The organism is Natronospira elongata (assembly GCF_034931365.1).
Taxonomy (GTDB): domain Bacteria; phylum Pseudomonadota; class Gammaproteobacteria; order Natronospirales; family Natronospiraceae; genus Natronospira; species Natronospira elongata.
Genome location: NZ_JAYGII010000002.1, coordinates 173,015 through 225,356, shown reverse-complemented (window position 1 = coordinate 225,356; position 52,342 = coordinate 173,015). Strand labels below are relative to the sequence as shown.

The window sequence follows — 52,342 nt, the reverse complement described above, 5'->3', positions numbered from 1 at the left end:
CGCAGAAACGCCGGGTGCGGCAAGGCATCCGGCGTTTCCGGCAGGCTAATCTGCTTGCCGGAAACAATGAGGCTTTGTGCGCCTGGTGGCAAATCCTTCTCGCTTGCCAGCAGGCGATAGTCGTCATCCAGGGATATCAGGCCCCGATCAAACAGCCAGTGGACCGTCCCGGTGAGAGCAAGGCCATTGCGGACCGAATCTGGCCCTTGGTGCTCGACCGGGCGAATATGCGCCGCCTCCACTTCCGGGCGGCCGCCGCCGTTGATTAGTTTCAGACCGGAGTTGGCACAGGTGTTGTCGTAAGCCCGTCGTACCTGGCGGCGAAAGGCCTCATCCCGGAAGGGCCGGCGAATGAGCTCGTCGTAGATCGGGCGGTCCGTGGCCAATGTCGGGCTTTCTGTTTCCCGCTCCCAGGCGGCGGGCTCTCTCATAAATCCTGCCTGGAGGATTATCTGGCACTCCTCATCAGGCAACTGCCGTACGGCCCGGCCGAAGGCGCCCTTGTTGGTGGCGCCATCGGCCTTGCGAAGCAGGGATTCGTAGTAGTGCTTGCCGTCCCGAAACGAGACCAGATTATCGAAGGGCAGGTAATCGCTGATATCGGCATAGAAATGCCCGGATTGGTCCGGGTCCGGACGGACGCCAGTCACTCGAGCAACGGCGAAATAGGCCTGTCGCCCCCCAGAGCTCGATATACCCTTATCCCGGCGAGGCTCGTAGTAAATGATCCAATCACCCACGGCAGCCTCTACCTGGCGCAGATAGGTCCTGGGAAAGTGATACTGGATCTCGGGGAGATCCTTGTAGTGGGAACCCGGCGAGCTGGTGAAAATGGCCTTGGTCATAGCGTCCCTGTCTCCTAGCCCAAAATCCCCCAGCGGCCGCCACTGCCAGCCGGTACCGACCGTGACGCTTCCTGATTATGACCAATTCGGGGCCAGACCCCAAGCGTCCCGGGGATTTTTACCGGCCCAGGCAGAAACAGAGGCGCAACCCGGCAGCGTCCCTGTCACCCAGGCTACGCCCAGGAGAGAGGCTAATGGCCCACGGCGACAGGGAGTGTCGTGGTGAGCTCGGAGTTGCTGTGGGTGGGGCATTCCTGCCCCGATGAGGCTTCGGCCTGGCCTTTCGCGACAGGAATGTCGCTCCCCACAGGGTGGGCAGAGGGGGGGGGCGCTTACGATTTGGCTGAGGCGCTCTCCAGCACCCGGCGCTGGCGTTCGGTCGCGCGCTGCAGAACCTTTTCGTAGAGCTTTTTTTTCTCACCAGCGGACGCGTTCCGGATGAAATCCGAGAACCGGGTGGATTTGAGCTTTCTGGACTTCGATCCAAACATTTCGCCTACCTCAGTCCCAACAGGTCTTCCAGAGCCGCCCGATCATATTATTTGATCAGGCATGTATATTGGCTCGTTTCGAAAATTTGGGCTACTGGGTTTGTTGGATGTCCATGGGCGGCAGGTCGAACAGCAGGCGCACCAGCTCCCGGTTCACATAATAGTTCTCCCGGCCCAGGCGATGCTTGTCCAGGACCCCACCCTCAGCAAGGGCATCCAGATAGCGGGTCGCGGTGGCCCTGGAGACTGCCAGGTCCTGCTCGACAAAGGCCACCTTGGTATAAGGATGCCGGAAAATGTTGTTTATCAGATCCTGGCTATAGAACTTGTAGTGATCCCGAATAAAGTGCTTGTGCTGCTGCAGAAGCTGGCCAATGGCTTCCACCAACCCAGTGGTGTGCCGGGCGGTCACATCGATACCCCGCAAGAGGTAGAGCAACCAGCTGTCCCACTCGCCGGTTTCCCGCACCTTTTGCAACTCAGCGTAATAGTCTGGCTTGGTTTGGTTGATGTAACGGCTGAGGTAAAGAATGGGTGTATCCAACAACCCCTCACGGACGAGGAACAGGATGTTGATAATCCGTCCAGTGCGGCCGTTACCGTCATAAAAGGGGTGAATGGTCTCAAACTGGTGGTGCGCCACCGCCATGCGCACCAACGGATCTTCCGGGCCATCCGCATGCAGATATCGCTCCAGATCAGCCATCAGATCGGGAACCCGGTACGGACTGGGTGGTTGGTAAACCACTTCGCCAGTCTGCTCATGCTTTAGGACGGTACCGGGTGTTCTGCGAAAGCCGGCATCGTTACCCTCCAGAACGGCCTGGACCTCAAGAATCGTATTCAGTGTGAGCAGCCCGGTATCGCGCACTGCCCGGAAACCGACGTCCAGGCCATCTGCATATCGGGCGACTTCCTTGCTGGACGGATCTACGGACGAAGGCTGAAGTTGGTAGCGATAGAGCGCATCCTGGGTGGTGATGATATTTTCGATCTCGGAACTGCTCTGAGCTTCCTGCAAAGACAGGGTGGACACCAGCAGCCCCTCGTTGGGGATAGTCCTGGCCACACCCTTGAGCTCCGCGAGACTGCGATGTGCTGCCACCAGCGCCCGTAGTACCGTTGGCGTCTCCAGTGCGTCCACCGGAGGAAAGTGCTGCTCAATCTCCAGGGCCATACCCGCCTCCGCATCGCTGCCTGAACGGAATTGCTCAAAATACCGTTTTTTTGAGCAGGTCCAGATTAGCTTCTCAGATTTTGATGGTTTTGAACAGTAACCAAACGAAATTTGGCCGAACTGACTGTATGCGGGGCATTCCTGCCCCGATGGGCTTGGGGCTGGCCTTTCGCGACCGGGCCTAGCAGACCTGGCGGATACGGCGGGCGTGACGTTTGAGCCAGTCGAGCTGGATCTGGGTTTCGATGGCGCCGCGGCGGGCTTCACGGACCTGGCTGACGGCTTCCTTGGGGTTGAGGCCGGCTTCGATCAACAGCGTGGTGGCGATGGTGCCGGCGCGACCCAGGCCGCCCATGCAGTGGACGAGAATCCGTCCGTCATTGATGAGAATATCGTGCAATTCTGGCCCTATCTCGGGCCATTGCTGCTCGAAACGATGATCCGGCGGATGGCGGTCGACGATGGGCAGGTGGTGCCATTGCATCCCACGAGCACGTACTTCCTCGGGCAGTCGCTCGACGCGCAGGCGCTCGAATTCGTGATCTTCAATCAGGGTCAGGACGTGGCTGGCGCCCCAGCCACGGACACGGTCCAGGTCGAGGCTGAGGTTGCGGCACCAGGCGCCGGACTTGCCGTCTGGCTGGTACTTGCCGGGGCAAAGCGTGAGCCCGATCCTGCCAGTGCTGCTGGGGTATTCGATGCTGTCGATGCGGAGTGGATGGGTGAGACTCGTTCTATAGGTCATGGAGGCTCCTTTTGGGGGTGAGCGTCCATTATCGACCACGCATGCGACATCAAATGTCGCGGAAACTATTTTAGCTTGCTTGCACGGATGGTCTGGACTCTGGGGCGATGCCCCGGTGCCTGGGGCGGGAGGACGCAGCGGTAGCGGGTAGCGCCGGTCCGGCCGTCGTGGACGCGGTAGAGAATGTGGACCTTTTCGCCAGTGCTGGCCAGGGTGGCCTGGGTGCCGATTTCGAATTCGCTGTGCTTGTTCATGGGGTGCTCCCTGCGTTCGACTGGATTGCCATGCAGAAAAGGGGGATGCACCCCACCGCTTCCCTGTCAGTGCCAAAGGCCCAACCGGGTGGAGTGCATCTCAGAATCCAGTTTGGAGGCAGGTAGCGACAAGCGGTGTCGCAACGAAGTCGGGGCAGGAATGCCCCTCCCACACCAGTGCTTGTGGATCGGTCAGGACTGGCGGACGGGGTAGCAGGCTTCGCCCCAGTGTTTGTCGGCGTTGTCCATCATGATTTCGATGATGGCGGGGACCAGGTCGCCGAGGATGCGGTTGGCGTCGCTGAGTTGCTGGCGGTTGACCTGGCTGTTCCAGGTGGCGCCGCCGTGGATGAGCTGGTTTCTCAATGTATAAAGCCGGCTGAAGACGATGCCGAGGACCTTGGCGGTGTTCTGGCTGGCCAGGGATTTCTGGGCGGCGGTGCGGGCTCGCTGGAACTGGTCTTCCCAGTCGGCACCACTTTCCAGGCCATTGAGGTGGTCCCAGTAGGGCTGGAAGACGAACTGGTTGTCCAGAAGGACGCGGATGGCCTGGGGGTATTGCTGCCAGACAATGCCGGATAGGCGCCCTGCCCCGTCGAGCTTGTCCATGCGGGCGAGGAAGTCGTTGAACTGGCGGGCCTCGCCGATGTGCTGGTCGCCGGTCTCATTGGCGTAGGCGGCGTTGAAGGCGATCCAGAGAAAGATGAAGCGCCCGTCCGGGTCATCTTCACACTGCTCGGCGCGGTTGAGCCAGCTGAGGGCGCGGTGGACGCGCAGGCTGAGGTGCTCGGGGTAGTTTTCGCGTTCGGCGCGCTGGCGTTGCTTGAGAGTGGCGAAGTCCTTTGCCATGTTTTTGCCTCCGGGCGATGTTCCTTGCTCTCTCTAGTCTTAAGGAGCCGGGGTGTTACGACTGGGCCTGCTCTTTGCTCGGCGGACCGTTGATCTTGCTCCTTGGGCAAGAGGCTTGGGTAAGCGACACAATCTGTCGCATTGATGCGTAGAATTGCTCTCCATTGGAGGCCCAAGGTTTAATGGGCCATTCCAGCTGCAGGGCTAGCCTTGGTCTGGCCCTGCCGTAAGGATACAGTGAACTGGAGTTTTCCGTGAGCCAGCCGCTCTCCGAGCAATCCGAACAGTCCATTCAGCCGGGTTTTGCCGTCCTACATGGCAATCGCCTGGAAGACCTGACCGAAGCCACGGTCGATTGGCTGCGCCAGACCCCATTGGCGCCGCTGGAGAATGAGGTCTTTCTGGTCCAGTCCAATGGCATGGCCCAGTGGCTGAAGCTGGCCCTGGCGTCGGAGGCGGCCGGGGAGGCGCCGGGGCTGGGTATTTCCGCGGCCCATCGCTTTGAATTGCCCCAGTCCTTTCTGTGGCGGGCCTACCGGGCGGTGTTGGGCGATGAGCGAGTGCCGGAGGCCTCGCCCTTTGAGAAGACCCGCCTGCAATGGCGGCTGTTTCGGCTACTGCCCTCGCTGCTGGAGGCAGAGCCCGAGGTTTATCGACCGCTGGCGAATTTCCTCGCCAAGGGGGATTCGCTGCGCAAGCGCTACCAACTGGCCCGGCACCTGGCGGATATCTATGACCAATACCAGGTCTATCGGGCCGACTGGTTGAGTGACTGGCTGGCAGGCGAGGATCAACTGCGCCGCGCCAATGGCGAACCGTCACCCCTCCCCGAGGGCCAGAGCTGGCAGCCCGCGCTCTGGCGGGCCCTGCATGAAGATATTGGTGCGCCCTTTAACCAGGCGTCGCGCGCCGGTATCCACCGGGATTTCGTCGCGGCCCTGGACAAGGGTGAGGCCCACGGCCTGCCCCGGCGCATCGTGGTGTTCGGGATTACCTCCCTGCCCCAGCAGGTGCTGGAAGCGCTGCATGCCCTCTCCCGCCATTGCCAGATCCTGATGCTGGTGCAAAACCCCTGTCAGCATTTCTGGGCGGATATCGTCGAGGACCGGGAGCTTCTGACGCTGAAACAAAGCCGCCACCGCAAGAAGGCCGGCAGCCCCGGCCATCCCCTGCTGGCGGCCTGGGGCAAGCAGGGCCGTGATTACATCGGCCTGCTCTACGACTATGACCTGCCGGAAAAGTACCGGGAGTGGTTCAACAGCATCGACCTCTTCGTGCCGGTGGTCGAGAAAGATGCCTCCGATTCCCTTCTCCAGCAGATCCAGCAGGATATCTTCGATCTCAATCCGCTGCCTACCGAGAAGCGCACACTGGGCGAGGATAACTCCATCCGTTTCCACCGGGCCCACAGCCCGCAGCGGGAAGTGGAGATTCTGCATGACCGCTTGCTGCATGCCTTTCAGCAGGCAGACAAGGCCGGCAAACCCTTGCGACCCAGGGATGTGATCGTGATGGTCCCGGACATTGAAAGCTACGCGCCTTACATCGAGGCGGTGTTCGGCAGCCTGGATGAGAATGACCCGCGCTACATCCCCTACACCATCGGTGACCGCCGCCAGCGCCATGGCACGCCCCTAGCGGTGGCCCTGGAACATTTAATTGACCTGCCCAACTGGCGCTTTACCCTAGGCGATGTGCTGGATCTTTTGGATGTGCCGGCCATTCAACGGCGTTTTGGTCTGCGTGATGAAGACCTGCCGCCCCTGCGCCAGTGGATTCGTGATGCCGGGATCCGCTGGGGCATGGATGCCGAGCAGCGCCAAAGCCTGGACCTGGAAGTGGATTTCGAGGCCAACAGCTGGCGCTTCGGGCTACGGCGCATGCTACTGGGCTATGCCGTTGGCCGGGGCGAGGCCTGGCAGGACATCGAGCCCTACCCGGAGATCGGCGGCCTGGACGCCGAACGCCTGGGGCGGTTGCGGGCCCTGCTGGATACCCTGGAAGCCCAGTGGCAGACCCTGAGCCAGGACGGCACGCCTGCCGAGTGGGCCGATCGCCTGGCCGGTCTGCTGCAAGACCTGTTTGATTTGCGTGATGCCGAGGAACTGCAACTCGAGGCCCGCCTGCTGGAGGCCATGAGCGAGTGGCGGGCCGCATGCGAGGATGCCGGTTTCGATGACGCCATTCCCCTGGGCATTGCCCGCGAAGCCTGGCTGGCGCCGCTGGAGGATGAGGGCCCCGCGCAGCGCTTCCTGGCCGGGCGGGTGAATATCTGCACCCTGATGCCCATGCGCTCCATTCCCTTCCGGGTGGTGTGTCTGTTGGGCATGAATGATGGTGACTATCCCCGTAGCCGCCCGCCACTGGATTTCGATCTCATGAACCAGCGCGGCGAGTACCGACCGGGGGACCGCTCGCGTCGGGAAGATGATCGTTATCTTTTTCTCGAAGCCCTGCTCTCGGCCCGCGAACACCTGCATGTGAGCTGGGTGGGCCGCAGCATTCGCGACAATGAACCCCGCCCGCCCTCGGTGCTGGTGAGCCAACTGCGTGATCACATCCATCATGGCTGGACACTGGATGAGGCCCTTAAGAACGAAGAAAAGCCAAAGACGGTGGTGGAGTCGCTGACCGTGGATCATCCACTGCAGGGCTTCAGCCCCCGCTACGGTGATGACGAGGCGCTGTTCACTTACAGCCGGGAATGGGCATATTCAGAATCGCTGCCGGCAGAAGCCGATGACCAGCCTCTGTCCCTGCCCGATCTGGAACAGCCGGTGGTGCTGCGCGTCTCCGATCTGATGCGCTTTCTCAAGGATGCCCCGGCGCATTTCTTCCGGGAACGGCTGAAGCTGCGCTTTGATGATGAATCCGAAACCCTGGATGAGCATGAACCGTTCACGGTGGCCGGGCTGGATCAATACACCCTGGCCAATCAGTTGCTCGAACCGGTGCGCCAAACAGCGGGCGGGGACACAGGTGCCTTGATCGAGGCCACTGGGCATCGCCTGTTACGCAGCGGCCAGTTGCCTGTGGGCAGTTTCGGTGAACTGAATCTGGAACAACAGAGCCGCCAGGCCATGGCCGCCGCCGAACGCTGGCAAGACCATACCACCCGATGGCCGCAGGCTGCCTCGGCGTTGGAAATCCAGCTTGAGTTCAAGATTGGCGACCAGTCCCTGCGCCTGGAAGACTGGATCAGTGATCTGCGCTGCGCTGACAAGACAAGCCACCTGGCTCGCCTGACCCTCAAGGGTGGGCCCATCAGCAAGGACGGCACGCCCCGCTACAACCGTCTGTTGGAAGACTGGGTAATCCATCTGGCGGTCTCCGCCCAGGGGCAGGCCCTTGAGACCTGGGCCATAGCCTCGGACACCGAATACCAATTCAAACCCGTATCGGCAGAACAGGCCAGCGCCTGGCTTGAGACCATGATGGCCGGCTGGCTGGAAGGGCTGTGCCAGCCGCTGCCCTTGCCGGTCCGCACGACCTTCCACTGGCTGGACAATCACCCGGACGATGAACCGAGCGCCGAGAAACTGGCCAGCCAGTATGAAAGTGACTTCAACACGGGCGAGGTGGATTACGGCGGCAATGCCGCACTCAAACGAGCCTTCCCGGATGCGGCTTCATTGCTGCTGCCCATGAAGGACGAACAAACGGCCTTTGCCTGGTGGTCGCAGGCACTTTATCAGCCACTGATTGAAGCCCTGCAAGTGGATCAGACCAAGGAAGGGGACAAGGCATGAGCAAGAACACGCTGGATCCATTGACGATCACGCTCACGGGCCGTCACCTGATTGAGGCCAGCGCCGGCACGGGCAAGACCTATACCCTGACGGCCCTGTATGTGCGTCTGATTCTGGGCCACGCTGGCCCGAATGAAGCCGAGCGCACCCCCCTGCTGCCGCCGGAGATCCTGGTGGTGACCTTCACCGAAGCGGCGACCAAGGAGCTGCGTGACCGGATCCGCTCTCGCCTGTCTGAAGCGGCCGATTGTTTTCTTGGCCGTGCCGAGCCGGATGCCAAGGATCAGTTTCTGAACGGACTCCTGGATGCCTATTCAGATAAGAAACAGCGCCAGGAAAACGGCGAACATCTGCAGGCCGCCGCCGAATGGATGGATGAGGCGGCCATCTACACCATTCATGGTTTCTGCAATCGCATGCTGCGCCAGCATGCCTTTGACTCGGGCAGCCCCTTTGACCTGGAACTGACCCAGGAACAGGACCGCCTCACCCGCCTGGCGATTGAAGACTACTGGCGCCAGCATTTCTATGGCATGAACCGGGCCGAGCTGGAAGGCCTCAGCGTGGTGCTGCATGGCGAACCGGTCGAGGGCCAGGCCGTGAAAGCCGCCGATGTGACGTCTTTCGCCGACACCCTGAGCAAGGCCATCGGTCATTCCTCGAAACTGGATCACAGCGTACCCGCGGATCTTTTCGAGCAGATCAAACGCGACAGCACCGCCTGGCAAGACGCCATGGCCGGCTTCCGTTCGGCGGTTGAGAATCACTTGGGAGCATTCAATGAGGCGCTGGAAGCGGCCTGGAAGCAAAAATCTCTCAAGACGGGTTCTCGCCCCACGGCGGGCACCTGGCGTGGAAAGGTGTTGCCGGCATTGAAAGAATGGGTTGCGCAGCCGGCGCTGGCCTCCCCTCCCTGTGACCGAAGCCCCTGGAACGAGCTGACCCGGGAAACCCTGGAAAAGGCCACTCGAAAAGGGGCCGAGACCCCGGCCGAGATTCTGGACAGCCCCATCGTCGCGGCGGCCGAGCGGCTGGTGGAATGCACAGGGCAGTTGCAGGCGGCTCGTAATCCCCTGCTGGCCCATGCCTGTGCCTGGATCGAGACACGGCTGAAGCATTTCAAGCAGCAGCAATCGGTCATCGGCTTTGATGACATGCTGGAGGATCTGCACACGGCCCTGAATGCAGAGAATGGCAGCCAGCTCGCCCACACCATTCGCCAGCAGTTCCCGGTAGCCCTGATCGACGAGTTTCAGGACACCGACCCGGTCCAGTACGAGATCTTCAAGGCGGTGTATGGAAAGGAAAGCGGTACCGATGATGGCAGCTGGTTTCTGATCGGTGATCCCAAGCAGGCCATCTACTCCTTCCGCGGGGCGGATCTGGAGACCTACCTGAAAGCGCGCGAGGAATCGGTGGATGCCATCCATACCCTGGGCCGGAACTTTCGCTCCAGCCAGGCCATGGTGGAATCGGTCAATCAGCTGTTCACCCATGCCGGCGATACAGGGGCAGGGCCTTTCAATCGGGCGGACCTGGCCTACCGGGCCGTGGACTGGAATGGCCTCAAGGAGCGATTCACCCGGCAGGGCTACGATGTCCCGGCGCTGACATTCAGCCTGATTAAAAAGGAAAACGAGGACGGGCTGGCGGTCAGCATTCCGATTCGGGAATACCGGGAACACATGGCCGAGGTTTGTGCCAGTGAAGTGGCCAAACTGCTCTGGCAGAGCCAGCAAGGCATGGCGGGTTTCGACAAGGATGGCGAGAGCCATCCCGTGCGGCCCTCTGACATCGCCATTCTGGTTCGAACGGGCAAGGAAGCGGCCTTGGTGCGGGATGCCCTCCGCGAACGCCAGCTTCGCTCGGTCTATCTCTCGGACCGGGAGAACATTTTCAGTAGTGACGAAGCCCTGGATGTGCTGCGCTGGCTGAAGGCAGCGGCGGAGCCTGACTCGGAGAACCATGTGCGCGCTGCATTGGGTACCGCCGCCCTGGGCCATGGCTGGCAGGAACTGGACCGCCTGATCCAGAACGACGGCCTTTGGGAGTCGGAGCTGGAACGTTTTCGTGGCTATGGCCAGACCTGGCAGGAGCGCGGCGTGCTCCCCATGCTGCGCCGACTGATGCGCGAGCACCAACTGGCCCCGCGCCTGTTGCAACAAGCTGACGGGGAACGCCGTCTGACCAATCTTCTGCACCTGAGCGAGTTGCTGCAGGATGCGGCCAGTCATCTGGATGGGGCCCAGGCATTGATTCGCTGGCTGGACGAGCAGATTCAGACGGCCGATGAGGGACAGGCCGGTGATGAACAACTGATTCGTCTGGAAAGCGATGCCGAGCTCATCAAGGTCATTACCATTCACAAATCCAAGGGCCTGGAGTTTCCCCTGGTGTTTCTTCCCTTTGCCTGTGCCTATCGCAAGGAAGACGGCAAGAACCCGCCGATCTGGTATTACGAGAAAGGCCAGCGCCGACTCAGCTTCGAGCCGGATGAAGAAATCAAGGAAGCGGCCGAACAGCTGCGCTTTCAGGAAGACCTGCGCCTGATGTATGTGGCCCTAACCCGGGCCCGCCATGCCTGCTGGGTGGGCATGGCCGGGGTGCGAGAAAGGGCGGCCGACTCGAGAACGAAAGACCCTGAAAAACTCAAGAAGACTGACCTGGAGAACGCCGCCATCGGCCACCTGATTCAATGGCAGGCCGGGGACCCGGCCGAGGAACTGGAAGATCGCCTGACGGAAGTAGCCAGCAAGCATCCGGCGATTGAAACCGTTGACGCCCGCATCGAGTCACCCGATGCGTTTCAGCTCGAGCAGGATGAGGCCGGCATTGCCATGGCGCGGGCCCGTGACTATGAAGCTACCCCACCCAATGCCGAGAGATGGTGGATTGCCAGTTACTCGGCGCTGCTGGAAGACGGGCCCCGGGCCTGGGCACCGGGCTCGGCGGATGAAGATGTAATTGTCGAGGAAAGCCTGTCCGAGGCGCTGGACGACGGCGAAGCCGAGCCGGACAGCCTGCACGCCTTCCCGCGCGGGCCGGCGGCGGGGACCTTCCTGCACGGGCTGCTGGAAGCCTTGGCCGAACGCCATTTCCCGGCTATCGAGGACCGGGCCTTTCAGACGCTTCTCTATGAGCGACTCAATACCCGCCGCTGGCGTCACTGGGGTCAGACGGTCGGGGACTGGATGGAGGCAACCGTGAGCGCTCCCCTGCCCCTGGGTGATGACACGCTGCGTCTGAATGAACTGCAACCCGGGCAGTTCATTGCCGAGCTGGAGTTCATGCTCTCGGTGCATGATGCGGGTGCCGAGGCCATCGACCGGGTCATTCAGCAATATGCTCTCAACGGCGTGGGCCGACCCCAGCTTGGGCAAAACCAGCTCAATGGCATGCTCAAGGGTTTCATTGATCTGGTCTTCGAGCACGAGGGGCGTTATTACGTGATCGATTACAAATCCAATTACCTGGGTGCTTCCGATGCCGCCTATTCACAGACTGCCCTGCGTCAGGCGGTGATCAAGAAGCGCTATGACGCCCAGTACAGTCTCTACCTGCTGGCCCTGCATCGACTGCTGCGGTCCCGGTTGGGTAATGACTATGACTATGAACACCATGTGGGCGGTGCCGGCTGTCTCTTTCTGCGTGGTGTGAACCATGCCAGCCGGGGCCTGCATCTGGAACGTCCGCCCAGGGCTCTGGTGGAGGAACTGGATACCCTGTTCAGTCGGGAGGTGGCTCATGTCCAGTGAACAGCCCGCACTGCCGATCAACACTGCCCTGCCCGCCCGGCTGTCGGACTGGGCCCGCGCCGGCTGGCTGCGTGGTGTGGATCATGCCCTGGCCTGCTTTCTGAATGAAGAAGGCGGCGAACAGGATGAGACGGTCCTGCTCATGGCGGCCCTGACCAGCCAGCAAGTCGGCCAGGGCAATATCTGCCTGGACCTGCAACAGGCCCTGAGTGAGCCGACACGACTATGGCCGGAGTTACCGGATACAGGGGTAGCCGAAGCCATCGACCGCCCCACGGACTGGCTCGGCAAGCAGGAGATGGAAACCCTGACCGCCGTTCTGACGCAATCGGCCGTGATTGCCTGCCCGGCGCAGCAGCGTGATCAAGGCAATGAACCGCTGGTGCTACAGGGCAACCGGCTCTACTTGCGTCGTTACTGGCAGCATGAGCAGGATGTAGCCGCCTCCATCGAGGCCCGGCTGGAGACCGAGGAGACGGTGGCCCCGGACCTGAAGTCACAGCTGGATGCACTGTTTGCCGGCGGGGCCTATCAGCCGGACTGGCAGAAGGTCGCCAGTGCACTCGCCGTGCGATCCGCTTTGACCATCATCACCGGCGGGCCCGGCACCGGCAAGACGACCACGGTGGTCAAACTGCTCGGCCTGTTGCAGGCCAGACAGCTGACCGCGGACCCTGAGCGGCCCCTGCGCATTCGGCTGGCGGCACCCACCGGCAAGGCCGCGGCCCGCCTGAGCGAGTCCATTGGCGGGGCCATTGATGCCCTGCCCTTTGACGAATCGGTCAAGCTCGCGGTGCCGCGGGAAGTGCGAACCCTGCATCGTCTGCTGGGCAGTGTCCGCAACAGCCGCTTCTTCCGTAATGACCGTCATAACCCCCTGCATGCCGATGTGGTGGTGATTGATGAAGCCTCCATGATTGATCTGGAAATGACCGCAAAGCTGCTGGACGCCCTGCGCCCGGAAACCCGATTGATCCTGCTGGGTGACAAGGACCAGCTGGCCTCGGTCGAGGCCGGCGCCGTGCTCGGCGACCTTTGCCAGGGGGCGGATGCCGGCGATTATTCGGCTGACACCGTGGACTGGGTCAAGTCTGCCAGTGGCGAAGAGATTGGCGCGTTCCAGGCACGCGATCAGGCCCCGGCCCTGCGCCAGCACACGGTCATGCTACGCCACAGTCATCGCTTCTCTGCCGACAGCGGCATCGGCGGGCTGGCGGCTGCGGTCAATGCCGGTGACAGCGAACGAACCCTGAGCCTGCTTGGAGAGGGGGACGATGATGTCAGCCTGGCCCTGCTGAAGGATGCCGAAGACAGCCGCATAGAAAAGTTAAGCGTTGCGGGCTACCGGCCTTATCTGGAACAACTCAAGGCCAGCCGACCGGACAGTAATCAGGAACCCGATCCCGACAAGGCCACCCGTGACTGGGCCCGTAAAGTGATTCATCACTTTGGACAATTCCAGGTACTGGCCACGGTCCGACAAGGCATGCTCGGAGTGAGCGGGCTCAATGAACGCATCGCCGCCGTGCTCAGAAGAGAAGGCCTGATTGACAAGGATCGGGACTGGTATGAGGGACGCCCGGTGATGGTGACGCGCAATGATTATGAACTGGGGCTGATGAACGGGGATGTGGGGATCTGTCTGCTGACCCGGCTGGCGGATGATGAACGACCGCGCCTGCGGGTCGCCTTTGAGCTGCCCGGTGGTGATATTCGCCTGGTACTGCCCAGCCGCCTGGACAGCATGGAAAGCGTCTTCGCCATGACCGTGCACAAGTCACAGGGCTCGGAGTTTGACCGGGTGCTGATGGTACTGCCCGAAGTGGACAATCCGGTGCTCACCCGGGAGCTGCTCTACACCGGCATCACCCGCGCCCGGCACCAAGCCACGCTAGCCGGCACCAGCGAGCATCTGATCCGCCTGGCAGTGGCGCGCCGAATCAGCCGCCGCTCCGGACTGCGTGAGCGCCTGAACGCATAGGCTGGCGATCCAGCCATGGCCAGGCAAGTTAGGGGGTTACCCCGGAGAGGCTTCCGATTCAGTCAGTATTGGGGCAAACTGCCCAAGCCATGATCGTTCGAGGAGTACCGATGCGACGACTACTGCCACTGCTGATGATGATGGGCCTTGCCGGGCTACTGGTGGGCTGTGCCGGGGAGCCGGACACGGTGACTGTCTCCGGCAAGGCGGAACGGGAGCTGATGCCGGACTATTACGAAATCTCCCTGCTGCTGGTGGAGCGTGGAGAGGATGAAGCGGCGCTGTCCGAGGCGTTGGAGGAGCGGCTTGCCAATGTCATCTCCCTGGCTCGTGAGCATGGGCTGGAAGAGGATGACATTCGCGCCTGGGAGCTGGAACTGCATCAGGAAACCCACTGGGACCGGGACGAGCAGCGACGGGTCACGGGCGAGATGCGGCTGTCGCGACAAGTGCGCCTGCAGGTGGACGTGGAGCAGGAAATGGGGCCCTTGCTCGGGGCGCTGATCACCACGGGCTGGACACAGATCCAGGGCGTCCGCTCCCGTCTGGCGGACCCCGAGGCGCTGCGTAATGACTTGCTGGGCGAGGCGGTGGCCAATGCCCGCTCTCGGGCGTCGGCCCTGGCCGCCGGCGACGGACGCCAGGTGGGGACATTGCTTCAGCTGCAGGAGGGCGATCGCAGTCGTCCGATGATGGCTCGGGCGGAATTGATGCAGGCGCCGGAGGCGGTCAGCTTCATGCCCGAACCGATAACTGTCTCCGCCGAGGTGCAGGCGGTGTTTCGGCTGGACTAAGGCAGCGCTGATTCCATCCGGGGTTGCTAGAAGCGGCGAAACAGCCTGCCGATGCCGCGCCCTGCCGCGCGGCCGACGACGCGACGGCCGATGCGCCGTCCTACCCGGCCCCGGCGCACGGCGTTGACGTCTCCCAGCAGGCGGGCCAGCCAATAGAGCAGGCCTCTGGTTCGGTTGATGGACATGCGGGATCTCCTATCCGGGCCGCCGGCTAGCGGCCGACGATCAAGTCTTGTCTCGATTCGATATCTTCCGGCAGTTCGCCCGGAAGTGCAAAGCGTTGATGAAAACCTCGGATCACTGCGCGCATGGTGTCTGGCAGCCGCGTCCAGCTTTCACGCAGAATCGGCTCCGGTACGCCGCCGAAGCGGGCTTCTGCAATGCTGCCGGCAATGGCGGCGATGGTGTCGCTGTCACCGCCAATGGACACCGCCTTTCTGATGCTGTCCTCGAAATCCTTCCCCTTTAGGGCGCAGGCAATGGCCTGGGGGACCGAGCCCTGGCAGGAGACATCGAACTCGTAGGTCTCGCGCAAGGCGTCGAGATCATGGTCGAGGCGGTAGTCGAAGGCCTCGGCGATATCCTCGGCGATGGCCGAAGCACTCTGTCCCTGGCGGGCCAATAGGATGGCCAGGGCCACCGCCTGGGCGCCCTTGATGCCCTCGGGGTGGTTGTGGGTGACGGCCGCGCTGTCGTGGGCGATGCGCAGGACCTCGTCGGCGTCCTCGCTGACCCAGCCGGTCGGGCTGACGCGCATGGCCGAGCCGTTACCCCAGCTGTTGTAGGGCGCGGAGCCGCCGGAGCGGGCCCAACTGTGGAAGGAGCCGCCGTAGCTGCAGTGAGGATAGCGGGCGTACCAGGCCTGCAGGGCCCGGTTGAAGGCCCGCTCCTCAATGATGGCTTCGGCCACGGCTACGGTCAGGACGGTGTCGTCGGTGAAATCCGCGCCCCGGCCGAACAGTGGAAAGTCGGTACGGCCGGTGTTGTTGAACTCGTAGACCGAGCCAATGATGTCTCCGGTGATGGCGCCCAGCATTTGATGACTCCCCTGTCGTTGCTTGTTGTATAGTTTCCCTCCGAGATGCGACAGGCGCTGTCGCTCTGTCGCGCCACTCTCACACGCATCGACAGTCAAGACCCCAAAAGTTCTGCCGGAAGGAGCCGGTTGCCATGTCTGAGACATCCATTCGATACGTTCGCATGCTCGAACAGGTGGCCCGCTGGCCCCGGCGGGTGAGTTGCCGGGAGCTGCGGGAGAAATTGGCCGCCGAAGGTTTCGACGTCAGCAAGCGTACCGTGGAGCGGGATCTGGACAAGCTGTCGCGGTGGTTTCCCATCGTTAGCGATGGCGCCTCGCCCCAGGGCTGGTCCTGGAGTCGGGAGGCGCGGGGATTCGAGCTGCCGGCCATGAGCCCGGCCACGGCCCTGGCCTTTCTGCTGCTGAACGAGTTCTCCCGCCCGCTTTTGCCCAACAACATGCAGAGCTTTCTCGACGAGCATCTGACCCGGGCCCGGGAGATTCTCGAGCAGACGGAGAAGAATCAGCCGGGCATGAGTCACTGGTCCGAGCTTGTCGCGGTGGTCCCCCGCAGCCAGCTCCTGCTGCCGCCGAAGGGTGACGCCGAGGCCATCCGCACGGCCTATGACGCCCTGCTGGAAGGCTGCCTGTTCGAGGCCGAGTACCGGGCCGCCTCGCGGGACCTGGAACCCAAGACCTATCGCATCAACCCCCTCGGCCTGATCCTGCGCGACAACGTGCTCTATCTCGCCTGCACCCTTTTCAATTATGAGGACATCCGTCTGCTGGCCCTGCATCGCCTCGGCAAGGCGAGGCTACTGGATGAGCCGGGCTGGTCACCCAAAGATTTTCAGTTGCGGGAGTATGTGGCCTCCGGTGCGGTGGATGTGCTGGAAGGCCCGGAGATTGAGCTGGTCGCGGATTTCGAGCGCGATGCGGCCCGTCACTTGTCGGAAAGCCCCCTGAGCGAGGATCAGCAGCTCGAGGAACGCGGTGAGGACATCACCCGGGTCACGGCCACCGTACGCAACACTCGCCAACTGCGCTGGTGGTTACACGGCTTTGGCGCGGCGGTTGAAGTAATCGCCCCCACCGAACTCCGCGAGGAGATGGCCGCCAATGCCCGCGCCCTGCTGAAACACTACGGATAAACGGTTTTTGAACACCGGCGTGTCCGGATCATGGCCGTACAAACCACCAGTTTCAGCAATACACTCCGTTTCCATCGCGGTCTCCCGTGAGACTATCGAGCTTCCCCTTAGGCCGGGAGCATTTGCGGTGCGGCCCCATTCAAGGGCAGGATAGACTTTTCGGGAGTGCTTAACGGAAGGCACAGTAGGGATGAGACGACTAAGCAAAGGTCCAATCTACGAGCGTTGCCGGGCCGCGCTGAATGAGCATATCCGGCGCTATTTCGTCGAGCGCGATCTCAGAGACACACTGGCCCAATATCACCCGCAGGCCATCGGAGTCGGCACCGGCCGGGGGGAATCGGCCATGGACCCGGCTGGCCTGCGCGAGGTGGTCCGCTCCGACCTGGAAGGCTACCCGGAACCTGTCAATCTGGACATCAAGCATTGCGAGCTCTATCAGGTCACCGAGGACGTGGTGATTTCCCAGATGTTGCTGGACTTCAATATCAACAGCGACACCCACAAGATGACGTTACGGGACTCCCGCCATACGCTTGTCTGGCACCTTCCCGACGATGGCGACGCCCATATCTGCCATGTCCACGTTTCCTTCCCCACGGATCTTCATGGCGAAGAAGAGCCCTACCCGCTCAAGGAACTGGAAGAAGTCTCCCAGATGGTCGATAACCTGATCCACGACCGAACCCAGTCATTGACCGAGTCTTATCGACGGCTGGAACAAATGGTGGTCCGTGACCGGCTCACCGGCATGTTCAACCGGGTACGAATAGACGAGGTATTGGAACAGGAATTCGTGCGGGCCAAGCGCTATCAGCGCCACTTTTCCGTGATATTCATTGACCTGGACCGCTTCAAGAACGTCAATGACAACCATGGCCACCTGGCCGGCGACGAAATCCTCAAGACCCTGGCTACGTATATTCAGGACAATATCCGGATCACAGACACTGCCGCACGATGGGGCGGGGAAGAGTTTCTGGTGGTACTGCCGGAAACCGGCATGGAAGAGGCCTATCAGGTGGCGGAGAAGCTAAGACAGGCCTTCGAACGGGAACCCTTTGAACTGGACGATCAGCAAATCCATATTACTCTGAGCCTGGGCGTTGCGGCCTGCCAGCCTGGCGACAGCATTGAGGCCATTCTTGCGCGTGCCGACAAGGCCTTGTACGAGGCCAAGCGCAACGGCCGCAATCAGACGGTGGTTTCCGGTAGTTGCTGAATCTCCCCCTCGTCCAGCGGCCCAAGGAGTCAAGTCTGTCATGTCCCTGCGTATTGTTCTGTTGATTCTAGGTCTGAGCCTGCCGCTTTCGGCCTTCGCCCAGGGCCCGGTGCCGCCAGAAGACCCGGTGGATGAAGATGCCGGGGAAATGGCCATGGACCGGGAGGCGGACCTGGAAGCCTTCGTGGACGGCATCGTCGCGGCACGCATGGACAGTGACCGACTGGCGGGGGCCACGGTAGCCGTGGTGCATCGAGGTGAGGTGCAGTTGCTCAAGGGCTACGGCAAACGGGATGGTGATGGCACCCCGGTGGATGCCGAGAAAACCCTGTTCCGGATCGCCTCCATCTCAAAGCCCTTTGTCTGGGTCGCCCTGATGCAATTGGACGAAAGGGGGCTGATTTCACTGGATGACCCGGCCAATGATCACCTTCCCGACACACTGCAGCTTCCCCCGGGCCTGGACGGCGAGCCCATCCGCATCCATCACCTGATGAGCCACAACGCCGGCTTCGAGGACTCGGCCCTGGGGCATTTGCTGGAACGGGAGGTGGAAAACCTCCGCCCCCTGAATGAATATCTCGACCGGGTGCGTCCCGAACTGGTGCGCCCGCCCGGTGAACTGGCCACCTATTCCAACTGGGCCAGCGCACTGGCCGGCGCCCTGGTGGCCGAGGTCAGCGGCCTGGGTTTCGAGGAATACGTGGAGGAATACATCTTCGCGCCACTGGGCATGGAACGCTCGACCTTCAGGGAGACCTATTCCCCGGACGAAGTGCATGAAGACATGCCGGCACCCGTGGCCGAGGAATTGGCCGAGCATTTCGCCGAGGGTTTTCGGGAACAGGCTGGTGTACTGGAGCCGGCCTATTTCGAATACCTTGCCCACACGGCGCCCTCCGGCGGAATGTCTGCCACGGCCGCCGACATGGCAAATTTCATGCTCGCCCTGCTCAACGAGGGTGAGCTGAACGGCGACCGGATTCTCGCCGACGACACCGCCCGACGCATGAGCCAGACACGGTTCAGTAATGCCGAGGGCATGAATGGCCTGGCCCACGGATTCATTGAATATCGCTTCGACAACGGTCTCCGCGGCTATGGCCACGGCGGCGCGCTGGTGCATTTTTTCTCCGGCATGGTTCTGGTACCCGAACTGGAGCTGGGCATCTTCGTCTCCACCAACACAGCCGGTGGACGCGGCTTCAGCCAGGCCTTGCCGCGCCATGTGGTCGCTCGCTTTCAAGCCGAGCCGGGCGAGCAGCCCGAAGCCGCCGGTAACGATGAGCTTACAGAAAGGCTGGAAGACTATGCGGGCAGCTATCGTCATACCCGCCGCAGCTACAGCGGAGTGGAGAAAATCACCGCCATCGACAACGTGATGAAGGTTGATGTACACGACGATGGCTATTTAATCACCCACATGGGAGGCCAGACCCGGCGCTGGCTGCCAGTGGACGGGCAGGTGCATCTCTTTGAGCGAGTGGATGGCCCGGACCGCCTTGCCTTTGGTGAGAGCCCCGGTGGCGATATCAACCGGGTCTACCATCCCAGCGGCATCAATGCCGGTGAGCGCATCGGCTTCTTCGGCACCGGCCAGTGGCTGTTTACCATTATGGGCATTACTGGTCTGGCTGCCCTATGGCAGCTGGGCGGATTCTGGATCCGTCGCCGACAGCGGCTGAACGAAACCACGGCGGAACGCACGGCAAGCTGCTTGATGCTGGCCTGGTCGCTGGGCTGGATCTCGGCACTGGTCCTGGCCTGGCAGGCCATGAGCGCCATTCGCGGCGCTGGCGCGGAGAACCTTTTTCTCTGGCCATTGCCCATACTCCAGGGCTGGGTACTGATCAACAATCTTGCTGTCTTGCTGAGCCTGCTGGCAGTAATCAGCATTGTGCCCCTGTGGCGGACACGCACCTGGTCCCTGCGCCAGCGCCTGTATCATATTGTGGCTGTATTCGCGGGCCTGGCCCTGGCCATGACCCTTAACGACTGGAACCTGATTGGGTGGCGATTCTGATGAAAACACCGAGATCCTTGCTCTCACTCCTATTGATCCTGAGCCTGGCCGCCTGTGGTCAGGAACCCGCTGCCGAATCCAATGAAATGCTGGTCTACAAGACGCCGCAATGCGGCTGCTGCAGTGTCTGGGTGGATTACATAGAGGAAGCAGGCTTCGAGGTGGAGGCACGCGACGTGAGCCACCAGGAGCTCAACGAGATCAAGCGCGAAGCCGGCCTGCCCTTCAGCCTGGGCTCCTGTCACACGGCCTTCGTTGACGGCTATGTGGTGGAAGGCCATGTACCGGCGGAGCAGGTTCATCGTCTGCTGGAGGAGCGCCCCGACATCCTCGGCATTGCCGTCGCCGGCATGCCAATCGGTTCACCGGGCATGGAAATGGGCGACCGAAAAGACCCCTATGAGGTCCTGACTTTCAATGACGAAGGGGAAAGCGAAGTCTTCGCCCGTTATCATCAGGAAGAGTGAGGTAACAGACTCACCATCGGGGGTGCCCCTAGGCGCCGCTGCCAGATCCGGCTCGCTGCCAGGGCCAGGAGGGAAACGGGTACCAGCCAGGCGAAAAAGGCAGCGAATGCACCCAGGCCCGGCAGGCCCAGCAGGAGAATCAGACTGGGCGCGCAGCAGGCACCACCGGCCAGCAGGGCGGGCAAGGCACCGGACAGGCTGCCGCTAGCGCTGTAGCGGCAGCTGGGATTGGCCCGCAAATGCAAAACCCCGTGCAGGTTGGCGGCCAGCAATCCGGCCAGTAGCACGGTCATTGCCAGATTCAGTGGGCTGATCAGGATCACCAGATAGCCCGCTTCAATCATGACCACCGGCTCGAACTGGAAAACCGCCCGCGCACTCAGGATGCGCTCAAGGCTCAACTCTCCCACCATCAGCCCCCACAGGGAACTGTCCATCACATCGATATCGCCAATGGCGTAGAGGTAGAAGCCTGCATAGGCCAGAGCTGCTGACAGGGGCAGCCAGAGCGCGTGGCGGACAACCTGGTCTGTCGAATCACTCATCGCCATCCAGTACCACGGTCATGGGGTAGAAGGCGTACCAGGCAAACCACATGGCCTCGAAGCCGTTAACGGCGTCCAGTTCCTGTAGCCCGGGAGCACTGGGACCGGAAGGCCCAAAGCTCACGGCACTGGGGTCTTCGGGAAAATCACTGGCCTGTCCCCGGAATACCCAGGCGGTCTCAAGGCCGTCGTCATAAATCACCAGGAAGTCGTCGGAGACGCCGCTGTAGCTCAGGTAGCCGGCCTCGGCGAGGGCATCCATATCTACCGCCACAGCCTCCTCGGAAGTCCGGAAACCAAAGATCTCCCGCTTGGCATCAAAGCGCTCATTCTCATTCATGACCGGGAAGATGCGGTCACTGCCCTCGGCATAATAGCCGGTACGCGGGTTGTAGCCGCCGTAGGGGTCGCGGCGATAATTGCGCACATGACCGGTTCGCCGTGACAGCACCTCGGTGTCCGGGTGACGGGCAAGCCAGTTATCCCAGCGAGTCCAGAATACCCGTTGCTCAACCAGACCTTCCCCTGCGTGCGGGCCGGCCGCCGCCGCGCCTAGGATCTGCGGCCAATAGCTATCCGAGTGGCGGTCGTACATGAGCAGATTGCTGTTGACCAGGCGACCGGAGACACCCAGTTCGGTCTCGCCCCGCTTGTAGCCAATCCCGGTACCGGTCAGCGGGCAGTAGGTCACCGCAACATTCTCCCCGCCAACGGTGTCATTGACGATTTCGTGCCAGACCAGGACCGACTGCGGATAGGCCCGCGCCTCGCCATTGATGTAGATACCGATGATCTTGTCACCCCCCTCCAACCAGTCATCGGCCAAATCCGCGCTGATAAAACGAGGAGAATCAATGGACGGGATGCCGTCCTTGCCGGGGCCGCCGGACAGGGACTGATCCCAGTAGGCCGAGACCTCACCGTCGACGATGTTGGCCGTGGTCGTCGGAATCGGCTTGTCGGCAAATGCAGGCGTGGCCGCAATGGCCAGGAGACTGAGGCCCAGATAGCTGCGCATGGTCACTACTCCCCGCGGTGGCTGTGTCTCAGGATGGACGGCCATTGGCAGCAGCTTGTTACAGTGTATTTGGGCCGATGGCGGAGCTCATCGAAACCGGTAACGCCGATGGCACCGCTGGTCGGCCCGGCCAGATTGAGCGGTATTCTCAGCTTGACAAACGGCATGGCATTGTTCCGCCTGCATGGCTGTGGAGGAAGTTGACTCAAAGTCCTCGAAAAAGCTTGACAAGTCATTCGGCGACGCGTCCACAACAGCGACCCCCCAGAGTTACCGACCAGCGACCAATCTCCTAGACATCTGTTTTATATCGTTTTTTTTGGCCTGTTTGCTGAATCGAGCACGTGGATGGGGCGTCATTTTTGAGAAAAACACACCAAGTGCATCTTTCCACAATATCTGTGGATAACCATGTGAATAAACCACTGATCCGGCTTCCCTGACGGGGCCGTTGTCAGATTGGGCATTTCTTGGTCACCGTGTCTGTGACGACCCAATTATCGGCGGTCGGGGCAGCCAGGCGGGACCGACTCAAGTAAGATGCTCGGCATCCACGGTTGAGGCCGTCAGCCGGCTCATCCTTTCCGGACCAGAACGAAGGAGCTGCTTCATGTACATGGGAATCAAGCATCTGCACATGGGCCTGGCACTGCTCAGCATCCTGGGCTTCATGCTGCGCGGTGGCTGGCTGCTGCTGACCGGCGACCGCCCCGGCTCCAGGCTGGCCAAGATCGCCCCCCATGTGGTGGATACCCTGTTGCTCCTCAGCGGCATCCTGCTGCTGGGCATGACCGGCTGGGCCTTTCTCTCCCAACCCTGGATGCTGGTGAAACTGGGGCTGGTGGCCCTCTACATCGGCGTCGGTATCGCCGCTTTCCGGGTGTCTGCCGGTGCGGCCCGCTGGGGGCTGTTCTTCCTCGCGGTGCTGGTCTTTCTGCAGACTATGTCGGTGGCTTTTTCCAAGTCCGCTCTGGGGCTTGCCGGTTTCGTGCTGTAAGCGGTGAGAAAAGCGGATTAATCGCTCATTTGGGCCTACACTGAACAGAGAGGCATCAAGACTCCGGGCCGGTTGGGCCAGGGACGGGCCAGCTCGGCCCGTGCACCGGAGAGTCAGGCCCAATGACAAAAGCTTTTCGGCTGCGTCCAGCCCATCGCATAGCCAGAATCAACTACCTGCCCCGCGTACTGGGCTTTCTCTCCACGTTCGTGGCCATTCTCCTCATCACACCCGAACTGGAGCTGGGTACGCCCATCCTGCTGGCCGCGGTGGCGGCATTCCTTGTCTATCCACACCTGGCCTGGCTGCATACCCGCCTGGTCACCCACTCCAAACGCGCTGAACAGATCAATCTGCTCCTGGATTGCATTCTGCTCGGGACCTGGGCCGCGCTGCTGGCATTCAATCTGTGGATCACATTCTCCCTGCTGGTCAGCTCCTTGCTTAACAACTCGGTCAATGGCGGCCTCCCCCGCCTGGCTCTGGCCTTCGTCTGCTTTGTCCTCGGCGGCCTGCTCGGGGTAGGCATTGCAGGACCTGCCTTCGTGCCGACCGCGAGTCTGCCGGTAACCGCTTTTGTGATCATCACCACCCTGCTCTACATTCTCGGCGTGGGTGTCACCTATCACCGCCAGAATGGACAACTGGCTCGGGCCCACAAGGATATTGCCCGCAAGAACGATATCTTCCGCTCGCTGCTGGACATGGGTGTGCAGACCTATGAGGCGAAGGACGTTCCCGACCTGATACAGCGATCGCTCAGGCAGTTCAGGGCGCTATATCCCACACGCAGTTTCGGCATCGTGCTGTTCGATCGAGAACGGGCGGATCTGGTTCGCCATGCCGGATTTCTGGGTGCGGCGGAGAATTGTCGTCAGGCCCTGATGGACAGGCTCCGCACCCATAACCAAAGCTCGGAACGATATCGTCAGGCATGGCTGCAGCAGTCAGATCAGCGATTCCTGCTGATGCCCTTGCATCGCCACCTGCAGCAATCCCCTGGCTACCTGATGGTCGATAGCCAGCCGAACGATGATGCCGAAAGTGCCCTGCCGCTTTTTGTCGACCAGCTTGGGGCCGCCCTGGAAAACCAGTTGCTGACCCAGGAACTGCGCAAGCTCGCCGAAACCGATGGCCTCACCGGTCTGTTCAACCGAGCCTTCTTCGAAGAACAACTGGCCCATGCCATCTGGCTCAAGAAAACCCACAGCGAACCGGATTTCTCGGTGGTGATGATTGATCTGATCGGACTGAAGAGAAGTAACGATCACCATGGTCACGAAAGCGGGGATGAACTGATTCGGCAGGTGGCCAGGCAGTTGAAAAAGCAGGCCCGCCGTAGTGATGTGGCAGCCCGCTACGGTGGTGACGAGTTTGTGATTCTATGCCATGACTGTGCTGAGTCCGATGCCCAGCGCGCGGTGGAACGTCTGACGACAGCCTGCCAGGGCCGGGAATGCGAGATAGCCCTGTCGGGAGACCGCCGACTGAATCTCGCCGTGAACATCAGCGTGGGTGTTGCCGGTTCTGACCAGCACCCGCCAGACCGGGTCTTGCGACTTGCCGACCAGCGGATGTACGAGGACAAGGAAGCCTATTACCAGCAGCACAGCCGCTATCGTTAGCCGGCAGCACGCATGCCACCGCCACCACCGCTGGGCGGTGGGGTCCAGACATTGCTGATGGCCTGCCGGGCACCGGCAGGTAGGTCACGAGAGAAGCGCAAATGCTGGCGGCGGCCCTGCCCCATGACATCCACCCGCCCCACCGATACCCGGTGCAAACGAGCGATATCCCGACAGGCAGCGAGAAAGCCCGGGGACAACTGTCCCCGGGCTTCACTGATGCTCCCGTCGCGGAAACGAATTCGACCGCGAACACCCGCCAGGCGGGCCCAGATGGACAGCCTTGCGCTCACTTCACCTCCGGAGGCGTGATCTCCAGCACGTCTTTGTCGCCGACAATCCCTGCCCGGTGGAGTTCACGCATCAACGGCTGGATGCTCTCCAGAGCCCTCAATGCCGCTCGGCTGGCCACCGGTTCGGCGCGGCCGCCGGCCAACAGGTTGAGCCAGCCCTTGGGCTCGGGGTAGGTCTTGAGCTTGAGCGGGGCATCCACTTCCAGCTCAAGCAGTTCCCGCACCGCGGCCATCGCCTCGCCATAACCGCCGACCCCGTCCACCAGGCCACGATCCAGCGCCTGTTGCCCCGTCCAGATCCGCCCCTTGGCGAAGGCTTCAAGCTCGTCATAGCTCATGTTGCGCCCGGCGGCGGCCTTGGCCACAAAGTCCTCATAGACCCGGTCGAGCCAGTCCTGATGCCGCTGCCAGCCATGCTCGGTGTAATCATGGCCGCCGGAGTACATGCTGGCATTGTCCGCGGTGGTAACCGCATCCCAGCTGATGCCGAAGCGCTCCAGCCAGAAATCGGTGGTCAGGAACTTGCCTCCCAGCACCCCGATGGAACCGGTGATAGTGCCCGGCTGGGCGATGATACGGTCAGCCTCCATGGCCACGAAATAACCGCCGGAAGCGGCCACATTGCCCATGCTCACCACCACCGGCTTGCCTGCCTCCCGGGCCTTGCGGGTCATGGCCAGGATGGCGTCGGACGCCACATAGGAGCCACCGGGGCTGTCCACCCGAAACAGAATGGCCTTGATGCTGTCATCCTCGATGGCGTCCCGAAAGGCCCGGACCACGGTATCGGAGCCCATGGAGACGCTGCCGAAGACAGGGTCGTAGCCGCTCTCGCCGCGCATGACCCCGCCGGTACCGTGAATGACCGCCACGCCGGTGCCCCGCTTGTGGGGACGCCCCGCGAGCCGGAAGTAATGGCGCGACTCCATGGTGGTGAAACGGCCCACTTTTGCCTCGAGCAGGCCGTCGAGCTCATGGCGGTACGCCAGACCATCGATCAGGCCGGCATCCACGGCCTCCACGCCCAGGAAGGGTCCACGGTTGATCAGATCCCGGATTTCCAGGTCGCTGAGGCCCCGACTCTGGGCGATGTCACTGACCATTTCCTCGAAAAGGTCATCCAGCACGGCCTGCTCGGCCTCGCGGTGGGCCTCGGTAAACTCGGTTTCCGTGAAGGTATTCTTGGCATTCTTGTATTCATGGCGATGATCCATTCGCGGCTCGAGATCCAGCTTCTCGAGGGTTCCCGCCAGGAACATGCTTTCGCTGATCAGCCCCACCAGGCCGATGTCGCCGGATTCCTGCATGTGGATCTCGTCAAAGGCCGTGGCCAGGTAATAACCCTGGTTGCCCGGGCCCACTTCGCCAATGGTTTCGGCATAGGCAATCGCCGGCTTGCCCGACTCACGGAAGCGCTCGATGGCCTGGCGGATCTCCTGGACCGCGGCCATGCCCTGGCTGGCGCCGCCAACCCGGGCCACCAGGCCTTTCACCCGCCGGTCCTCGGCGGCCCGATCAATGGCTTCCACCAGATCGCGCAGGACCCAGCGATCCCCCATCATGGCGCGTGCCAGGGGGTCATCCGGGATCGATTCGATCACCGGCTGCTCCAGGTTGAGGCTGATGATGACCTCGGAAGGCACCCGCTCGCGGGCAAAGAAACTGCTGACCAGGGCGATCAGAACCCCCGCCAGCACCAGGGCACCGAGAACAGTGCATGTCTTCTTGATCCACTTCATGCTAACCCCCCGTTGTTGGGAACTGTATTGGCAAATTACACCACCCAATCAGCGGCGACAAGATGCGCAACGGCACCATTGCCACACCCCTCGCTGCAACCGCGTATATATAAACAAGTGTCTACATCGTTGGGAATTGCTCCAAATTGCACAGAACTTGCCCGGAATAGGCCAGCTCGGTAAACTTCCGGCCTCGCGTTTTCCGAGCAACGCTTTCTGCCGCGCGGCCCCGGCCGCGTCACCCCGCTGCTGAAGGAGCTGATCGTGCTGAAGTACACCGTCAGCCTGGCCGTGATAATGGCCATCATCTGGCTTCTCTTCTCCGGTATGTGGACGCACCCCATCATCGTGCCGCTGGGTGCGGCATCGGTGCTGCTCACGGTGTACCTGGCCACCCGGATGAAGATCATTGACCGCGAAGGGCATCCCTTGCATCTGCTGGTGCCCTCGCTCAAGTACTGGCCCTGGCTGCTGATGGAAATCAGCAAGTCCAATCTGATCGTCGCCCGCCACGTGCTGGCCGGCAAGAACAGCATCAATCCACGGATGGCAAGGGTCAAGGCCAGCCAGAAGACCGCCCTGGGCCGCACCATCTTCGCCAACTCCATCACCCTGACCCCCGGCACGGTAACCGTGCATGTGCGGGACAATGAGATCTGGTTCTACGCCCTCACCGAGGAGATCGAACAGGGCCTCAAGGATGGAGAAATGGACCGGCGGGCCACCGAATTCGAGGGAGAATCATAATGGAATTCGCCTTTATCGGAGCGGCGCTGGCCATTCTGGTGACCATGGGCCTGGCCCTGGTTCGCGCCTTCGTGGGCCCGACCACCTATGACCGCATCCTGGCGGTGAACGTCTTTGGCACCAAGACCGTGCTGATGATTGCCGTCATCGGTTTCATCGTCGGTCGCCCGGAGTTCATCGACATCGCCATCGTCTATGCCCTGATCAACTTCATCGGCATTGTTGCCGTGCTGAAGTTCTTCGAGTACGGCAGCTTCGCCGGAAAGTCCACGGATGTGGACGAACGGGAGGAACATTGATGGAACTCGTGCTCAACATCATCAGCATGGTGTTGCTGGCAGCCGGTTCCCTGCTGCTGCTGATTGGCGGCCTGGGCCTGTTGCGGTTTCCGGACTTCTACTCCCGGATTCAGGCGGCTGGCATCACCGACACCCTCTGCTCGATTTTTATCCTGGTGGGGCTGATGCTTCAGGCGGATTCCCTGCCCACCGGCGGGAAACTGCTGTTTACCCTGCTGTTTCTCCTGTTTACGGCGCCCACTGCCAGCCATGCTCTGGCCAAGGCGGCCCGTCATAGCAAGCTGGATCCCTGGCGACCCGGGGAAGGGGGTGCGTCATCGAAGCGCTGATCGATATCATCCTGCTGGCCTTTCTGGCCATGGTGGCCATTGCCATCGTCAAGATCCGCAATCTGTTTGCGGTGACCATGCTCACCGGCATCTATAGCCTGCTGGCAGCCTCCCTGTTCGTGGTCATGGATGCGGTGGACGTGGCCCTGACCGAGGCGGCAGTCGGGGCCGGCATCATGATCATCCTGATGCTGGGCACCCTGGCGCTGACCACCAGCAAGGAAAAGAACCACGGCAAGGGACAGAACCTGCTCGCCCTGGTGGTGGTTTTCATCACTGGTGGCGGCCTGATCTATGGCACCCTGGACATGCCCCACTACGGGGATCCTGAAGCGCCGGCGCATACCCACCTTTCTCCCCACTTCACGCAGGAGTCGGTGGACGAGATCGGCATTCCCAACATGGTGACTTCCGTACTCGCCAGCTATCGAGGCATCGATACCCTGGGCGAGGCGGTCGTGATCTATGCCGCCGCCGTGGGCGTGCTTCTGGTGCTGGGCAGTGGCGCGGTGCGCCGTCGCCGCAAGGACGATCCCAAGGCCAATCCCAAGGCCAATGGCGGGGAGGAACGCTCATGAATCAGTATGTGGTGCTTCGGGTCATCACCAAGCTGATGATCCCGGTGATCCTGCTTTACGGCCTTTACATCCAGTTCCACGGAGAATACAGCCCGGGGGGCGGCTTTCAGGCCGGGATCATCTTTGCCGCCGGCTTCGTCATCTACAGCCTGATCTATGGTCTGGACAAGGCACAGGAAGCCATCTCCCCGGAAGCGGCCCATATCCTGGCCGCCCTGGGCGTGCTGCTGTACATCGGCATCGGCATTGCCTCCTTCTTCCTGGGTGGCAACTTCCTGGAATACAAGGTCCTGCTGCCGGATGACCATGCCGGTGAAACCTTCGGCATCATCAGCATCGAGCTGGGTGTCGGCATTACCGTCGCCACGGTTGCCCTGACACTGTTCTATTCATTTGCCGGCCGGGAGCGTGACTGATGGAATGGCTTGGCCTGTATAACTACTGGGTAGTCGTCGTCCTGATGATGGTGGGTTTTTACATCGTCATCGCCCAGGGCAATCTGGTGAAGAAGATCGTGGGCCTGAACATCTTTCAGACCTCGGTGTTCATTTTCTTCATCAGCCTGGCGAAGCTGGATGGCGGCACGGCGCCGGTTTATGTGGAAGGCATCACCGAGTACTCCAATCCCCTGCCCCACGTGCTCATCCTCACCGCCATTGTGGTCGGCGTCGCGCTGACCGCCATGGGCCTGGCCCTGGTGGTCCGGGTTCATGAACTGTATGGCTCCATTGAGGAAGACGAGATTCACGAACAGGACGGGAAACACTAATGGACCTTCTCATCCAACATCTGCCTGCCCTGCAGGTGGTGCTGCCCATGCTGGCCGCGCCCATCGTGATGCTGATGGCGCGCGCCCCGCGACTGGCCTGGGCGGCCACCACGCTGACAACCTGGCTCACCCTTGGCGTTTCCATCCTGCTGGTTCAGCAGGTCCTGCTGCACGGCAGTATTTCCTATCACATGGGCGGCTGGGTGCCGCCGGTGGGTATCGAATACTTCGTTGATCCGGCGAACATTGTCGTTCTCCTGATCATCTCCCTGATGGGTGCGATATCCATGCCCTTCGCCCTGCGAAGCGTGGAACAGGAAGTGGACAAGGCCAAACACGGACTGTTCTATGCCGCCTTCCTGCTGGCCAACTGCGGCCTGCTGGGGATTACCATCACGGGCGATGCCTTCAACATCTTCGTGTTCTTCGAGATTTCCGCCCTGGCATCCTATGCCCTGATTGCCATGGGCAAGGACCGTCGTGCGGTGATGTCGTCCTATCAGTACCTGGTCATGGGCACGGTGGGCACCACCTTCCTGCTCATCGGCATTGGTTTCATGTACATCATGACCGGGACGCTGAACCTGATCGATCTGGCCCAGCGTCTGCCGGAGGTCAATGACACTGGCACCATCCGGGCAGCCTTTGCCTTCCTGGTGGTGGGGATCTCGCTCAAGCTGGCCCTGTTCCCCCTGCACTTGTGGCTGCCCAACGCCTATACCTATGCGCCGTCCATGATCACCGTCTTTCTGTCGGCGACGGCAACCAAAGTGGCCATTTACGTACTCTTGCGGATCATCTTCAGCGTCTTTGGCTATGAGTTCAGCTTCTCGGAGCTGAATCTGGGTTATGTGCTGATGCCGCTGGCCATGCTGGGCATTCTGATTCCGTCCATCGTTGCCATCTTCCAGACCAACATCAAGCGCATGCTGGCCTACTCCAGTGTGGCCCAGGTGGGCTACATGATTCTCGGGGTCAGTTTTGCCAGCACCCTGGGCCTGATGGCCTCGGTGGTGCACCTGTTCAACCACGCCGTGACCAAGGCCGCGCTCTTCATGGCGCTGGCCTGCATCATCTATCGGGTAGGCGGTGTGTCGCTGGATCGCATGGCCGGGATTGCCAAGCAGATGCCCTGGACCATGGCGGCCTTTGTTCTCGCCGGCCTGTCCCTGATCGGCATCCCCCTGACCGTGGGCTTTGTCACTAAGTGGCATCTGTTGCTTGCCGCCCTGGAGGGTGGCCTCTGGCCGGTGGCGGTCTTCCTGCTGGGCACTTCCCTGCTGGCCACCATCTATATCTGGAAAGTGGTGGAAGCGGCCTACCTGAAGGAGCCCGCTGAAGGCGCTCAACCGGTGCGGGAAGCGCCCATGAGCCTGCTGCTGCCCACCTGGGCATTGACCGTGGCCTGCCTTTACTTCGGTATCGACACTTCACTGCCGGTGGACCTGGCCAATCGAGCTGCTGAAACCCTGATGGGAGGTTACCTGTGAATCAGGTCGTATTCCTGGAACCCGCGCTGGCCATTCAGCTGGCCCTGGCCATCCCGGCCCTGGGGACCGTGTTGATCGCCCTGACCGGCCGCTGGCCCAATCTGCGCGACACCCTCATGGTCGCCACCGCAGTTGCCATGTTCACCATGGTCCTGCAGGTCCTGCCGGAAGTGCTGGCTGGCGGCCGCCCCGGCGTCACCTTGTTCGAACTGTTTCCGGGCCTGCGCATTGCTTTCGAGGTGGAGCCGCTGGGGATGCTCTTCGGGCTCATTGCCTCGGGGCTATGGATCATCACCTCCCTGTACGCCATCGGCTACATGCGAGGCGCGGGCGAAGCCAATCACACCCGCTTCCATGCCTGTTTTGCGGTGGCCCTGTTCGCGGCGGTAGGCATTGCCTTCGCCCAGAACATGTTCACCCTGTTCATCTTCTACGAGATTCTCACCATCTCCACCTACCCCCTTGTGGCCCACAAGCAGAATGTGGCGGCGAAGATGGGGGCGCGGACCTATATCGGGCTGCTGCTGGGCACCTCCATCGGCTTCCAGCTGGTGGCCATCATCGCCACCTGGTGGATGACCGGCAGCCTGGACTTTACTGACGGCGGCATCATGGAAGGCCATGTGGGTTATGGCATGGGTGCCCTGCTGCTGGTGCTCTACATGTACGGCATTGGTAAGGCGGCCCTGATGCCTTTCCACCGCTGGCTGCCCTCGGCCATGGTGGCACCCACGCCGGTATCCGCACTGCTCCACGCCGTGGCCGTGGTGAAGGCCGGGGTGTTCACCGTGCTCAAGGTGGCCACCTACCTCTTCGGCCTGGATTATCTGTCCAACCTCTGGACCACGGAAGTGATCATGTACATTGCCGCCTTCTCCCTGTTGGCGGCATCCACCGTGGCCCTGCAAAAGGACAATCTCAAGGCCCGACTGGCCTATTCCACGGTCAGTCAGCTCTCCTATATCACTCTCGGCGCCATGCTGGTCAGTCAATTGGCCACCATTGGGGGCGGCATGCACATTGCCATGCACGCCTTCGGCAAGATCACGCTGTTCTTCTGTGCCGGCGCCATCTATGTGGCCAGCAAGAAGACCAATATCAGTGAAATGGATGGCATCGGCCGGCGCATGCCGTTCACCATGGGTGCCTTCCTGCTGGGTGCATTGTGCGTGATCGGGGCCCCGCCCATGGGCGGGCTGTGGAGTAAATGGCATCTGGTCGTCGGTGCCGCCGATGCCGGTCAGGTGCTGATGATCTTCGTGTTCATGATCAGCACCCTGCTCAACATCGCCTATCTGCTGACGCCGGTGGTCAGGGCCTTCATGCTGCCGCCCACGGACGGCTACAAGGGCGGCATCAAGGAAGCACCTCTGCTCTGCGTGGTTCCCCTGTCCATCACGGCCCTGGGCTGCGTGGCACTGTTCTTTATCGCTGATCCGCTGCGGAACATGCTCGCCGGCATCTTTGCCGGCTGACCTGACCAAACTGCGAGACCTGACATGATCGTAAAGTTTCTGGACATGCTGGTACGACATGGGACGCTGCTGAAGTGGGCCACGCTCGCTTTCATGGCGGTCCTGGTGATCGTCGATCTGATCCTGCCTTCGGCCTACGACCGTTTCGCCTGGGAAAGCTGGGGCGGTTTTGGCGCCTTCTTCGGCATCGTCGCTTCCCTGATTCTCATCGCTCTGGCCAAGGGCCTGGGCTTTGGCCTGGTTTACCGCTCTGAAGACTATTACGACGACGAGCTGGAGGGTCGTGAGATGAGCGGCGACCCCCGAGACGAAGACGAACGCAATGAGATGCTGAACAAGGAGGACGAGAACAATGCATGAGCTGTTCAGCATCAACTGGCCCGGGATGGACTGGCTCCACCCTTCCCTGCTGCTGATTCTCGGTAGCCTGCTGATTCCCGTTTTCCGCGGGGCGGTCCAGCAGGTGTATCGTCTGACCCTGGCGGCCGCATTCATGGTGGCGGTGTTTAGTACCGTGCCGGGCGTCTACGCCAGCTTCCAGTTCCTGGGCATGGACATGATGATGGGACGGGCCGACCAGCTCAGCCTGGTCTTCGCCTACGTCTTTGCCATCATGGCCATGATCGGCACCATCTACGCCCTGCACGTAAAAGACAATGTGCAGCACATGGCCGGCTTCATCTACGCCGGCTCTGCCGTGGGTGTCACCTTTGCCGGTGACCTGCTCACGCTTTACGTGTTCTGGGAGCTGATGCTCCTGTCCTCGGTATGGCTGATCTGGCGCAATCGCAACCCCATTTCCTTCGCCTCGGGTTTCCGTTATCTGCTGGTTCATGCGGTCAGCGGGGTTCTGCTGCTCGCCGGCATCGTGCTCTACTACAGCCAGACCGGCAGCCTGGCCTTTGAGCGCATTGATGTGGAAGGCGCCGCCTTCTGGCTGATCCTGGTTGGCTTCATGGTCAATGCCGCCGTGCCACCCCTGCACGCCTGGCTGACCGACGCCTACCCGGAGGCCACTGTCACCGGCGCGGTATTCCTCAGTGCCTTCACCACCAAGACGGCCGTTTACACCCTGATGCGGGGCTTCCCCGAGACCGAAGTCCTGATCTGGATGGGTGCTGTCATGACCATCTGGGGCGTGACCTACGCTGTGCTTGCCAATAATATCCGCCGTCTGCTGGCTTATCACATCGTCAGTCAGGTGGGTTACATGGTGGCCGGTATCGGCCTGGGCACGGCCATGGCCCTCAACGGTTCGGCGGCACACGCCTTTGCCCATATTCTCTACAAGGCACTACTGTTCATGGGCGCGGGCGCCATCATCTACATGACCGGCCGGGCCAAGCTGACCCAGTTGGGTGGTCTTTACCGCTACATGCCGCTGACCTTCATCTTCTACATGATCGCGGCCTTCTCCATCTCGGCCTTCCCGCTCACCAGTGGCTTTGTCAGCAAGACCATGATTCTGGAAGCCTATGCCGAGAATCAGATGGCGATCATCTGGCTGATGCTGTCGCTGGCCTCGGCGGGTACCTTCCTGAGTGTGGGCCTGAAACTGCCCTGGTTCGCCTTCATGGGCAAGGACTCCGGCCTGCGGACTAAGGAAGCGCCCACCAACATGCTGGTGGCCATGGGCATTGCCGCCTTCTTCTGTATCTATATCGGTATCCGACCCGAGTGGCTGTATCAGTTCCTGCCGTTCCAGCCGGTGGAATACAACGCCTACACCATGGGGCACCTGCTTTGGGAACTGCAGCTACTGCTGTTCGTGGGCCTAATCTTCTTCCTCCTGCTCAAGTATGTGGGCCCCAAGGAGAAGATCACCATCGATACCGACTGGATCTACCGCAAGGCCGCGCCGCGTGCAGTGGGCTTTGTTCATCAACACGGTACTGCCGCCTGGCATGCCTTCCTGGCGGGCCTGCGCTGGCCGCTTGATCGCATCGTTGATGCGGCCAGTCGTCACCATGGCCCCCAGGGAACCCTGGCCCGGACCTGGCCAACCGGAAGCATGGTGCTCTGGGTGGCCGTGTTACTGGCGGCGTCCTTGTTGATTTATTATCTTTGAGCTACAAGCTACGCGCTACGAAAACGGGGCCCTTGGGGCCCCGTTTTCTTTTGGTGGTTCGATGGCTTTGTTACAGCTCGTCAAACTGGTGGGAGATGATTTCCTGTCTTTCGGCGTCCTGGAGGCGGGTGCTGACGCCTGGGGGTAGTGGGACAGTCAACTCCACATTGATGTCGGCCGGGTGATCGACGCGGGGTGAGGCGGCGTCCACCAGGATATCGGCGAGGGCCAGGCGCATGGCCTGGTCGTAGAAGGGATCGCCCGCAGCGCCGTAGGCGGTGGTGAAGACCGAAAGGCTGTCATCGCCGTTGTCCACCAGCTCCACCAGCTTCCACTCCATGGGCCGATCCACACTCCCCGGAGAGACAATCTCATAGTAGCCCTGGTCTGCCTGGTCGGCGCCCCGGTCAGCGCAACTATCGCCCTCATCGGCGGCGATCATTTCGCCGTTAACACAGACCGCCGTGATGCTGTGCCGGTGGGCATGACCGGCCAGATGGAGAATCACATTGGGGTGTTGGGCCAGTTGGGTGCGCAATTGCTCCGGGGCCATGGGCTCCACCGGGTCCGGCATGATGGAGCGCAGGTTGAAGAGCAACTGGAATGCCAGCACCACCTGATCTCCGGCACCCGATTGCAGCAGATTCAAGGTAGCGACTCCGTCATTTACCGTATCCTGATCCAGTTCGGCGAAGGTCGCATCACTGCTGCCTTCCATGATCTGGGCGAACAGATCCAGCGCCTGTCGATTACCGGCATCCTCTGCCCCCCGCACGGGTGCCCCGACATTGCCGGTGCTGAGTTGCCCGTCGGCGGGATCGCAGTCCGCAGGCTCTCCGGTCCGAAACCCAATTGCAGTGGACAGCCCCTCACAGATCAGTGCTTCGAGGAAGAGCCTGAACTCATGCACGGCCGTCATGGAGCCGTTGTAGTGATGGCTGTGGATGATCACGGCCTGATTCTCATCAGCGGCAGCAGCAAGCTCAGCCTCCAGAAAGGCCACCTGATCCCGTGTCGGATCATCAAAGTCATCGCTGAGTGCTTCACCCTGCAGATAAGGCACCTGGAAGAGATCCTGCGCGGTGTCGGGCTTTGTCAGGGCCTCATCACCTTCGGAGAAGGCCTGGGAAAGCGCCTCGCTGATCTCCAGGGCATCAAAATCATAGGGCGCCTGGGGCCGACCGATCACACCCAGGTCACCGCCGTAGATATAGGCGGTATCCAGGGTGACCACCCGAAGCCAGGGGGCATCGTCGGGCTGGTGGCTATGAAAGCCTACGCAGCGTCCATCCGGATCAGGTTCGTTCAAGCCACCGAAACCATGGCCCGAAGGCTGGCCATTGGTATCAAAATGGCCGTCGATGAAGCCACAGCGATCCAGCTGTTCGCGCTGCTGATCGGAGGCGATGGACTGAGGATTGAAGCCACCATCCTGGAAAAAATCGGCGAAGGCCTCTGCCTTGCGCGTCCATGAAAGCAGTTGGTCCAGATCCAGATCTTCATCCGGCGTAATAAGCAGCTCGCTTTCGTCCAACCAGTCCCGGCGTTCTTCCCGAGGCCCAAGGTTGGGCACAGAAAGTCCGGCCTGGCCGAAGATGGACTGAAACAGGGGGAACTGTTCCGGCTGGTTAACGAAAGCCAGGGCCCCGATGGGAAAATTCCCGAGCGCCAATACGTCATGGTTGCCGACCGCTGCCAGCCAGGGCCCATCCAGGCCCTCGGCATCGATCGGCGCCTCCGGATCCAGCCCCTCCGGGGCATCGACGTTGAGGGTATCGGCACTCACCGGCGTGAACTGTCCGCCGTTCAGCAGAGTCAGGAACCAGTCCAGCTCATTGGCCTGGGCACCTTCAATGGCATCACCGGCATGGACGGCGAGGTTGAAGGGCCGGAACTCGGCCTGGATACGATTGGCGGCCCGGATCATGGCATCAGCAGCATGGGGCACATAGGCGTTCTGACTGCGATGCGCCGGTGTCGTGGTGGGGCGCGCGGCAAACTTGCTGGCCGGGATCAGCCCCGGTGATTTTTCGTCCACCACCTGCACATCGGCCGTGTGGAGCATGAAATAGACGCTGGCCCGATCATCTGACGGCTCGCCAAGCCCCAATTCATCCCGCTGGACACGGGCAAGGCCGTCACCCAGTTCCACCGCCCCCAGCTCGGGGAAGGACTCCACCCCCTCCTCCGTCTCCCGGTCCACGAATGCCGGCTCACCGGCCTCGGGGTCGCCATGGCGCAGGGGAGGATCGATCAGTGCCTCCTCGCCCTGGACCGGGGCAAGCCGGGCCTGGGTGGTGAACAGCAGACCGTCCGCTAGCGTCTCCTCTTCGTCGCTGGCATCATCCGAATCGCTGGCCAGGCAGCCAGCAAGGGACAGGAAAAGGGCAAGTATCAAAAGGCGCGCCAGAGTGCGCCCAAAGGCTGGGCTCTCGCGGTCCATGAGTTCTCTCCCGACAGAAAACGACTCTCTGAAGCTAGTTCATGGGAGAAGGCTGCGCAAGACGGGGGCGTGGGAAGCGAGCTTGCCCCGTGGTCCCAAGCAAGCAGGAATCTAGAGCGCTTTGATCAGGACACGATCACAGCGGCGGGTGGCGACACTGTCCGGGGCCGTGGTGTAACCGGCGGACTCATACAGGGCGATGGCTTCCTTGAGCACCGCTGCGGTTTCCAGACGCGCGTACTTGAAGCCCCGCGCCCTGGCGCGATCCTCCAGGAAGTCTAGAAGCCAGCGTCCCAGCCCCTGGCCACGGGCTTCCGGCAATAGATACATCTTGCGGATTTCCGCCACATCGGCCCGTCCATGTAGCGGGTAGAAGGCTGCCGTTCCCACAATGCGCTGGTCAATTTCCACCAGCCAGAACTCTCCTTGCCGGTCCATATAATGCTTTTGGACATGAACCACATCCTCGTCGGCATCCTCTGGCTCAAAGTTCAGGCCATACTCGGCAAGAACCTGGGCCAGCAAGGCCACCACCGCGTCGCGATCTTCGGCTGTCCAGAGCCGGATCCGATAGTCGCCGAACCGATGTGCCTTAGAGTCCTGATTCATGTCTCTCCATCCACCGAGGCACTCTCAGCGCCTTGGCGCAGCCAGACCGCACCGCCGCTCTTTTCATGAATGGCCTGGATCCGGCGCTCGTGGGCTTCCAGCTCAACATCCGTGGCAGAAACCACCCGCAACTGCAGGCCCTCGCGATTGACTCGCCGGATGCGAGACGCGCTGCCACCGGCCTCACCCCCTTCTTCCTCTTCCTCATTGAGAAGCAGCGTCTTCTGCCCGCCGGTCATGGCCAGATAGACATCGGCAAGGATCTCGGCATCCAGTAAGGCGCCGTGAAGGTCTCGATTGGAGTTATCTACTTCATAGCGCTTGCACAAGGCATCCAGGCTATTGCGTTGACCGGGATGCATGCGCCGAGCCATGACCAGGGTATCGAGTACCTCGCATAGCTCCTGAATTCTTTCCGGTCGCTTGAGCAAGTGCAGTTCATTGTCGAGGAAGCCGACATCGAAAGGCGCATTGTGAATAACCAGCTCAGCGCCGCGAACAAAGTCGAGAAAGTCATCCACCACTTCCTCGAAACGCGGCTTGTCTTCCAGGAAATCATTGCTGAGGCCATGCACTTCAACCGCACCGGCATCCACTTCCCGATCCGGATTGAGATACTGGTGAAAATTGCGGCCGGTGAGGCGGCGGTTGACCATCTCCACACAGCCAATTTCGATGATGCGATGGCCGTCACTGGTTTCAATACCGGTGGTTTCCGTATCCAGGACAATCTGTCTTGTCATGTCTTAACCTCGTTCAATGGCCCGCGGCCTGCAATTCATCAATGCCTTCATTGGCCAAGGCATCCGCCCGTTCATTGCCCGGGTGCCCCGAATGCCCCTTGACCCAGTACCAGCGCACATCGTGCTTGTTGCGCAGTTGGTCCAGGGCCTCCCACAGCTCACGATTCTTGACGGGTTTCTTGCTGGCGGTTTTCCAGTTGTTTCGTTTCCAGCCATCCATCCAGGTGGTAATGCCCTTGCGAACGTACTCCGAGTCGGTATGGATATCCACGCGACAACGACGTTTCAGGGCGGTCAAGGCTTCAATGGCCGCCCTGAGCTCCATGCGATTGTTGGTGGTTTCGGCTTCGCCCCCCTTGAGTTCCCGGCGGTGGCCATTCCATTCCAGCACCACACCCCAGCCGCCCGGACCGGGATTTCCCCGGCAGGCGCCATCGGTGTAGGCGGTGACGACATTGGAAGACAAATTCAGCTCCTCTTTCGGTTATGACTCAGTCCGCCGGGGACGGTACCCGGCCGGATGACGGGGCGGCGACCATACCAGTGAGGGCTGATGGGGGTCGCGCCCGGGGGCTGTTTACGGAAAACCGCGGCCCAGGCGGCTGCCGGCCAGGGCCCGGGCAATCGCGAACGCCCCCACTGCTCCAACCAGCGGCTACGACGAATGAGCCAGGGCTGATTGATGGGCAGACGATAAAAATAGCGCTCCATTGCCAGCAGCTCGAAACCCAACAGCTGCATCCAGTCGCCGATGCGATGTTCTGCCAGCAGTCGTGCTCCATTGCCATAGGGCGGGCGGCGAAGCAGTTCCCGAAAGCCCCAGAGGCTGTAGCGACTGAAACCCAGCATGAAAATATGTCCGCCGTGGGCCAGCACCCGATCCGCCTCCCGCAGGCTGGCGTGGGGGTTGGCCGCGAACTCCAGGGTGTGCGGCATGACGACCACGTCGATACTGCCGCTGGCAACGGGCAATGCCGCAAGATCAGCGACAATGTCCGCCGGTGCGGCGGCATCCACTACCAGTCGACGATTGACCCGACAGTGCTCCAGCAGGGCCGACATCTCGCTCCAGTGTCCCAGCTGCAGCAGCCGCCCCCCAAAAAGGCGCTCGGTGAGCCGCCCCGCGAGCAGCCGTTCGCATGCCAGGGTGGCCCGGGCCAGGGGGGTTTCGAACCAGGATTCCGATGTTGATGCCGCCATCCCGCCAGTAACCCCACGCTGCATCCCGGGGCACAGCATAACCGGCCCTCGCCCGGGCGCCAACCGGTCTCGGCGATGCCTCGAAAACATTTCCCCAAGGTGCTATTTTTGTTGACCTTTTCCCCAGTACGGGTAGGATAGGCGCCATGCCAGAAGTGAGCGTCGTTCCGGTCCTGAGAGACAATTTCGTGTGGCTGCTCCACGGTGAACAGCCCGACCGGGTCGCCGTGGTGGACCCTGGCGAGGCAGCCCCGGTTCGAGAAGCGCTGACCACTCGCGGCCTCACCCCTGAGGCAATCCTGGTTACCCACCGACATTGGGACCATGTGAACGGCATCGAAGCGCTGCTCGAGCATTGGCCGGTGCCTGTCTATGGCCCGCGCGATGAACCCGTTCCGGCGCGCAGCCACGCCCTGGCCGACGGTGATCGGGTGGAATTGCCCGGCCTGGGGCTGGAATTCGATGTGCTGGCCATTCCCGGCCACACCCTGGGCCATATTGCCTACCATGGGCATGGCCTGCTTTTGAGCGGTGACACCTTGTTCGCCGGTGGCTGTGGACGCATGTTCGAGGGTACGGCGCCGCAAATGCTGGCATCACTGGACCGGCTGGCCAACCTGCCCGCTGAGACCGAGCTTTACTGCGGGCATGAGTACACCCTCAAGAATCTGGACTTCTGCCACGCGGTGGAGCCGGACAATGAAGCCATTGCACAGGTCCGAGAGCGGGCCGAGGCGCGTCTCGCTGATGGCCTGCCATCGCTGCCAACGAGCCTGGCAATGGAGCGAGACTACAACGTATTCCTGCGCTGCCGGGAAGCCAGCGTGCGCGAGAGCGCCAGCCGGCGGGCCGGCAGGGAACTGAACAGCCCGGAGGACGTGTTTTCAGTCATTCGTGACTGGAAAGACGGCTTCTGAAGAAGCAACCAAACAGAGACCGAATCAATGACAGGCAAAGCCATTGATCAGCACGCCCGGCTGCCGCGCCGGGGACGATTGCAACATGCCCTGATCCCCCTGCTCCCCCTGATCATCGCCGGCTGCGGCACCATGCCGTGGATGGATCAGGAGTACGAAGCGGACCCCACCACCCCGGAAGTGGGCCTGGTCCCTGAGCTGGAAGGGGATGCCTATCGCCAGACCTTGAATACGGACTTTGAACTGGACTGGCGCGATCATGCCACCCACCTGGTGGAGGCGGAATCCGAACAGGACTCGGAACCCGCCGATGTCTGGGAGCGGATGCGGCGGGGCTTTGCCATGGAGGAACGCCAGCATCCGCGGATCGAACCCCAGATCCGCTGGCATGAACGGCATCCGGGCTATCTGGATCGCGTCGCCCGCCGGGCGGAGCCCTTTCTAACACATATTCTCGACGAAATCGAAGAACGGGGCCTACCCATGGAAATGGCCCTGGTGCCGATCGTGGAAAGCGCCTATGACCCCTTTGCCTATTCCCACGGACGGGCTGCGGGCATGTGGCAGTTCATTCCGTCCACCGGGCGCCATTTCGGTCTGAAGCAGAACTGGTGGTATGACGGCCGACGGGATTTCATAGCCGCCACCGATGCCGCCCTGACCTATCTGGAATCCCTGGCCGACCGCTTCGGCGGCGACTGGGAGCTGGCGCTGGCGGCCTACAATGCCGGCGGCGGCAATGTCTCCCGGGCCATGCGCCGCAACCGGCAGCGGGGCGCCGACCAGGACTACTGGAGCCTGCGCCTGCCTCGGGAAACCATGCACTATGTACCCAAGGTCCTGGCATTGCGGGACGTGATTCAACAACCCGAGGCCTACGGCATTAACCTGCCCGACATCGACAACGAGCCGCGCATTGCCGTGGTGGAGCTGGACGGGCAGATCGATCTTGCCCTGGCCGCGGAACTGGCCAACCTGGAGATCGACGACATCTACCGTCTCAATGCCGCCTTCAATCGCTGGGCCACCGATCCGGATGGTCCCCATCGCCTGGTGGTGCCCATCGACCGCAAGACACAGCTCGAGGAGGCGCTCGCGGAACTGGACCCGGATGACCGCCTGGCCTGGCACCGCCACCAGATCCAGCCGGGTGAGAGCTTGATCAGTATTGCCCGGCAGTACAACACCACAGTTGAACTGCTCCAGGACGTCAATGAGCTGCGCGGCAATGTGATTCGTGCCGGTCACCACCTCCTGGTGCCCCGCTCCATGGCCTCGGCGGACAGCTATTCCGGCAGCGTCAGTCAGCGCCTGGCACGGATTCAGAACACCCAGCGTGGCGATCGGGAACAGGTCAGCCATCAGGTCCAGCCGGGGGAATCCTTCTGGTCCATCGCCCAGCGCTATGATGTGGGCGTCCGCCAGCTGGCCCAGTGGAACGGCATGGCCCCAGGCGACACCCTGCGCGCCGGACAATCCCTGGCGGTCTGGGTGGAAGACGCCGATAATGCGCGCATCGCCAGCCCCCTCCGGGCCGGCCCCACCGACCGGGAACGGCGAGTGAACTACCGGGTGCGCAGCGGCGATTCCCTGGCCCGCATCGCCAGTCGTTTCGGTGTAAGCGTCAACGACCTGCTGCGCTGGAACAGCCTGTCCGCGGATGACTACCTTCAGCCGGGCCAGCAGTTGACCATCATCGTGGACGTAACCAATACATCCGGGAGCTGAGCCGACCTCGGTCAGGTCGCTGAACTGGCCCAGAAGGCCGCTGGCCGGTAAGATTCCCTGCATCGACTTGCGAGCCCCGCAGAGCGGGGCTCATTGATTCTGGAACGTATCCCAAGGGGAGATTCGAGATGGCATTTCTCAAAGGCAAGAAAGCGCTGGTGGTGGGACTGGCCAGCAACCGCTCCATCGCCTACGGCATCGCTCAGGCCATGCACCAACAGGGGGCAGAACTGGCCTTCACTTACCAGAACGAGAAGCTCAAGCCGAGGGTGGAGAAGATGGCAGCCGAATTCGGCTCCGAGCTGTGCTTCCCCTGCGACGTCACCAGTGACGAGGAAATCCAGGCGGTCTTTGATGGTCTCGGCAAGGCCTGGGATGGCCTCGACATCCTGGTTCACAGTGTCGCCTTCGCGCCTCGCGAGGCCCTGCAGGGCGGTTATCTGGAGAGCGTGACCCGCGAGAACTTCGCGATCTCCCACGACATCAGCGCCTACAGCTTTGCCGCCCTGGCCAAGGCCGGTCGGCCGATGATGGAAGGCCGCAACGCCGCCCTGCTGACCATGAGCTATCTGGGCGCTGAGCGGGCCATTCCCAACTACAACGTCATGGGCGTGGCCAAGGCCAGCCTGGAAGCCAATGTGCGCTTCATGGCTGCAGACCTTGGCGCCGACGGCGCCCGAGTCAACGGCATCTCCGCCGGCCCCATCAAGACCCTGGCGGCCGCCGGCATCAGCAACTTCCGCAGCATGCTGGACCACGTCAAGCGCATCACCCCGCTCAACCGCAATGTGACCATTGAGGAAGTGGGCAACACCGCCGCATTCCTGTGCTCCGACCTGGCCTCGGGGATCACCGGGGAGATTGTCCATGTGGACAATGGCTACAGCATGATGGGCATGACTTTGAACGACTGAGGGCGGAGCCCTCAGTCGTTCAGCTGCGAGCTACGAGCAAAAAAGCCGGCGCTATGCGCCGGCTTTTTTGCTCGTAGCTCGTAGCTCAGATATTCGCCTTCTCCATCTTGCCGGAGGGCAACAGATCCTTTTCGCCTTCCAGATGGGCCACGATGACCGAGCAGACACCATCGCCGTAGACGTTGGTGGCTGTTCGCAGCATATCCAGGATGCGGTCGAAGACGAACAGCAGGCCGAGGGCCTCCAGAGGCAGGCCGACGGCGGTAAGGATGATGCCGATGGCGACCATGGAGGCCATGGGTACGCCAGCCACGCCGATGGAAGTGACCAGGGCCGCAACCACGATGGTGAACTGCACACCAAAGGTCAGCTCGAGACCGTAGGCCTGGGCGATGAAAATCGCGGCAACACACTCGTAGAGTGCGGTGCCATTCATGTTCACCGTCGCACCCAGGGGCAACACAAAGCTGCTGGTCTTCTGCGAGACCTTGGCGTTCTTGCGCACGCAGTCCATGGTGATGGGCAAGGTGGCCATTGAGGACGCGGTCGAGAAAGCCGTCAGCAGGGCCGGCCCCATGGCCCGGAACAGGCGGTAGGGATTGTAGCCGGTAATGACCCGCACCATGAGCGGCATGACCAGGAGGACGTGAATGGCGAGGGCCACCACCACCGTGATCGCAAAGACCAGCAGGGGCCCGGCCGCATCCACACCGGTTTCGGCGGCCACCTTGGCTACCAGGCCGAAAACCCCCAGGGGGGCGAACAGCATCACCAGATGGGTAATCTTCATCATGACCTCGAAGATCCCATCCCAGAAGCTGTAGAGGGTATCGGCGTTTTCCTTCTTCACCCGGGTCATGAAATAACCGAACAGCAGAGCGAAAAAGATCAGGCCCAGGAGCTCGTTATTCGCTGCCGCATCCACCACATTCTCAGGGATCATGCGGTGGAAGATGGCTACCAATTCGCCAGGGCCACCCTCACCGACCTGCTCGACCACTTCATCGGCATCGCGATCCAGGGCCAAACGATCGCCCGCCGGCTCTCCGTTGATAAAACCGGGCTGGGAAAGATTGACTGCAACCAGACCCACAAGGACGGCGACCAGGCCGGTACCAATGTAAAAGCCCAGTGTCTTTCCTCCCAGGGCACCCAGTCGACCTTCCCGGGCGATGCCGGCAATGCCAATGATGATGGAGGAAACAATCAGGGGAACGATGATCATCAGCAGGGCGCTGATAAACAGGGTGCCAAGAAAATCGTAGACCCCCATGGCTCGTGCGCCGAGGGTGGTATCGTCCGGATGGCCGGTAATCAGGCCCGCAATGATGGCCACGGCGATGGCGATCAGGATCTGCCAGTGAAGCTTGATCTTCGGCATGCCGGTCTCCCGTCGGGTTCGGGGGTATGGTGTCTGGCGGGCCATACTGTACAGGTCAGACCGTGGACCTTCCGCGCCCCGCCTGTGAGCAGAAAAAGCGAGCCGTCATCCAGTGGATGACGGCCGCTCACCGCCTAAACCCTTGCTTATATGCGATCTTCCTGCAAGCGCCGTTCTTCCTCTTCATCGTCGAGCAGAACCTCGACGTCAGAATTGCGGCGCAGCTCGCGGACATAGGCATTGAATTCAGCCTGCATCAGGCTGCTACGCACCGCATTGCGACGATCATGGCGTTCATCCGCGTCCATATCCAGGGTCGGGCTTTCCACGCTGCGCAAAGCAACCAGGGCAAGACTGCCGTCCTGCTTCTCGATGATCTCGGTCACCGGGCCGTTCTCGGGCCGCGGCATCCGGAAAAGGGCCTGGGAAAGCATGCGATCCATATCGGGCTCGTCGCGACTGACGTTGCGCGCTTCACGAATCGGCAGGTCCGCTTCTTCGGCAAGATCCAGGAAGGACTCACCCTCGCCCGCCCGTTCACGCAAACGTTCGGCCAGGGCACGGGCTTCCCGCGTTGCCTTGTCCTGACGAACTTCCTCGCGAATCTGGTCGGCCACAGCTTCCAGTGGCCGCTGCTCGGCCGGACGATGATCCACTACCCGGAGCACCACGACCGTGTCGTCATCCAGTTCAATGGGATCACTGTTGAGCGCCTCGTCCAGCACCATGGCGCTGAAGGCTTCCTGACGAACACGGGAATGGCCGGCAATGCCCTCACCCTCATCCCGGGTCACGTCCTCGACCGTCCGAATATCCAGGTCAAGGATATCGGCAATGGGCTCCAGGGCATCCGGGTTGGTAAAGGCCTCATCTGCCATGGTTTCGCGCAGATCGAAGAAGCGACGCTCGGCTTCGGTCTGGCGCAGATCAGCAAGCAGCTCGTCACGGGCTTCTTCGAAAGGCAGCGGTTCCGGCGTTTCGATCTCATCCACCCGAACCAGGTGCAAACCGAACTCACTCTCCACCACTTCACTGACTTCGCCCGCTTCCAGGGTGAAAATCACTTCATCGACAGCGTCAACCATGTCGCCGGGCAAGACCCAGCCAAGGCTGCCACCCTCCTCGCCGGAAAGGGTATCGTCAGAGTACTCGCGGGCCAGGTCCTCGAAGGATTCACCATCGGCCAGACGCTGCCGCAAGGACTCGATCTTCTCTCGGGCGGCGGATTCATCGTCATCCATGCGAATCAGGATGTGACGGGCATAGCGCTCCTCGTCCTCCAGGTAACGCTCCCGGTCACGCTCCCAGGCCTCACGCAGCTCTTCCTCACCGATCTCGATACGCTCGCGAACCTCGGCCATGGACAGCTTGATGTAGCGCAGATCCACCTGTTCGGCTGTCATGTAGCGATCAGCATGGGTCTCGTACCATTCCTCGACCTCATCGTCGCTGACATCGACCCGATCAATGAAGTCGGCGGGAGCAATACTGATTTCGTCGAAGATGCGGCGCTGGGCTTCCAGACGCGCCATGCGCTCAATTTCCTGATCGGTCACAAAGGTCGAACGAGAAACGGCGCTCTGAAGATACTGACCCTTGAGCTCCCGAGTCAGGTTCTGCTCCAGCTGTGACGGAGTCATATTCTGTGCCCGCAACAGAGTGCGATAACGCTCCATCGAGAATTCGCCATCCACATGGAAAGCCTGGATGGAACGGATCTGTTCAATCACTTCGCGCTCGTCGGCACGAAAACGCTGATCCTCGGCACGCTGAATCAGAAGCTCTTCCTGAATCATTTGATCCAGGACCTGACGGCGCAGGCGGGATTCATCGATCATCTCTGGATCGAACTGGTCCCCGAACATCTGCCGCAGTTGCTGGAACTGATTCTGGTAGCGATCCCGGAAGCGCTGGTTGGGGATCTCCTCGCCATTGACCGTGGCCACAGCGTTGGTGAATCGCCCTTCGAAGTAGGTGTTAATCCCAAACAGGGCGAAGGGGATGCTGAGAAGAATGACCACAACCCAGGCAATCCAGCCGGTAATATTATCTCTGATGGACTGAAGCATAGTGTCTCTGTACGTTTTCCGTCCCCGCGGCTGCGGGGGCCCCCGAAGGCTGCTGATGACAGTCGGCTGTCCGGTGGAATCGGAATTTGCCACCCGGGCCGCCCTACAAACCGCCTAGGATGCCACCAAATGAGCCGGGGCTCAAAGGCTTGGCGCCGATTTCTTCTCCATCCAGGCGGGATACCGACAAGCGGGCAAAAAAAGAGGGCATCCAACAGGATGCCCTCTTCTCGTATGGCGGAGTGGACGGGACTCGAACCCGCGACCCCCGGCGTGACAGGCCGGTATTCTAACCAACTGAACTACCACTCCGACTTTTACTGGTGGGTGCTGGAGGGCTCGAACCTCCGACCCTCGCCTTGTAAGGGCGATGCTCTCCCAGCTGAGCTAAGCACCCTCAAGGAAAGCGTTTAGTTTACCGCATCCTTGAGCGCTTTACCAGCCTTGAAACCCGGAACCTTGCTGGCGGGAATCTGGATGGTTGCACCCGTTTGCGGGTTGCGGCCGGTGCGTGCGGCACGCTCCTTCACGGAGAAGGTGCCAAAGCCGACCAGCGTGACCTGATCACCCTTCTTGAGGGTCTGAGTCACGTTGTCGATGACGGAATCCACGGCACGAGTGGCATCGGCCTTGGACAGATCCGCGGACGCGGCCACGGCTTCGATCAGTTCCTGCTTGTTCATAGAACCCTTTCCCCTGTTTGCGGTGGAGTTTCCGCGACGATCTGAAGGCAGGCTCCGTCCGGTATCCGGCATTAAAGCCTTGCCGGCCCCGACTCCTCACCTCCATGAGGCGGGGCATTATGTCAGCATTCAGGATTCGCGGCAACCGTATTTCGTCGACCGATCAGCTCGACCGGCAATGACGTCCTGAGGTTTATACCAACTGCCGAAATTGAGTGTCAACACGGTCCGGGCAACACCGGCTTCGCCGAGGCGATGTCGCCGGCGTTTGCAGGCGACATCGCAAGCGTTATCCCGAGCTTATTTCGACATCAATGGGGACGCGTTGCTTCCTCCGGATCATCCCCCTTGCCTTCCTCTGACGGCGTCTTGCCAGAGGCGTCATCGGTACCCTTGGGTTCAGGCATCCGGGACAGAGCAATCTGCAATACCTCGTCAATCCAGCGGACCGGACGAATATCCAGCTTCTCCTTGATATTGTCGGGTATCTCCGCGAGATCCTTGCGATTCTCCTCCGGAATCACCACCACCTCAATGCCACCCCGGTGGGCGGCCAGGAGCTTCTCCTTGAGGCCGCCGATGGGCAGCACCTCGCCCCGCAGAGTGATCTCACCGGTCATGGCAACATCGGCCCTGACCGGGATCCCGGTGATCGAGGACACCAGCGCCGTGCACATGCCAATACCGGCGCTGGGACCGTCCTTGGGCGTGGCCCCTTCGGGCACGTGGACATGGACATCATTGGTCTGATGAAAGTCCTCGGAAACGCCCAGTTTGCGCGTCCGACTGCGCACCACGGTCATCGCGGCCTGTACCGATTCCTGCATCACATCGCCCAGCTGACCGGTCTGATGGAGCTTGCCTTTGCCGGGCATGACGGTACTTTCGATGGTGAGCAATTCCCCACCCACTTCCGTCCAGGCCAGGCCGGTAACCTGACCCACCTGGTCATGCTCTTCGGCGCGGCCAAAGCGATAGCGCTGGACGCCCAGGAAATCACTCAAATTCTCAGGAGTAACCGTGATGGTCTTGGTGTCCTTCTCCAGAAGCAGGCGCTTGACCACCTTGCGGCAGATTTTTGCCACTTCCCGCTCCAGGTTCCGAACACCCGCCTCCCGGGTGTAGGTCCGAATCACGGCTAACAGGGTCTCGTCGGGCACATCGATCTCTTCCGTCTTGAGACCGTTGTCCCTTACCTGCTTGGGCAGCAGAAATTCACGCGCAATGCTGAGTTTCTCGTCCTCGGTGTAACCGGCCAGTCGGATCACTTCCATCCGGTCCAGCAAGGGCGCCGGAATGTTGAGGGTGTTGGCGGTACACACGAACATCACATCCGAGAGGTCAAAATCGACTTCCAGGTAGTGGTCACCGAAGCTCGAATTCTGTTCCGGGTCAAGCACTTCCAGGAGCGCCGAGGCGGGGTCGCCACGGAAGTCCATGGCCATCTTGTCGACCTCGTCAAGCAGGAACAGGGGGTTCTTGACGCCCACCTTGGCCATGTTCTGGGTAATCTTGCCCGGCAATGAGCCAATATAGGTACGGCGATGACCACGGATTTCGGCCTCATCCCGCACCCCACCGAGTGACATGCGGACAAACTTGCGGCCCGTGGCGCGGGCAATACTGCGCCCCAGGGAGGTCTTGCCAACACCGGGCGGGCCCACCAGGCAGAGGATGGGGCCCTTGAGCTTTCTCACCCGCTGCTGCACGGCGAGGTATTCGAGAATCCTCTCCTTGACCTTCTCAAGGCCAAAGTGATCTTCGTCCAATATGCGCTGGGCACGGGCCAGATCCTTGCGGATGCGACTGCGCTTTTTCCAGGGCACACTGGTCAGCCAGTCAATATAATTGCGCACCACGGTGGCCTCGGCCGACATGGGCGACATCAGCTTGAGCTTGTTGAGCTCGTTGTTGGCCTTGTCACGGGCTTCCTTGGGCATGCCGGATTCCTCGAGCTTCTTCTCGAGATTTTCCAGCTCATTGGGGGCGTCCTCCATGTCCCCGAGTTCCTTCTGAATGGCCTTCATTTGCTCATTCAGGTAGTACTCGCGCTGGCTCTTTTCCATCTGCTGCTTGACGCGCCCACGGATGCGACGTTCCACCTGGAGAATATCGATCTCGCCCTCGATCAGGGCCAGCACCTGCTCCAGGCGCTCGCGCACATTGTCCAGCTCCAGAATGGCCTGCTTTTCTTCCAGCTTCAGGGACATATGGGCGACCACGGTATCTGCCAGGCGCCCTGGCTCGTCGATACCGGACAGGGAGGTCAGCACCTCCGGCGGCACCTTTTTATTGAGCTTGACGTACTGGTCGAACTGGGAGATGACCGAACGCATCAGCACGTCCACTTCCCGCTCGTCGTGGCTCTCATCCTCCGGGACCGCCCGCACCTGGGCGAGGAAGAAGCCCTCGTCCTTCAGCTCGGCAATATGAGCGCGCTGAACCCCTTCCACCAGCACCTTGACGGTGCCGTCGGGCAGTTTCAGCAGCTGCAGGATCTGCGCCAGGGTGCCGACGCTGTAGATATCCTTTTCGCCGGGATCATCCACCTCGGCGCTTTTCTGGGCCACCAGCAGGACCTGCTTGCCGGACTCCATGGCCTTTTCCAGTGCCTCGATGGATTTCTCCCGGCCTACAAACAGGGGGATGACCATATGGGGATAGACCACCACATCACGGAGGGGAAGGACAGCCACTTCCATGCTGTCGCCCTCCTCCAGGATGGGGTCCTTCTTGTCGTCACTGATGCGTTCTTCGCTCATGGGATGCGACCTCTCATGGGACGGCGGACAGCACCGGCCGGAATGGCCGCCTGCCCGCCGAACATTTGTCTCTACTGGGTGGGATGTGGGGGCAACACCGACGGCTTTCAAGCATCGGCGCCCCCATAAAGCTTCGGGGGCCCGCAGGCCCCCGACGAATCAGTCCTCGCCCGAGCCGGCTGCTGCCTTCTCTTCCGAGCGATAGATGATATAGGGGCGGGCCTCGCCGTTGATTACGGCCTCATCCACCACGACCTTCTCCACATTTTCCATGGAGGGCAGATCGTACATGGTGTCCAGCAGAATTCCCTCGAGGATGGTGCGAAGACCGCGTGCCCCGGTCTTGCGCTCCATGGCCTTGCGGGCCGTGGCCCGGAGTGCATCCTCGCGGAAATCCAGCTCGACGCCTTCCATGTCAAACAGCTTGCGATACTGCTTGACCACGGAGTTCTTGGGCTCCACGAGGATCTTCATGAGGGCTTCCTCGTCAAGCTCTTCCAGGGTCGCCACCACAGGCAGCCGGCCCACGAACTCCGGGATCAGGCCAAACTTGATCAGGTCCTCCGGCTCGACGTCATGCAAGACCTCGCCCACGTTGACGGTTTCGTCCCTGGAGCGAACCTCGGCGGCGAAACCAATCCCGCTCTTGTGGGAACGATCCCGGATCACCTTTTCGAGGCCGGCAAAGGCGCCGCCCACAATGAACAGGATGTTGGAGGTGTCCACCTGCAGGAATTCCTGCTGGGGATGCTTGCGGCCACCCTGGGGCGGAACCGAAGCCACCGTGCCTTCAATCAGTTTGAGCAGGGCCTGCTGCACCCCTTCCCCGGAAACATCCCGAGTGATGGAGGGGTTGTCGGACTTGCGCGAGATCTTGTCGATCTCGTCGATGTAGACAATGCCCGTCTGGGCCTTCTCCACCTCGTAGTCGCACTTCTGCAGCAGCTTCTGGATGATGTTCTCAACGTCTTCGCCCACATACCCCGCCTCGGTGAGGGTGGTGGCATCGGCAATGGTGAAGGGCACGTTGAGCATCCGGGCCAGGGTCTCGGCAAGCAGAGTCTTGCCGCAACCGGTGGGCCCGATTAGCAGAATATTGCTCTTCGAGAGCTCCACCTCATCCTTGCGCTGGGTGGATTCCAGCCGCTTGTAATGATTGTAAACGGCCACGGACAGGACTTTTTTGGCCCGTTCCTGGCCGATCACATATTCGTCGAGGACACGATTGATCTCCTGCGGTGTGGGCAACTCACTGCGCCCGGTTTCCGCAGACTCCTGCATTTCCTCGCGAATAATGTCATTGCACAGTTCCACGCATTCGTCACAGACGAATACGGAGGGGCCGGCAATGAGCTTGCGCACCTCGTGCTGACTCTTGCCGCAGAAGGAGCAGTACAGGAGCTTTCCGTCCTCGTTTCTGCCGCCCTTTTCGTCGGTCATCTTTCCTCGCCTCGACTGGCGCTGACTTTGGCGCCCGGGTTGCCGGCCCGGACCCCCTGGTGTCCGGCCCCACCGGAAGCAAAAACCGATGGGCCTGACTCAATGTATATCACGGGCGTCAAGCGCACCCAAGCGCTCTGCCGACACCCGGCCGCAAAACAGGATCAGGCGGGCAGGTCCCGCTGGCCCAGAACGGTGTCGATCAAGCCGTAATCCACGGCCTCATCGCCGCTCATGAAATTGTCCCGATCCGTATCCTTCTGCACCTGCTCCAGGGGCTGACCGGTGTGCGAAGCGAGAATCTCGTTCAGCCGCTCACGGGTCTTGAGGATTTCCTTGGCGTGGATGTCGATATCCGACGCCTGACCCTGGAACCCACCCAAGGGCTGATGGATCATCATGCGCGAGTGACGCAGGCTGTGCCGCTTGCCCTTGGCGCCGCCGGCCAGCAGGATCGCACCCATGCTCGCGGCCTGTCCCACACAAATGGTGCTGACGTCCGGCCGGATGAACTGCATGGTGTCGTAGATGGCCAGACCCGCGCTCACATGCCCACCCGGCGAATTGATGTACAGATGGATGTCCTTGTCGGGATTCTCAGACTCCAGGAACAGCAATTGGGCCACGATGACGTTGGCCATGTAGTCTTCCACCGGCCCCACCGCGAAGACCACCCGCTCCTTGAGCAGTCGAGAGTAAATGTCGTAGCTCCGCTCGCCGCGCGCGGTCTGTTCCACGACGATGGGCACGAGATTGAGGGCACTGGTGTCCAATGCGCCACTGTTCCGGATATCAGTCATGATCGGCTTCCTGTTTGAATTGGACGTCGCTTACTGGGCGAAGTTCATCACTTCCCGGAAGGGCTTTTCAACCTCTTTGATTTCCAGCTCTCCCATCAGCTTCTCGATCACCTGCTCTTCCAGAGCCATGGTCTGGAGCTGCTGCATGGCCTGGGGATTG

46 protein-coding genes and 2 tRNA genes (1 of these 48 only partly in view) are annotated in these 52,342 nt (G+C 61.3%); 23 read left to right on the top strand and 25 right to left on the bottom strand.

The features are described 5' to 3' along the window. The 5 genes from VCB98_RS02115 to VCB98_RS02095 form a co-directional block, all read right to left on the bottom strand. Positions 1-845, bottom strand: an 845-nt coding sequence (locus VCB98_RS02115; protein ID WP_346049986.1) for an HNH endonuclease, incomplete at its 3' end; no start/stop codon positions are given. Between the two features lie 582 nt (positions 846-1,427). Then, positions 1,428-2,513: a Fic family protein gene (locus VCB98_RS02110; protein WP_346049984.1), complete on the bottom strand. Its 1,086-nt coding sequence runs from the start codon at positions 2,511-2,513 to the stop codon at positions 1,428-1,430. A gap of 181 nt (positions 2,514-2,694) precedes the next feature. Next, complete coding sequence (locus VCB98_RS02105; protein WP_346049982.1) at positions 2,695-3,258, bottom strand: cyclin-dependent kinase inhibitor 3 family protein; 564 nt, start codon at positions 3,256-3,258, stop codon at positions 2,695-2,697. 65 nt (positions 3,259-3,323) lie between these two features. Next, positions 3,324-3,512 (bottom strand): hypothetical protein, encoded by a 189-nt coding sequence (locus tag VCB98_RS02100; protein ID WP_346049980.1) that lies wholly within the window; start codon positions 3,510-3,512, stop codon positions 3,324-3,326. A 192-nt stretch (positions 3,513-3,704) separates the two neighbouring features. Then, a complete protein-coding gene (locus VCB98_RS02095; protein ID WP_346049978.1) occupies positions 3,705-4,361 on the bottom strand; it encodes a hypothetical protein in 657 nt (218 codons plus the stop codon). A gap of 254 nt (positions 4,362-4,615) precedes the next feature. On the opposite strand from VCB98_RS02095, the gene recC reads away from it, so the two are divergent. The 4 genes from recC to VCB98_RS02075 all read left to right on the top strand — a co-directional run bounded on the left by recC (position 4,616) and on the right by VCB98_RS02075 (position 14,640). Beyond that, positions 4,616-8,110: an exodeoxyribonuclease V subunit gamma gene (gene recC / locus VCB98_RS02090; protein ID WP_346049976.1), complete on the top strand. Its 3,495-nt coding sequence runs from the start codon at positions 4,616-4,618 to the stop codon at positions 8,108-8,110. Then, positions 8,107-11,865, top strand: a complete 3,759-nt coding sequence (gene recB / locus VCB98_RS02085; RefSeq protein ID WP_346049974.1) for an exodeoxyribonuclease V subunit beta — start codon at positions 8,107-8,109, stop codon at positions 11,863-11,865. The genes recC and recB overlap by 4 nt, the downstream gene beginning before the upstream one ends. After that, the gene (recD, locus tag VCB98_RS02080; RefSeq protein ID WP_346049972.1) at positions 11,855-13,846 is read left to right on the top strand and encodes an exodeoxyribonuclease V subunit alpha; all 1,992 of its coding nucleotides are present in this window, start codon (positions 11,855-11,857) and stop codon (positions 13,844-13,846) included. The genes recB and recD overlap by 11 nt, the downstream gene beginning before the upstream one ends. Before the next feature lie 110 nt (positions 13,847-13,956). Next, complete coding sequence (locus VCB98_RS02075; protein WP_346049970.1) at positions 13,957-14,640, top strand: SIMPL domain-containing protein; 684 nt, start codon at positions 13,957-13,959, stop codon at positions 14,638-14,640. Positions 14,641-14,666: 26 nt separating this feature from the next. On the opposite strand, the gene VCB98_RS02070 is transcribed toward VCB98_RS02075, so the two are convergent. After that, positions 14,667-14,825 carry a hypothetical protein gene (locus VCB98_RS02070; protein WP_346049968.1) on the bottom strand — a complete coding sequence of 53 codons (159 nt, stop codon included), beginning with the start codon at positions 14,823-14,825 and terminating at the stop codon, positions 14,667-14,669. A gap of 26 nt (positions 14,826-14,851) precedes the next feature. Next, entirely contained in the window at positions 14,852-15,676 is an 825-nt protein-coding gene (locus VCB98_RS02065) for an ADP-ribosylglycohydrolase family protein (RefSeq protein WP_346049966.1), read from the bottom strand. A 134-nt stretch (positions 15,677-15,810) separates the two neighbouring features. Between VCB98_RS02065 and VCB98_RS02060 the strand changes: the two genes are divergently transcribed. The 4 genes from VCB98_RS02060 to VCB98_RS02045 all read left to right on the top strand — a co-directional run bounded on the left by VCB98_RS02060 (position 15,811) and on the right by VCB98_RS02045 (position 20,521). Continuing rightward, positions 15,811-16,809: a helix-turn-helix transcriptional regulator gene (locus VCB98_RS02060; protein ID WP_346049964.1), complete on the top strand. Its 999-nt coding sequence runs from the start codon at positions 15,811-15,813 to the stop codon at positions 16,807-16,809. Between the two features lie 190 nt (positions 16,810-16,999). Next, entirely contained in the window at positions 17,000-18,031 is a 1,032-nt protein-coding gene (locus tag VCB98_RS02055; protein WP_346049962.1) for a diguanylate cyclase, read from the top strand. A gap of 40 nt (positions 18,032-18,071) precedes the next feature. Beyond that, on the top strand, positions 18,072-20,054 hold the full coding sequence (locus tag VCB98_RS02050) for a serine hydrolase domain-containing protein (RefSeq protein WP_346049960.1): 1,983 nt from the start codon (positions 18,072-18,074) through the stop codon (positions 20,052-20,054). Continuing rightward, the gene (locus VCB98_RS02045; protein WP_346049958.1) at positions 20,054-20,521 is read left to right on the top strand and encodes a DUF411 domain-containing protein; all 468 of its coding nucleotides are present in this window, start codon (positions 20,054-20,056) and stop codon (positions 20,519-20,521) included. Before VCB98_RS02050 ends, VCB98_RS02045 begins: the two co-directional genes overlap by 1 nt. On the opposite strand, the gene VCB98_RS02040 is transcribed toward VCB98_RS02045, so the two are convergent. Then, positions 20,509-21,066: a hypothetical protein gene (locus VCB98_RS02040; protein ID WP_346049956.1), complete on the bottom strand. Its 558-nt coding sequence runs from the start codon at positions 21,064-21,066 to the stop codon at positions 20,509-20,511. The genes VCB98_RS02045 and VCB98_RS02040 overlap by 13 nt on opposite strands. Continuing rightward, positions 21,059-22,084 (bottom strand): DUF3179 domain-containing protein, encoded by a 1,026-nt coding sequence (locus VCB98_RS02035; protein WP_346049954.1) that lies wholly within the window; start codon positions 22,082-22,084, stop codon positions 21,059-21,061. The genes VCB98_RS02040 and VCB98_RS02035 overlap by 8 nt, the downstream gene beginning before the upstream one ends. A 610-nt stretch (positions 22,085-22,694) precedes the next feature. On the opposite strand from VCB98_RS02035, the gene VCB98_RS02030 reads away from it, so the two are divergent. Continuing rightward, on the top strand, positions 22,695-23,081 hold the full coding sequence (locus VCB98_RS02030; protein ID WP_346049952.1) for a SirB2 family protein: 387 nt from the start codon (positions 22,695-22,697) through the stop codon (positions 23,079-23,081). Between the two features lie 122 nt (positions 23,082-23,203). Beyond that, positions 23,204-24,706 carry a sensor domain-containing diguanylate cyclase gene (locus VCB98_RS02025; RefSeq protein ID WP_346049950.1) on the top strand — a complete coding sequence of 501 codons (1,503 nt, stop codon included), beginning with the start codon at positions 23,204-23,206 and terminating at the stop codon, positions 24,704-24,706. Here the strand turns inward: VCB98_RS02025 and VCB98_RS02020 are convergent. Both VCB98_RS02020 and sppA read right to left on the bottom strand, forming a co-directional pair. Continuing rightward, on the bottom strand, positions 24,703-24,999 hold the full coding sequence (locus VCB98_RS02020) for a DUF3634 family protein (RefSeq protein WP_346049948.1): 297 nt from the start codon (positions 24,997-24,999) through the stop codon (positions 24,703-24,705). The two genes, VCB98_RS02025 and VCB98_RS02020, sit on opposite strands and share 4 nt — an antisense overlap. Beyond that, complete coding sequence (gene sppA / locus VCB98_RS02015; protein ID WP_346049946.1) at positions 24,996-26,738, bottom strand: signal peptide peptidase SppA; 1,743 nt, start codon at positions 26,736-26,738, stop codon at positions 24,996-24,998. Before sppA ends, VCB98_RS02020 begins: the two co-directional genes overlap by 4 nt. Positions 26,739-27,002: 264 nt before the next feature. Between sppA and VCB98_RS02010 the strand changes: the two genes are divergently transcribed. From VCB98_RS02010 to VCB98_RS01965, 10 genes are read left to right on the top strand one after another with little or no spacing between them, the layout of a single operon-like run. Further along, positions 27,003-27,485 (top strand): Na+/H+ antiporter subunit E, encoded by a 483-nt coding sequence (locus VCB98_RS02010; protein ID WP_346049944.1) that lies wholly within the window; start codon positions 27,003-27,005, stop codon positions 27,483-27,485. Then, positions 27,485-27,784 carry an MrpF/PhaF family protein gene (locus tag VCB98_RS02005; RefSeq protein WP_346049942.1) on the top strand — a complete coding sequence of 100 codons (300 nt, stop codon included), beginning with the start codon at positions 27,485-27,487 and terminating at the stop codon, positions 27,782-27,784. The genes VCB98_RS02010 and VCB98_RS02005 overlap by 1 nt, the downstream gene beginning before the upstream one ends. After that, positions 27,784-28,113, top strand: coding sequence for a monovalent cation/H(+) antiporter subunit G (gene mnhG, locus VCB98_RS02000; protein ID WP_346049940.1), 330 nt, complete (start codon positions 27,784-27,786; stop codon positions 28,111-28,113). The genes VCB98_RS02005 and mnhG overlap by 1 nt, the downstream gene beginning before the upstream one ends. A gap of 29 nt (positions 28,114-28,142) precedes the next feature. After that, entirely contained in the window at positions 28,143-28,691 is a 549-nt protein-coding gene (locus VCB98_RS01995; protein ID WP_346049938.1) for a DUF4040 domain-containing protein, read from the top strand. Further along, positions 28,688-29,107, top strand: a complete 420-nt coding sequence (locus VCB98_RS01990; RefSeq protein WP_346049936.1) for a Na(+)/H(+) antiporter subunit B — start codon at positions 28,688-28,690, stop codon at positions 29,105-29,107. The genes VCB98_RS01995 and VCB98_RS01990 overlap by 4 nt, the downstream gene beginning before the upstream one ends. Next, a complete protein-coding gene (locus VCB98_RS01985) occupies positions 29,107-29,460 on the top strand; it encodes a cation:proton antiporter subunit C (RefSeq protein WP_346049934.1) in 354 nt (117 codons plus the stop codon). The genes VCB98_RS01990 and VCB98_RS01985 overlap by 1 nt, the downstream gene beginning before the upstream one ends. Continuing rightward, positions 29,460-30,950, top strand: a complete 1,491-nt coding sequence (locus VCB98_RS01980) for a monovalent cation/H+ antiporter subunit D family protein (RefSeq protein ID WP_346049932.1) — start codon at positions 29,460-29,462, stop codon at positions 30,948-30,950. The genes VCB98_RS01985 and VCB98_RS01980 overlap by 1 nt, the downstream gene beginning before the upstream one ends. Further along, positions 30,947-32,425 carry a proton-conducting transporter transmembrane domain-containing protein gene (locus VCB98_RS01975; protein ID WP_346049930.1) on the top strand — a complete coding sequence of 493 codons (1,479 nt, stop codon included), beginning with the start codon at positions 30,947-30,949 and terminating at the stop codon, positions 32,423-32,425. Before VCB98_RS01980 ends, VCB98_RS01975 begins: the two co-directional genes overlap by 4 nt. Before the next feature lie 24 nt (positions 32,426-32,449). After that, positions 32,450-32,785, top strand: coding sequence for a hypothetical protein (locus VCB98_RS01970; RefSeq protein ID WP_346049927.1), 336 nt, complete (start codon positions 32,450-32,452; stop codon positions 32,783-32,785). Continuing rightward, positions 32,778-34,493, top strand: coding sequence for a Na(+)/H(+) antiporter subunit D (locus VCB98_RS01965; RefSeq protein ID WP_346049925.1), 1,716 nt, complete (start codon positions 32,778-32,780; stop codon positions 34,491-34,493). Before VCB98_RS01970 ends, VCB98_RS01965 begins: the two co-directional genes overlap by 8 nt. Before the next feature lie 70 nt (positions 34,494-34,563). Here the strand turns inward: VCB98_RS01965 and VCB98_RS01960 are convergent, their stop codons facing one another. From VCB98_RS01960 to VCB98_RS01940, 5 genes are all read right to left on the bottom strand, one after another. Beyond that, positions 34,564-36,936 carry a hypothetical protein gene (locus VCB98_RS01960; RefSeq protein WP_346049923.1) on the bottom strand — a complete coding sequence of 791 codons (2,373 nt, stop codon included), beginning with the start codon at positions 36,934-36,936 and terminating at the stop codon, positions 34,564-34,566. Between the two features lie 111 nt (positions 36,937-37,047). Continuing rightward, positions 37,048-37,545 carry a GNAT family N-acetyltransferase gene (locus VCB98_RS01955; RefSeq protein WP_346049921.1) on the bottom strand — a complete coding sequence of 166 codons (498 nt, stop codon included), beginning with the start codon at positions 37,543-37,545 and terminating at the stop codon, positions 37,048-37,050. Continuing rightward, the gene (gene dnaQ / locus VCB98_RS01950) at positions 37,542-38,288 is read right to left on the bottom strand and encodes a DNA polymerase III subunit epsilon (protein WP_346049919.1); all 747 of its coding nucleotides are present in this window, start codon (positions 38,286-38,288) and stop codon (positions 37,542-37,544) included. The genes VCB98_RS01955 and dnaQ overlap by 4 nt, the downstream gene beginning before the upstream one ends. A 13-nt stretch (positions 38,289-38,301) precedes the next feature. Further along, complete coding sequence (gene rnhA / locus VCB98_RS01945; RefSeq protein WP_346049917.1) at positions 38,302-38,754, bottom strand: ribonuclease HI; 453 nt, start codon at positions 38,752-38,754, stop codon at positions 38,302-38,304. A gap of 2 nt (positions 38,755-38,756) precedes the next feature. Then, on the bottom strand, positions 38,757-39,488 hold the full coding sequence (locus VCB98_RS01940) for a class I SAM-dependent methyltransferase (RefSeq protein ID WP_346049915.1): 732 nt from the start codon (positions 39,486-39,488) through the stop codon (positions 38,757-38,759). Positions 39,489-39,634: 146 nt separating this feature from the next. Here VCB98_RS01940 and gloB point away from each other — a divergent pair, with 146 nt between their 5' ends. The 3 genes from gloB (at position 39,635) to VCB98_RS01925 (ending at position 43,047) form a co-directional block, all read left to right on the top strand. Beyond that, positions 39,635-40,405, top strand: a complete 771-nt coding sequence (gloB, locus tag VCB98_RS01935; RefSeq protein WP_346049913.1) for a hydroxyacylglutathione hydrolase — start codon at positions 39,635-39,637, stop codon at positions 40,403-40,405. Positions 40,406-40,432: 27 nt separating this feature from the next. Further along, on the top strand, positions 40,433-42,133 hold the full coding sequence (locus tag VCB98_RS01930) for a lytic transglycosylase (protein WP_346049911.1): 1,701 nt from the start codon (positions 40,433-40,435) through the stop codon (positions 42,131-42,133). Positions 42,134-42,261: 128 nt separating this feature from the next. Beyond that, positions 42,262-43,047 carry an enoyl-ACP reductase FabI gene (locus VCB98_RS01925; protein ID WP_346049909.1) on the top strand — a complete coding sequence of 262 codons (786 nt, stop codon included), beginning with the start codon at positions 42,262-42,264 and terminating at the stop codon, positions 43,045-43,047. Positions 43,048-43,132: 85 nt separating this feature from the next. Here the strand turns inward: VCB98_RS01925 and VCB98_RS01920 are convergent, their stop codons facing one another. The 9 genes from VCB98_RS01920 to tig all read right to left on the bottom strand — a co-directional run. Then, the gene (locus VCB98_RS01920; protein WP_346049907.1) at positions 43,133-44,428 is read right to left on the bottom strand and encodes a dicarboxylate/amino acid:cation symporter; all 1,296 of its coding nucleotides are present in this window, start codon (positions 44,426-44,428) and stop codon (positions 43,133-43,135) included. 146 nt (positions 44,429-44,574) lie between these two features. Beyond that, a complete protein-coding gene (locus tag VCB98_RS01915; protein WP_346049904.1) occupies positions 44,575-46,497 on the bottom strand; it encodes a SurA N-terminal domain-containing protein in 1,923 nt (640 codons plus the stop codon). Positions 46,498-46,732: 235 nt separating this feature from the next. Further along, positions 46,733-46,809, bottom strand: a tRNA-Asp gene (locus tag VCB98_RS01910). Between the two features lie 9 nt (positions 46,810-46,818). Then, a tRNA-Val gene (locus VCB98_RS01905) sits at positions 46,819-46,894 on the bottom strand. A 13-nt stretch (positions 46,895-46,907) separates the two neighbouring features. Continuing rightward, on the bottom strand, positions 46,908-47,180 hold the full coding sequence (hbs, locus tag VCB98_RS01900) for a non-specific DNA-binding protein Hbs (RefSeq protein WP_346049902.1): 273 nt from the start codon (positions 47,178-47,180) through the stop codon (positions 46,908-46,910). A 311-nt stretch (positions 47,181-47,491) separates the two neighbouring features. Further along, on the bottom strand, positions 47,492-49,882 hold the full coding sequence (gene lon, locus VCB98_RS01895; RefSeq protein WP_374729183.1) for an endopeptidase La: 2,391 nt from the start codon (positions 49,880-49,882) through the stop codon (positions 47,492-47,494). Between the two features lie 219 nt (positions 49,883-50,101). Next, the gene (clpX, locus tag VCB98_RS01890) at positions 50,102-51,382 is read right to left on the bottom strand and encodes an ATP-dependent Clp protease ATP-binding subunit ClpX (protein ID WP_346049898.1); all 1,281 of its coding nucleotides are present in this window, start codon (positions 51,380-51,382) and stop codon (positions 50,102-50,104) included. Between the two features lie 164 nt (positions 51,383-51,546). Next, entirely contained in the window at positions 51,547-52,182 is a 636-nt protein-coding gene (clpP, locus tag VCB98_RS01885) for an ATP-dependent Clp endopeptidase proteolytic subunit ClpP (RefSeq protein WP_346049896.1), read from the bottom strand. A 30-nt stretch (positions 52,183-52,212) separates the two neighbouring features. After that, positions 52,213-52,342, bottom strand: partial view of a trigger factor gene (gene tig, locus VCB98_RS01880; protein ID WP_346049894.1) — the final stretch only. Its footprint extends 1,172 nt past the window's final position; the window shows 130 of its 1,302 coding nt (coding positions 1,173-1,302); its start codon lies off the right edge, out of view; it ends in the stop codon at positions 52,213-52,215.

Excerpts from the sequence above, each read along its gene's own strand:
- VCB98_RS01920 (WP_346049907.1), bottom strand. The coding sequence starts at position 44,428 with ATGCCGAAGATCAAGCTTCACTGGCAGATCCTGATCGCCATCGCCGTG.
- VCB98_RS02005 (WP_346049942.1), top strand. The coding sequence starts at position 27,485 with ATGGAATTCGCCTTTATCGGAGCGGCGCTGGCCATTCTGGTGACCATG.
- sppA (WP_346049946.1), bottom strand. The coding sequence starts at position 26,738 with ATGAAGTGGATCAAGAAGACATGCACTGTTCTCGGTGCCCTGGTGCTG.
- gloB (WP_346049913.1), top strand. The coding sequence starts at position 39,635 with ATGCCAGAAGTGAGCGTCGTTCCGGTCCTGAGAGACAATTTCGTGTGG.
- VCB98_RS01930 (WP_346049911.1), top strand. The coding sequence starts at position 40,433 with ATGACAGGCAAAGCCATTGATCAGCACGCCCGGCTGCCGCGCCGGGGA.
- VCB98_RS02025 (WP_346049950.1), top strand. The coding sequence starts at position 23,204 with ATGACAAAAGCTTTTCGGCTGCGTCCAGCCCATCGCATAGCCAGAATC.
- VCB98_RS02030 (WP_346049952.1), top strand. The coding sequence starts at position 22,695 with ATGTACATGGGAATCAAGCATCTGCACATGGGCCTGGCACTGCTCAGC.
- VCB98_RS02060 (WP_346049964.1), top strand. The coding sequence starts at position 15,811 with ATGTCTGAGACATCCATTCGATACGTTCGCATGCTCGAACAGGTGGCC.
- VCB98_RS02035 (WP_346049954.1), bottom strand. The coding sequence starts at position 22,084 with ATGCGCAGCTATCTGGGCCTCAGTCTCCTGGCCATTGCGGCCACGCCT.
- VCB98_RS02070 (WP_346049968.1), bottom strand. The coding sequence starts at position 14,825 with ATGTCCATCAACCGAACCAGAGGCCTGCTCTATTGGCTGGCCCGCCTG.
- mnhG (WP_346049940.1), top strand. The coding sequence starts at position 27,784 with ATGGAACTCGTGCTCAACATCATCAGCATGGTGTTGCTGGCAGCCGGT.
- lon (WP_374729183.1), bottom strand. The coding sequence starts at position 49,882 with ATGGAAGTGGCTGTCCTTCCCCTCCGTGATGTGGTGGTCTATCCCCAT.
- VCB98_RS02040 (WP_346049956.1), bottom strand. The coding sequence starts at position 21,066 with ATGAGTGATTCGACAGACCAGGTTGTCCGCCACGCGCTCTGGCTGCCC.
- VCB98_RS02050 (WP_346049960.1), top strand. The coding sequence starts at position 18,072 with ATGTCCCTGCGTATTGTTCTGTTGATTCTAGGTCTGAGCCTGCCGCTT.
- VCB98_RS02105 (WP_346049982.1), bottom strand. The coding sequence starts at position 3,258 with ATGACCTATAGAACGAGTCTCACCCATCCACTCCGCATCGACAGCATC.
- VCB98_RS01915 (WP_346049904.1), bottom strand. The coding sequence starts at position 46,497 with ATGCTTCAGTCCATCAGAGATAATATTACCGGCTGGATTGCCTGGGTT.
- VCB98_RS01985 (WP_346049934.1), top strand. The coding sequence starts at position 29,107 with ATGGAATGGCTTGGCCTGTATAACTACTGGGTAGTCGTCGTCCTGATG.
- VCB98_RS02100 (WP_346049980.1), bottom strand. The coding sequence starts at position 3,512 with ATGAACAAGCACAGCGAATTCGAAATCGGCACCCAGGCCACCCTGGCC.
- VCB98_RS02075 (WP_346049970.1), top strand. The coding sequence starts at position 13,957 with ATGCGACGACTACTGCCACTGCTGATGATGATGGGCCTTGCCGGGCTA.
- VCB98_RS01955 (WP_346049921.1), bottom strand. The coding sequence starts at position 37,545 with ATGAATCAGGACTCTAAGGCACATCGGTTCGGCGACTATCGGATCCGG.
- recD (WP_346049972.1), top strand. The coding sequence starts at position 11,855 with ATGTCCAGTGAACAGCCCGCACTGCCGATCAACACTGCCCTGCCCGCC.
- VCB98_RS02110 (WP_346049984.1), bottom strand. The coding sequence starts at position 2,513 with ATGGCCCTGGAGATTGAGCAGCACTTTCCTCCGGTGGACGCACTGGAG.
- VCB98_RS01980 (WP_346049932.1), top strand. The coding sequence starts at position 29,460 with ATGGACCTTCTCATCCAACATCTGCCTGCCCTGCAGGTGGTGCTGCCC.
- VCB98_RS02065 (WP_346049966.1), bottom strand. The coding sequence starts at position 15,676 with ATGCTGGGCGCCATCACCGGAGACATCATTGGCTCGGTCTACGAGTTC.
- VCB98_RS02095 (WP_346049978.1), bottom strand. The coding sequence starts at position 4,361 with ATGGCAAAGGACTTCGCCACTCTCAAGCAACGCCAGCGCGCCGAACGC.
- VCB98_RS01970 (WP_346049927.1), top strand. The coding sequence starts at position 32,450 with ATGATCGTAAAGTTTCTGGACATGCTGGTACGACATGGGACGCTGCTG.
- VCB98_RS01960 (WP_346049923.1), bottom strand. The coding sequence starts at position 36,936 with ATGGACCGCGAGAGCCCAGCCTTTGGGCGCACTCTGGCGCGCCTTTTG.
- VCB98_RS01940 (WP_346049915.1), bottom strand. The coding sequence starts at position 39,488 with ATGGCGGCATCAACATCGGAATCCTGGTTCGAAACCCCCCTGGCCCGG.
- VCB98_RS01995 (WP_346049938.1), top strand. The coding sequence starts at position 28,143 with ATGGTGGCCATTGCCATCGTCAAGATCCGCAATCTGTTTGCGGTGACC.
- dnaQ (WP_346049919.1), bottom strand. The coding sequence starts at position 38,288 with ATGACAAGACAGATTGTCCTGGATACGGAAACCACCGGTATTGAAACC.
- hbs (WP_346049902.1), bottom strand. The coding sequence starts at position 47,180 with ATGAACAAGCAGGAACTGATCGAAGCCGTGGCCGCGTCCGCGGATCTG.
- VCB98_RS02055 (WP_346049962.1), top strand. The coding sequence starts at position 17,000 with ATGAGACGACTAAGCAAAGGTCCAATCTACGAGCGTTGCCGGGCCGCG.
- recB (WP_346049974.1), top strand. The coding sequence starts at position 8,107 with ATGAGCAAGAACACGCTGGATCCATTGACGATCACGCTCACGGGCCGT.
- clpP (WP_346049896.1), bottom strand. The coding sequence starts at position 52,182 with ATGACTGATATCCGGAACAGTGGCGCATTGGACACCAGTGCCCTCAAT.
- VCB98_RS01925 (WP_346049909.1), top strand. The coding sequence starts at position 42,262 with ATGGCATTTCTCAAAGGCAAGAAAGCGCTGGTGGTGGGACTGGCCAGC.
- VCB98_RS01990 (WP_346049936.1), top strand. The coding sequence starts at position 28,688 with ATGAATCAGTATGTGGTGCTTCGGGTCATCACCAAGCTGATGATCCCG.
- VCB98_RS02045 (WP_346049958.1), top strand. The coding sequence starts at position 20,054 with ATGAAAACACCGAGATCCTTGCTCTCACTCCTATTGATCCTGAGCCTG.
- clpX (WP_346049898.1), bottom strand. The coding sequence starts at position 51,382 with ATGACCGACGAAAAGGGCGGCAGAAACGAGGACGGAAAGCTCCTGTAC.
- VCB98_RS01965 (WP_346049925.1), top strand. The coding sequence starts at position 32,778 with ATGCATGAGCTGTTCAGCATCAACTGGCCCGGGATGGACTGGCTCCAC.